This is a genomic window from Streptomyces verrucosisporus (assembly GCF_017114865.1).
GTDB lineage: Bacteria > Actinomycetota > Actinomycetes > Streptomycetales > Streptomycetaceae > Streptomyces > Streptomyces fenghuangensis.
Genome location: NZ_JADEYH010000021.1, coordinates 56,380 through 106,704, shown reverse-complemented (window position 1 = coordinate 106,704; position 50,325 = coordinate 56,380). Strand labels below are relative to the sequence as shown.

Below are 50,325 nucleotides of genomic sequence, written 5' to 3'. Positions count from 1 at the left end.
CTTCCGCGCCGTTTCCGGCGCTTCCACCACCGTAGCGGATTTCCCGTCCGGCTCCTAATCGAGCCACCCGGACCGGAATTGCGGCACGCCGCAATCCACCCCCGGAAGGGATTCACACCAAGTGAGTGGTCGCCGCCGAAGGCGACAGAAGAGCTGCCCGGAGAACCGTTCCGGCTCCCTGGCAACTCGGAGAACCTTACGGATCGCTCCACCGGCTGTCAAGCGACTCCCACGCCCCCTTCAGCCGGTCGGCGTGGGAGCCGCTTGACAGCCGGTCAGTCCAGGTCGCTGAGCCGGCCGCCGGCGTCCGGCTGGGTGTCCTCCACCCGGCGCAGCAGGCGTGTCAGCAGCTCTCCCAGGGTGACGCGCTCCTCGCCGGACAGGTCCTGGAGCAGGTCCTCCTCGAAGACCGAGGCCATCCGCATCACCTGGAGCCATTTCTCGCGGCCGTCGTCGGTCAGCTCGACGATCACCCGTACGCGGTTGTTCTCGTCGCGCTCCCGGGTGACCAGGCCGGTGGTCGCCATGCGGTCGATGCGGTGGGTCATGGCGGCGGGGGTGAGCCCCAGCCGTTTGGCGAGGGCGCCCGGGCCCAGGCGGTAGGGCCTGCCCGCCATCACCAGCTCCTTCAGCACCTCCCATTCGGCGTGGTTGAGGCCGAGGGTGGCGAGCTGGCGTCCGTAGGCGACGCTCATGCGCCGGTCGAGGCGGCTGAGCGCGTTGACGATCTTCTCCACCTGGGGGTCCAGCTCACCGTACTCGCGCTGGTAGATGGCGATCTGCTCGTCGAGCGTGGGGCCGCTGTCCTGGTCCGAGGGGGGGTGATCAGGCATGGGACCGGAGTATGGCATGAACTCGTTCGCTTCGAAGTCTTCGTCTGTGTACTCTTTAGTATCGAACTTTAGCTTCGAAGTCTCTCTTCGGGCTTCTCCCCCATTCCATGTGTTCCACCCATGTGTGCCCGGACGGCACCGGACTCAGAGGCAGGTGAGTGTGACCACCGCGAGGGGCGCCGCGCTGCGCCGGATCCAGACGGGGAACGCGCTGAGCGCGTTCGGCAACGGCTTCACCGTCCCGTTCATGTTCATCTACGTGGCCCAGGTGCGGAATCTGGGAGCGGGCACCGCCGGGACGGTGCTCGCGCTCTTCGCCGTGGCCGCGCTGGTGGTGCTGCCCTTCACCGGGCGGGTGATCGACCGTCGCGGTCCACTGCCCGTCGCCGTCGCGGGAACGGCCCTGGCCTCCGCCGGTTCGCTCGGCATCGCCTTCTCGGAGGGCGTGGCGGCGATGTACGTGTCCGCCGCCGTCTTCGGTGCGGGCCTTTCGGTGATCCAGCCCGCGCTCGCCACGATGATCGTGTGGTCCTCCACCACGGCGACGCGCTCACGTGCCTTCGCCACGCAGTTCTTCCTCAACAACCTCGGGCTCGGCGTCGGCGGACTGCTGGGCGGCCTGGTCGTGGACACCGAACGGCCTTCGTCGTTCCTGCTGCTGTTCGGGATCGAGTCGGCGATGTACCTGGTCCTGGGCGCGACCGTGGCGACGGTGCGGCTGCCGGGCGGGTCACGCGTCGAGTGTTCCGCCCACGGCGGCGAAGGCGGCGCCGCGGCCCGGGGCGGCTGGCGGGAGCTGCTGTCCGACCGGGCGATGGTGACGCTCTCCGCGCTCGGCTTCGTGATGTTCTTCGCCTGCTACGGGCAGTTCGAGTCCGGGCTCTCGGCCTACGCGGTCGAGGCATCGCGGATCTCCCCGGCGACGCTGGGCATCGCGCTCGCCGCGAACACGGCCGTGATCGTGCTGGCGCAGTTCGTCGTGCTCAGGGTGGTGGAACGGCGGCGGCGCAGCCGGGTGATCGCACTGGTCGGGCTGATCTGGACGGTGGCGTGGCTGGCAGCCGGGGCGTCCGGACTGGTGGCCGACCGCCATGCGCTGGCCGTCGCGGCGATCATCTCCACGTACGCGCTGTTCGGGCTGGGCGAGGCGATGCTCTCGCCGACCGTGGCGCCGCTGGTGGCGGATCTGGCTCCGGCCCGGATGGTCGGACGGTACAACTCCGCCTTCGCCCTGGTGAAGCAGCTGGCGCTGGCGATCGGCCCGGCGGTGGGCGGGCCGATGGGGGCCACGCTGCACGGGCCGTACATCGTGATGCTGGTGCTGTGTTCGCTCGGTGTGACCGTGCTGGCCCTGCTGCTGGGCCGCAGGCTGACCGCCGAGCAGGACAATCCGCTGAGGGCGTCCCTGGTGGTCGCCGCCTCGGTGCCGGCCCGGTCCGCCGAGCCCGTGCGGGCCGCCTGATCCGTCCGGACCGGTCGGCGCGGGACGGCTGACGCGGGCCGGCTAGCGCGGTACGGCCTGCGGAAGCGCGAACTCGCACCACACCGCCTTTCCGCCGCCCGGGGTGCGGCGCGATCCCCAGGCGGAGGCGATGGTGGCGACGATGGAGATCCCCCGGCCGCTCTCGTCCACCGGTTCGGCCCGGCGGCGGCGGGGGAGGTGGTCGTCGCCGTCGGTCACCTCGACGATCAGGCGGCGGTCGGTGCGGCGCAGGCGCAGGCACATCGGCGGGGTGCCGTGCTGGAGGGAGTTGGCCACCAGTTCGCTGGCGGCCAGCACGCCCAGATCGTGCAGCTCCCGGGGGAACCGCCAGCTCGTCAGGACCCCCGAGGCGAAGGCGCGGGCGCGCGGGGCGGCCTCGACCCCTCCCAGGAGATCAAGTGCGGCGTTGTGGAACAGCTCCGCGTCGTGGCCGGTGCGGACCGGGTGCTGGAGGGCCAGGAGCGCGACGTCGTCGTCGTGCTCGGCGGTGATGCCCATGGCACGCAGGAGCCGGTCGCAGACGACCTGGGGGCTGCCGGTCGCTCCGGCGAAGGCCTCCTCCAGCGCCTCGATGCCCTGGTCGATGTCGGCGTCGCGCCGCTCGACCAGGCCGTCGGTGTAGAGGACGGCGGCCGAGCCCTCTCCGAAGGGGACGGAGGCGGAGGTGTGCAGCCAGCCGCCGGTGCCCAGGGGCGGGCCGGTGGACTCGTCGGTGCGGTGGACCGTGCCGTCCGGGTCCCGGACGAGGATCGGCAGGTGGCCGGCGGACGCGTACGCCAGGCGGCCCTCGTTGGGGTCGTGGACGGCGTAGAGGCAGGTGGCGATCTGGTTCGGGTCGATCTCGGCGGCGAGCCCGTCGAGGAGCTGGAGTACCTCGTGGGGCGGCAGGTCCAGCCGGGCGTACGCGCGTACGGCCGTGCGCAGCTGTCCCATGACGGCGGCCGCCCGCACCCCGCGGCCCATCACGTCGCCGATGACCAGAGCGGTACGGCCCGCGCCCAGGGTGATGACGTCGTACCAGTCGCCGCCGACCGCCGCGTCGGTGCCGCCCGGGCGGTACGTGGCGGCCACCCGCAGGTCGTCGGGCTGCTCCAGTTGCTGCGGGAGCAGGCTGCGCTGGAGGGTGACGGCCGCCTCGCGCTGCCGGCGCTCGCTGACTCGCAGCCGTTCGGCCACCTCGACCTGGTCGGTCACCTCGGCGGCGAAGACGAGGACGCCGCGCCGCGCTCCGGCGCCCTTCAGCTCGACGGGGGTGCAGGTGAAGGTGTAGTAGCCCGGGCGCGTGCCGCCGCCGACGGCTCTGGGACTCCTGTCTCCCCGCACTCCCAAGCGGCCCTCCACCCGGCGGGACTTGACCGTGCGGGGCCTGCCGCTGCGCAGGACCTGGTCCATCAGCGGGAGAAGGCCGAGTTCGGCCAGCTCCGGCAGGGCCTCGCGGGCGGGGGCGCCGGGCTCGCGGGGGCCGAAGGCCGCGGCATAGGCGTCGTTGACGAACGCGATGCGGTGGTCGGGGCCGTGGACGAGGGCGACCAGGGCGGGGACCTGCCCGAGCAGGTCCTGTGCGGGCAGGTCGTCGAGGCCGCGTCCCGCACCCTGCCCGGCTCTCTGCCCCGCTCCCCCGGTGTCCGCAGCGGACGGCTCGCCGTGCTCGTCCCGGGCGGCCGGGACGGCACCGGCGGGGGCCGGTGCCTCGGGCGGGCGCCGTACGGCCCTGGCGGCGAGGCGTCGTTGCCGCTGCGTGCCGGGCAGCCGGGCGCTCCAGCGCGTGAAGTTCACTGCGTGCGGTCCGATCCGATTCCGATGTTCTCGTGTCTGGTGTGTGCGTGCGAGTACGGGCGGATGCCGTGCCCGCGGGCCCGTCGCGCCGGCCGCGCCCGCCGGTGACTCTCAGCTGACGCGGGCCCACCCATGGTCACACGTCCAGTGTGACCGACGGCACCGACAGGTGTCAGGGGCCCTCGGGGTGGCGGCCGGTGCCCGCGGCGAGTTCGAACTCCGCGCGCGGGTGCTCCATCGAGCCGAGCGAGACGATCTCACGTTTGAACAGGCCGGCGAGCGTCCACTCCGCGAGGATGCGCGCCTTGCGGTTGACCGTCGGCACCCGGCTCAGGTGGTACACGCGGTGCAGGAACCAGGCAGGGTAGCCCTTGAGCCTGCGGCCGTACACATGGGCGACGCCCTTGTGCAGGCCGAGCGAGGCGACGGAGCCGGCGTACGAGTGCTCGTACTCCGCCGGTTCCCGGCCGCGCAGCGACGCCACCAGGTTGTCGGCCAGCAGTCGTGCCTGGCGTACGGCGTGCTGGGCGTTGGGCGCGCACTCGGGGGGCGGTCCCTCCCCCGCATCCCGGGCCCGGGACTTCTCCGCCGTCAGATCGGGGACCGCCGCGGCGTCGCCCGCCGACCAGGCGTTTTCGGTGCCCTGGACGCGCAGGGTCGCGGTGCAGCGCAGCCGGCCGCGTCCGTCGCGGGGGAGGCCCGTCCTCTCCAGCAGGGGGTGGGGCTTGACGCCTGCGGTCCACACGAGGGTGCGGCAGGGGTGGCGGGATCCGTCGCTGAGCTGGGCGACGCGGTTCTCGCAGGAGTCGAGCCGGGTCTCCAGGCGTACGTCCACGTTGCGGCCGCGCAGTTCGCGCACGGCGTAGCGGCCCATGGCCTCGCCGACCTCGGGGAGGACGCGGCCGGTGGCCTCGACGAGGATCCACTTCATGTCCCGGGGGCGGATGTTGTGGTAGTAGCGGCAGGCGTAGCGGGCCATGTCCTCCAGTTCGGCCAGCGCCTCGACGCCGGCGTAGCCGCCGCCGACGAAGACGAAGGTGAGGGCGGCGTCGCGGACGGCGGGGTCGCGGGTGGACGAGGCGATGTCGAGCTGTTCGAGGACGTGGTTGCGCAGGCCGATGGCCTCCTCGACGGTCTTGAAGCCGATGCCGTTCTCGGCGAGGCCGGGGACCGGGAGGGCCCGGGAGACCGAGCCGGGGGCGAGGACCAGTTCGTCGTAGGGCATCTCGACGGGGCCGGTGCCGGCGTGCTCGGTGGCGAGGGTCTCGACGGTGGCGGTGCGCAGGGCGTGGTCGATGGACTTCGCCTCGCCGATGACGATCCGGCAGTGGGGCAGCACCCGGCGCAGGGGGACGACGACGTGGCGCGGGGAGATGGAGCCGGCCGCCGCCTCCGGCAGGAAGGGCTGGTAGGTCATGTAGGGGTCGGGGGCGAGCACGGTGACCTGTACGCCCCCGCCGCCTTCCCGCGCGCGTCTCAGTTCGTGCTTCAGGCGCCGCTGGAGGCGCAGGGCGGTGTACATGCCGACGTAGCCGCCGCCGACCACGAGAATGCGCGCGGGTTCCTTCGTCACCCGTCCATGACGCACCCGCGGGCGGACGTTTGTCCACAGGTCCTGGGAAACGTATGACCGGCGGAAGGCTGCGGCCCGGGCTCGTGAATTCGCCGCGGGCGGAAGGAAGGAGCAGTTCAGAGGGGGTGTGAGGGGTGCCCGGAGGGGGGGCGGAAGGGGGGACGGAGGGCGTACTCCGATCGAGGGCGGAGGTGGCGGAACATCTCTCTTCTCTCGTGACCGGGGCTCAACTATGTTCGTAGCACGCCGGGCGGAGCCGTGACCGTGTCCCGGCGGCAGAGGGTGGGGGGCCTCCGGGGGGAGGCTGCCATACAACCGGGGGAATACAACATGCATATTCAGGGCATTCAGGGCTCTCGCTGGGCTACCGCCGTCATCGCCGACTCTTCCTCGGACGGTGGGGCGGGCCCGGTGAGCGGGGCGGGCGGAGGCCACGGGGCCACGCGCGCGGCCGACGGGGGGAGCGTCAGGGGGAGCAGGCGTACGACTCCGCTGCGGGTCGACGCCCAGCGCAATCTGGAGCATGTACTGCGCGCCGCCCGCGAGGTCTTCGGCGAGCTGGGCTACGGCGCTCCGATGGAGGACGTCGCGCGCCGGGCGCGGGTCGGGGTCGGTACGGTCTACCGGCGCTTCCCCAGCAAGGACGTACTGGTGCGGCGCATAGCGCAGGAGGAGACGGCGCGGCTGACCGAGCAGGCCAGAGAGGCGCTGGGGCAGGAGGAGGAGCCGTGGTCGGCGCTCTCCCGGTTCCTGCGCACCTCGGTGGATTCGGGTGCCGGGCGGCTGCTGCCGCCTCGAATACTGCGGGTCGGGTCGTTCGCCGACGGGCCGGGCGGGGCCGCCGAGGACATGGGCGCCGGCCCGGGGGGAGAGCGTACGCCGCAGGGCGGTGGGCACGGGCAGGCCGGGCTGCGGCTGGTGGACGGCCGGGCCGGCCAGGAGCGGGAGAACGCCGGGAGCACCGGGAGCACCGGGAGCACCGGGGAGAACGAGAACGCCGGAAACGCCGAGGACGACGCGGGTGTCTGTGAACTGCTCGATGTCGTCGGGCGCTTGGTGGAGCGGGCGCAGGTCGCCGGTGAGCTGAGGTCCGATGTGACGGTCGCGGACATACTGCTGGTGATAGCCACGGCGGCGCCGTCCCTGCCGAACGCGATGCAGCAGGCCGCGGCCTCGGTGCGGCTGCTCGACATCCTGCTGGAGGGGCTCAGGCCGCGGTACGCCAAGCCCGTGGGGGTCTGAGACGGGGCCCGGGACGCCGGTGGCGGAGCAGCGTTTTTCGGCCAGATTCACGCCGCCGCCGTTCGACTCCCATACCTCCATACCTCGTACGAGCGCCGTGTGCGCACCGTTTCGCGGTTTCCCGCCCCGGACGGGTGATTGAGGCGCACGGCCGGGAATGCGCGGCCCTCGCCGTGACACGCTTTGCCGGTGTTCGGTGGCGACTGTGTGTACGGGGGTTCTCGCTTTGGGTGTTGACGGGCGGGGGGAGCCGCGCGGTTCACAGGGTGTGGGCGGAGCGGAGGAAGCGGGGGGAGCGGTTGACGCCGTGCCCGGCGACGCGGAGCTGGTGTCGCGGATGCGCGGCGGGGACACACGGGCGTACGAGGAGCTGTACCGGCGGCATGCCGACGCGGTGCGCCGTTACGTACGCCACTGCTGCCGGGACACGGCGACCGCGAACGACCTGACGGACGAGATCTTCGCGCGCACGCTGCTGGCCGTGCGCGGCGGTGCGGGACCGGACACGGCGGTGCGCACCCATCTGCTGGCGGCGGTCCGGGATGTGGCGGCGGCCTGGGCGGGGACGAGCGACTGGGATCTGCTCGTCGAGGACTTCGCGGCCTTCGCGGCGGCGACCGGTTCCCCGGGTGGCGAAGAGTCTTTCGGGGCGAACGCGGACGTGCGGGCCATGCGGAGGGCCGAGCGGTCCACCGCGGTGCGCGCCTTCCGCGATCTGCCCGAGCGGTGGCAGGTGGTGCTGTGGCACACCGTGATCGAGGAGGAGCCTCCGCGGGAGATCGCGCCGCTGCTGGGTGTGGCCGAGGACGCGGTGGCGGTGCTGGCGCAGCGGGCGAGGGAGGGGTTGCAGCAGTCCTACCTCACGCTGCACACCGCCGGGATGCGGACCGCGGGCGGCGAATGCGCACGCCGTGCCGACCGGCTGGGGACGTATGTGCGCGGAGGGCTGCGGGCCCGGGCGGACCGGGGGCTGCGCCGTCATCTGGAGCGGTGCGCCGGCTGCCGGTCGGCGGCGCTGGGTGCCAGGGACGCCTGTGAACGGCTCCGGGTGGTGCTGCCGTCGGCGGTCGTGGGCTGGGGCGCGGACGTGTACTCGCCGTACCCGGCGGTGGGTTCGGCGCAGGTGTGCGCGGTACAGGCATACGCGGCGCAGGGCCGCGCGGAGGGAGCGGAGGAAGGAGGAGCAGCTGAGGCGTGTCCGGCGGGGGCGCGTTCGGCGTGGACGTACCCCGTGGCCGGGGCGGTGGGCCCGGCCACGGCGACCGGAGGCATGGACGGTGCGGCCGGCAGCGGGGCCGCGGTGTTCGACGGGCTGGGATCGACCGCCAAGGCGGGCGTGGCGGCGGGGGTGATGGCCGCGGCCGTGGCCACCGCGCTGACGCTGGCGCTGGTGACCGACGGCCAGCCGTCGCGAGGCCCGCACCGGGGGCCGGGGGCACGGCCGTCGGCGGCCGGCGCGGCCGACGCGGCCGGCGGGGCGGAGACGGGGCCGGCTGCGGAGGCGGGGGGTTCGAGGGCGCAGACCATGTCGCCGCTGGAGGCGGCGGGCGGGGGCGAGGGTGTCCCGGGCCGGGGAGCGGCCCCGTCGGACACCGGCCCGGAGTCGGGGCCGGGGTCCGGTTCTCCGTCCGCATCGTCGCCCGGAGACGGGCCGGGATCCGGGCCCGGGGCGGGGCCGGGTTCCGGGGTGCCCACGCCCGGAGGCGGGCCGGGGAGCGGCGGGACTGCCGGTCCTGCGCCCGGGCCGGTCTCTCCGCCGGCCTCCCCGTCGGCGCCCCGGCAGTCCGCGGCCACCGTCCACCGGCTCGACCGGCTGCCCCGTGGAGGCGGTTCGGAGGGTCCTTCCGTGCGGGAGGGGAGCAGCCGGCTGTGGCAGCGCTCGGAGCTGCGCATCGGCGGCCGGGACCGGGGCTACGGGGTGACGGTGTCCGCCCGCTCCTCCGTGGCGGTCGATCTGGGCGGCGACTGCACCTCGTTCGAGGCGCTCGCCGGAGTGGACGATCTGACGGCGCTGCGGGGTGCGGTCCGGTTCTCCGTGTACGGCGACGGGGCCCGGCTGTGGGAGTCGGGTGTCGTCCGGCGGGGCGAGGAGCCGGTGCCGGTCCGCGTCCCCCTGGCCGGGGTGCGGACGCTCCGGCTGGTGGTCGAGCCGAACGGTCTGCTGGATTCGGTGGTCATGGCGGGCTGGGCCCAGGCGCGGATCGGCTGCCGCTGATCCGTCCCGCGGCGGCGCTCGCGGGGCGCCCCGCGGCGTAACGGGGGGCGCCCCGGGCCCCGGGCCGTGTCCGATCCGGGGCCGGTCCGATCCGGTCCGGTTCACAGACTGGTCTCACAAGCTGCTCTCACAAGCTGCTCTCACAGGCTGGGGCGCTGCGGCACTCCTCCGGCGACCGCGCGCCGACCCGAGGTCGCCGCGCCCGTGCCCGTCCAGCAGCTGCCGCGGCGGGCCAGCAGCCGGCGCAGCCAGACCTCGGTGGAGACCAGCTCCGCCAGCCCGTCCAGTGGCAGCGTCTCGCCCTCGGCCGCGGCCCGCAGCGCCCTGCGTACGACCCGGGCCTCCACCAGCCCCGCGTCGGCCAGCAGGGGTGCGTCGAAGAGGTCGATGAGGTCGCCGACGCGGGACCGCAGCCCGGTCCGTGCCGCAGCCGTGTGGGTGGCGCGGGAGGGGGTGCCCCAGCCGGGCGGCAGTTCGTGGACGCCCGCCCCCGCCAGTACGGCGCGCAGCACCGCCGCCCGCGCCCCCGGCTGTACGCGCAGTGCCTCGGGCAGGGCCCGGCAGGCGCGGACGACCTGGTTGTCCAGGAAGGGCGCGTGCAGCCGCTGGCTGCGTACCTCCGCGGCCTGTTCGAGTATCCGGTGGTCGGTCGCCAGCCGGGCGAGCGCCGCCCGCGCCCGCCGCTCCCCCGGGCGCGTGCCGGTCTCCCCGGGCGCCGGGCGGAGGGCGGCCCGCTCCAGCCGAATCGATACTTCGGCCAGCACCTCCCCCGTCAGCCAGCGCGCGGCCGGCCCCGGGCGGCACCAGGCGAGGGCGGACAGCGAGGCGTCGAGGACGCCCGGCCCGGCCTCGTGGACGGCCCCGCCCGTAACGCCCGTAACGCCCGCACCGCCCGCGCTCCAGGCCCCGAAGCCCGCCCCGCCCCCGGTGCCGTCCCGCTCCCGCAACCGCCGCGCCGTCTCCAGCACCCCGTCCCGGTACGGCGTACGGGCCAGTCTCCGCGCCGCGCGGTAGACGGTGAGCGGTACGAGCACCGAGCGCCCGGTGGCGCCCTCCGCCTTCGCCAGCGCCGTGACCGGCCGCAGCAGATGGCGGCGGCGCCGGTCCAGCAGCAGGTCCGCCAGCCGGGCCGGGTGGGCGTCGAGCACCTCGCGGGCGCCGTATCCGGACAGGTGGTCCGCGCTGCCGGCCGCCAGGCGCAGCCGGTGCCGTTCGGCGACGACCAGCGAGGGGCCCGGCTCGTCGGTCAGCGGCCCGTCGGCGAGCGGGCCGCCGCCGGGCCCGGCGTACGGCAGGGCCTCCTCGCCGGCGGCGACGACGACGTGGCGCAGCCGGGGGTTCTCCGCGATGCCGCGGGCGCGTTCCAGTTCGGCCTCGCGCCCCGAGAGCGGGTCCAGCGTCAGGTCGTTGAAGGTGACGGCGAGCAGTCGCTCGCCCGCCGACGTCCCCGGCGTGCCGTACACCGTGCCCGGGACGCCGGGCAGTCCGGCGGCCAGCAGCGCGAGCGTCGCCGACGCGCTGCCGCCCGACAGGTCGGCGCCGATACCGGGGGCGGGGCCCCTGGCCCGCCCGCCCGGCCGGTCCGCGAGCCGCTGGGCCGGCCCCATGCCGGGGACCGGTCCGGGGTCGAGGCTGCCGAGGTCGGGCACGGGCGCGTGGCGCGGGGCGGCCAGCCGTACCCGTACCGCCTCCACCAGTGCCTCGCGCACCCCGGCGACCGCCGCCTCCGCGTCCACGGGGGGCGCGGCGACGACGGTGGGGACGGCGGGTTCGTAGCTGACGGTCTCGCGGCTGCGGCCGTCGCGCATGACCAGCGCGTGTCCGGGTGCCACGCGGCGCACACCCGCGTAGGGCGTGCCGTCGCCCAGGGCCTCGGGTGCGTCGGGGCAGGCGAGCAGGGCGGCGAGGTGTCCGACGTCGAGCTGCGCCTCGATCAGGTCGGCCAGCGGCAGCGCGGCGGTGGCGTAGGCGGTGCCGCCCGCCCACGGGGTGTGGAAGACGGGCCGGGCGCCGGCGAGGTCGGTGGTGATGGTGACGCGGCGGCCGACGCGTACGACCGCGGTGTAGCTGCCGGGCCAGGCGGTCAGATGGCGCAGGGCGCCGCCGCGGGCGGCGAACAGCCCGATGCGCAGCTGCTCGTCGGAGGCGCCGCAGCAGCCCAGCACCGCGAGTCTGCTGCCGCCGTCGGCCTCGACCAGGCGCACCTCGTCGGGGCGCCAGTCGCCGACCGCCCACAGCGGGTCGGGGCCGTCCCACAACTGCCTTGCCCCCACCGGCTGGATCGTCTGCCCGGGTCTTGCCGCGCCGCCCGCGCCGGAGGCGTGGTCTGCGGCCCATCCCACCAACCACCGCATCGCCGCCTCCGCATGGCCCCGTGGATCGGTAACTCGCCGTCGGCGGCGGCCGATCGGTGGCGGGTCACCGTCGGCAGCCGTCAACCGCCGTCGCTGCGGACCATGCTGCCACGGGATGGGCGTGCGGGAGGTGTCCGGGCACGCGGACGCGCGGAAGCCGGCGCCGGGCCCCGGCGCCGTGACGGCCCGCTCGACGGCTCCGCGGGGAGCGGCGTCATTCGGCCAAATATTTGCCGTGAGATATGCCTAACGAATCATCGTCGGCGTTCCGTCGGCGCGTTGTCGAAGCCCTGCCGACGGGCCGCCGGTGCGGCGCCGGCACCTCTCCGGCAGTCCGGGAGGCTTCACCGCCTCCCGGACCGGACCGCCGTCCGCGGGGAATGGGACGACGGCATTCCCCCAGCCCACTGGTTCCAGTGCAGTGGGCCGACCCACGCAGCACCCATGGAAACGCCTCACCCGCCGACCGCACAGAGCGCACGGACGGGCGCACCGGCACACACCCGGAGCACACGCCAGGGGGGCATGCGCGGTGCGGCCCGGAGTGCCCGCCGGCGTCCCGCGCGCCGTTCGCGCGCCGCCGGCCCGCGCTCGGCGGAGCCTGCACGAATCCCGCCATCCCGGAAGACGGCCCTTAACGGTAGGGATGCGGCGAACTACGCTGGGTTGACGAATGCCCCGTGTGCGCGGCACGGGGTGGCCGTCGGTGTGTGTCAGGGGTGCGCATGTCCAGGGAGTCACGCGGGCCGAACGAGAAACTCGGCGCCGTCCTCGCCCTCGCCGGGATCAGCAACGCCGGGCTCGCCCGCCGGGTCAACGACCTCGGGGCGCAGAGAGGACTGACCCTCCGCTACGACAAGACGTCGGTCGCCCGCTGGGTCTCCAAGGGCATGGTGCCGCAGGGCGTGGCCCCCCATCTGATCGCCGCCGCGATCGGCAGCAAGCTGGGACGTCCCGTCCCGCTGCACGAGATCGGCCTGGCGGACGCCGATCCGGCCCCGGAGGTCGGCCTGTCCTTCCCCCGCGACGTCGGCGCGGCCGTGCGGTCGGCCACCGAGCTGTACCGGCTGGATCCGGCCGGGCGACGCGGTGGGGGCGGGGGCGTGTGGCAGTCGCTGGCGGGCTCGTTCTCGGTGAGCGCCTACGCCGTGCCCACCTCGCGCTGGCTCATCAAGCCCGCCGACAGCTCGGTGGCGCGGGACGCCTCGGCCCTGGCCGGAACCGCCCTGGCCGGGGCCGCCGGTGCCGCCGGGTTCGGTGCCGCCGGTGCGGGCCCGTTCCCCGGTCCTGGCGACGAGCAGCGCCCGCCCCCGCCCGCCTCCACGTCCCCGCGCGTGGGCCACAGCGATGTGGCCAAGCTGCGGGAGGCCGCGCAGGAGGCCCGGCGCTGGGACTCCAAGTACGGCGGCGGCGACTGGCGTTCGTCGATGGTCCCCGAGTGCCTGCGGGTGGACGCCACCCCGCTGCTGCTGGGCTCCTACAGCGACGAGGTGGGCCGCTCGCTGTTCGGCGCCACCGCCGAACTGACGCGCCTGGCCGGGTGGATGGCCTTCGACACCGGTCAGCAGGAGGCCGCGCAGCGCTACTACATCCAGGCGCTGCGGCTGGCCCGGGCGGCGGCGGACGTGCCGCTGGGCGGGTACGTGCTGGCCTCGATGTCGCTGCAGGCGACGTACCGCGGCTTCGCCGACGAGGGCGTGGACCTGGCACAGGCGGCGCTGGAGCGCAACCGCGGTCTGGCCACGGCCCGCACCATGAGCTTCTTCCACCTGATCGAGGCCCGCGCCCTGGCCAAGGCGGGCGAGTCGGCGGCCTGCGGCACCTCGCTGGCGGCGGCCGAGGGCTGGCTGGAGCGCTCCCGCGACGGCGATCCGGACCCGTCCTGGCTCGACTTCTACTCCTACGACCGCCTCGCCGCCGACGCCGCCGAGTGCTACCGCGATCTGAAGGCCCCGCGCCAGGTGCGCCGCTTCACCGAGCAGGCGCTGTCGCGGCCGACGGAGGAGTTCGTCCGCTCGCACGGTCTGCGGCTGGTGGTGTCGGCGGTCGCGGAGCTGGAGTCGGGCAACCTGGACGCGGCCTGCGCGGCCGGCACCCGGGCGGTGGAGGTCGCCGGGCGGATCTCCTCGGCGCGGACGACGGAGTACGTGCGGGACCTGCTGCACCGGCTGGAGCCGTACGGCGACGAGCCGCGTGTGGCGGAGCTGCGGGAGCGGGCCCGCCCGCTGCTCGCCGCCCCGGCGTGAGCTCGATGGGCGCCGCGCGCCCGGTGTGTCTCGTATGTCCTGTGTGTCCGGGCGCGGGCGGTACGGGCCGCTCCCGGAGGGCCGTTCGGATGTCCGGTGCGCGGCCGGACGGTTGTCCGTCGGTGCTCCGGGCCATGATGGAGGACGTGTCCACTGTCTCCTCGGCCGCCTCCTCCCCGTCCTCTTCCGCCGGCGGGCCCACCGCGCGGCGTGCGGCGTACGACTGCGACGTGCTGGTGGTCGGCGGCGGGATCGTCGGCCTGTCGACGGCGTACGCGCTCACCCGCGCCCGGCCGGGCACCCGGGTGGTGGTGCTGGAGAAGGAGGACGGGCCGGCCCGGCACCAGACCGGCCGCAACAGCGGGGTGATCCACAGCGGGATCTACTACCGCCCCGGTTCGCTCAAGGCCCGCTTCGCGGTGCGGGGTGCGACGGAGATGGTCAAGTTCTGCGCGGAGTACGGCATCGCGCACCGGGTGACGGGCAAGCTGATCGTCGCCACCGAGCGCGCCGAGCTGCCCCGGCTGCACGCGCTGGTGCAGCGCGGCCGGGAGAACGGCATCCCGGTGCGCGAGCTGGGCCCGGCCCAGATCGCCGAGTACGAGCCGCGTGTGAAGGGCCTGGCGGCCATCCACGTGGCCACCACCGGCGTCTGCGACTACGGCGCGGTGGCCGCCGAGCTGGCCCGCCTGGTGGAGGCGGCCGGGGCCGAGGTGCGCCACGGCGCGGAGGTCACCGCCGTGGACCGCCGCCCGGGTGTGGGCGTGGCCGTCCGTACGGCGTCGGGCGCGGTGGTGCGGGCGCGCGCCATGGTCAACTGCGCGGGGCTGCACTGCGACCGGGTGGCCCGGCTGGCCGGCGACGCGCCGCCGGTGCGGATCGTGCCGTTCCGCGGGGAGTACCACGAGCTGGTCCCGGAGCGTGGCCGACTGGTGCGGGGCCTGGTCTACCCGGTGCCGGACCCGGCGTTCCCATTCCTGGGCGTCCACCTCACGCGCGGCATCGACGGCTCGGTCCACATCGGCCCCAACGCCGTGCCCGCCCTGGCCCGCGAGGGCTACCGGTGGCGCACCGCCCGCGCCCGCGACCTGGCCGGAACGCTGGGCTGGCCCGGCTTCTGGCACATCGCCCGCCGCCACTGGCGCTACGGGGCCGGGGAGATGCGCCGCTCGCTGTCGAAGGCGGCCTTCACCGAGGCGGTGCGCCGCCTGCTGCCGGAGGTGGAGGCCGCCGATCTGCGCCCCGCCCCGGCCGGGGTGCGGGCCCAGGCGGTCGGGCGGGACGGCACGCTGGTCGACGACTTCCTGATCACCCAGGCCCCGCACACCGTCCACGTCCTCAACGCGCCCTCCCCGGCGGCGACGGCGTCCCTGCCGATCGGCCGCGAGGTGGCGCGGCGGGCGCTGGAGGCGCTGGACGCCGCGCGCTGACCCGTGCCGCGCCGCGGCCGTTCCGCAGAGCCCCCTACGGCTTGCGCGCGAGCCCGCCGTACACGGCCGTCTCCGGCCCCGGCTCGCCCTCCGGCCGCCACCGCGAGCACGAGACGACGCCGGGTTCCAGCAGCTCCAGCCCCTCGAAGAAGCCCGCGATCTCCTCCGGGTCGCGCGGGGTGTAGGGGGTGGCGGTGCCCCGGGCGTTGTGGCTCTCGATGGCCTGGACGTAGACCGGGTCGGCGGTGGAGCCGTCGTTCAGGCCGAGGAAACTGCCCGGCGGCAGGGCCTCGACCAGCCGCCGCACCACCGCGCGGGCCTCGTCGTAGTCGGGGACCAGGCCCAGGATGCCCATGAGCATCAGGCCGACCGGGCGCGAGAAGTCCAGCGTGCGCGCGGCCTCGGCCAGGATCCTCTCCGGGTCGCGGACGTCGGCGTCGATGTAGTCGCACGCGCCCTCGGGGGAGCTGGTGAGCAGGGCGCGGGCGTGGACCAGCACCAGGGGGTCGTTGTCGACGTAGACGATCCGCGACCCGGGCGCGGTGCGCTGGGCGACCTCGTGGGTGTTGTCCCTGGTGGGCAGGCCGGTGCCGATGTCCAGGAACTGCCGGACGCCCTCCTGGCCCGCCAGGTGCGTCACCACGCGCCCGATGAAGGCGCGCGAGGTGCGGGTGATGTCGCGCATGCCGGGGAAGGCCGCCAGGACCTTCTCGGCGGCGTCCGCGTCGACCTCGTAGTAGTCCTTGCCGCCCGCCAGGTAGTTCCAGATCCGGGCCGAGTGGGGCCGGGAGCTGTCGATCCCGCCTCCGCCGCCCGCCACTGCGCCTGCCATCCGTCCGCCTCCTCGTACCGGCCCTGAGAGGCACACGATCCCACACGGCGTCAGCCTCCACCCACCCCCTGGCGCCCCGGAGATCGTCCGCGTTCCGGGACCCCGGTCCCGCGAAACGGTCACCCTCCTGCCCGGACACCGTGCCCGGCCCACCCCCCGGGCCGCCTCGCGCCCTCCTGGCAGGCGGGTCCGACGCGGATCCCGCGGCCGGCCGTCCCGCGGTCGGCCAGGTCCGCGCCGGGCGGCCGTAGACTCGTACGCACTGTGTCCGAGAAGAATCCCCAGCCCGCCGAAGCGGCGGAAGCGACCGAGACGCCCGAAACGCACCCCGGAGCGCGCGGAGCGCTCGCGGCCCCCGCGCGGGACGGCCGGAGCGCGCACAGCGCGCCCGGCGCCATGTTCCCCGACGGCACCGGCCCCTCCGCCAACCCCGTCGGGGACCGCCACGAGCGCCGCATCCGCAGCTTCCAGCCGCGCCGCAGCCGCGTCACCGCCGCCCAGCGTGACGCGCTGCTGCGGCTGTGGCCCAAGTGGGGTGTGGAGATCGACGGCGACCGCCGCCTCGAACTCGACGAGCTCTTCGACACCCTCCCGCCCGGCTCGCCCGTGATCCTGGAGATCGGTTTCGGCATGGGCGAGGCCACCGTGCGGATGGCCGCCGACGACCCCGCCACCGGCATCCTCGCCGCCGACGTCCACACCCCCGGCCAGGGCAACCTGCTGGGGCAGGCCGAACGGCGGGGACTGTCCAACGTCCGGGTCGCCAACGGCGACGCGATCATCCTGCTGCGCGAGATGCTCGCCCCCGGCTCCCTCGCCGGGATCCGCGTCTTCTTCCCGGACCCGTGGCCCAAGAAGCGCCACCACAAGCGCCGCATCGTCCAGCCGGAGTTCGTGGAGCTGGCCGCCGCCCGGCTGCGTCCGGGCGGGCTGCTGCACTGCGCCACCGACTGGGAGCCGTACGCCGAGCAGATGCTCCAGGTGCTCACCGACTGCCCGGCCCTGGAGAACACCCAAGCCGACGGCGGCTTCGCGCCGCGCCCCGACTTCCGCCCGCTGACCCGCTTCGAGCAGCAGGGCCTGGACAAGGGCCACATCGTCCACGACCTCCTCTTCCGCCGCCGCCCCTGACCGGTCCGGCCGCAAGGCTCCCGAGTCTGTGACAACCAGTGCTGAGCGATACCTTCTACGCAAGGGCCTCTACACGCCCAGGAAAAAATTGAATTTAAATTTCAGTCAGTCCCCATTTATGCGCCAGAACTGACCCTTCCCAAGCACCGTCAGCGGTCCTCCATATGGACGCGATCCCTTGACTTTCCATATACTCGGCGAACACGCCGATATCCTCGGTGAAAAGTCCAACCAAACCAAGTCCTCCCTCTTTCTTAGAGTGGAGGAAGTATCTGTACTCAAGGATTTGCCCTACCGCCTCCCTGACTGCCTTCGTCGGGTTTCCATCCTTAACCACCTTGGCCTCAACCAGCCACTCTTGACCCAACTTCCTCAAGACAAGGTCACGTGGATGCATTCCCACAGTTACAGGCGTAAATCCGCGCCTCTCAATGTAGAGCGCGAAGCCATTAATAAGCTCCTCGTGGCTCCTGCTTCTATATTGCACGCGCCTCTTGATCTCTACCACGTAAGAACCGCTATCCTTGGGCTTGAAGCCTTCAAGCCCTTCCTTTTCCACGGCAGGATCATGCCTCGGTTTCCCCTGGTAGCTGACATGTAGCCGCTCTGGCTCTCGATGGCGCCAGAGATCCCGTTCGATGCTTGCCGCGTAGCGAAGAATCTCGGCAGCGCGCCAGAGATCACCACGCAAAACCTCTTCCTCCGGCATTTCCAGTATGCGGTATCTGCGCGCCAGCACGTTTCCAGCTTCATAGGCCCGTGGACGCCAATCCTCGGATCTGGCCTTCAGGTCAATACATGGATCCCAGCCTGCAATGATGTCTACGGGGATGAGGGCACGAATCTGGTGAGCCCTATCGCTCACCGCTTCACGCAACTTACCCCCTCTCCCCAACTTGCTACCATCTCTCTCCGATTCCGCAAGTTTCTCGATCCCCTGCTGGAGCGTCAGTGACACAGACTCCATGTCGGAAGAATAGATGTACGCCAAATAGAGGCCTTCTCTAGAGTCATCACTGACTCCAGGGTCAAAGACACCAATCCACGGCGAACGGGCGGCGGTTCCCTTCCCCCCGTTTCCTTCCACTCTGAGCCCACGAGGGAGCTTCATTTCCATCTTGCTGACCTTGCGCAAAAGCTGCTGCCCTGGAACGTCCTTGCCTGTCCCGGCGGTCCGGTCGTACCGCTCCGCGATCTGTATGAGCAACTGCCGTATGTCCATGCGCGGATACTGGCAGCCTCACGTTCACCTAGGCACACAGGAAGCACACATCATCGCGAGGGGGAGGCGCGCTCAGTCAACCCTCAGCCTTGGGCAAGAAGCCAGGGAGTTTGCGATCTCCCATGCTTCGAAGGCGCGGGTGCACCTCAGTTGGTCGTACCCTCGCAGTTCGCTGTCCGCGATGTTCCCTTCGCCGTCTTGGAACCGCTGAGACTCTTCCTCCCAACGGACCTCAAGGAATCTCGCCGCACGTACCAACTCATCAAGGCGTGCGAGTCCTGTCGAATCTCTGAGTACGGCATCGGTGGCGAAGCCCTCGCGGAGATCTGCCGCAATCCGGTCAATTCGCTCTAAGAGCTGCCGCACTGCGCGGCTCCCCCTGAGGTCCGGAGCAGGGGCTACCTCCCTCCAGTGGACGGGAGCGGAGGAGACGGTGATGCGTTCGGTGATCATGACAGTAACCAGGAAACTGTCATCTCGCCGGCTCAGGGGGATCAACTCCTGAACGACGACGCCGTCCAGAAGGCCGTTGCTCTGGGCTGTCATGACGAGGAAGACAAGGTCGCTCGAGTCCCACTGCCCCGGGTCGACTCCCCCCAAGTCCGCCACGACATCCGAAAGCGCCTCGTCCGTCAGTTCCACTGGCTGGTCTCCACCGCCATCGCCTCGAAGCGCGTCTGTGCGTGGTCGAGTGCGGTGTCCGGGTCGTGGCCGTGGGCGCTCAGCCAGTGGAGGACATCGGCGATCAGGTAGACGGCGTTCTCCTCGTTGGCGATGTCTGCCGCACATTCGAACGTGCCGTTCCGGTCGGCGTAGAGGGTCAGCAGCGCCTCGGCCCGGGTGACGCGCTTACCGCCGGAGTGGCCGTTCGGAGCGGTGAGGTCGGTTTCCAGCTCGCACCAGGTCACCTTGGCTTCCTCGCGCAGGATGACGCCCCACCCGGCAGCCAGGGCGTCGAGCAACGCCAGCCCCCGGCCCGTTTCCTGCTCACCCGACGGGCTGAGGAGAGTGGGAAGCGCCCTGATGTCCGGGTCGGTCAGCTCGATGCGGAGACGTGTCCGGTTCATCGAAACAGCGAGGGTGACCGGCGTACCCGTTCCGACGTGCCTGATGACGTTCGCGACGAGCTCGCTGACGCAGAGCTGAGCCGGGTCGACGGCTTCGTGAAGTCCCCAGAGCGTCAGGTGCTTTCGTACGGCACGCCGCAACGTGGACACCCCCTCCGGTTCGGCCAGGAAGGGGATCTCCCATCGCTTCCTCGACAGACAGTGGCTGGGACGCATGGGCGCCGTCCTTTCGAACTCGGGCTCCGCCTTGCCTTGGGCGTGTTCAGGCGAACGCTTTGAGTGACGATGCACGTGAGAGTATGGCACAGAAACTATCGCTGTGTAACTCTCACGAGAGAATGAAACGTCATCTACCCGCTTGTGAACTACCTTTGGTCAGCGATGACTTCGCGACGCACCGGGGCGGGCGGGCATCTGACATCGGTTCGAAGGGAGGCTCGGCCGGTCATGGCAGCAGGACCGACGACGCGACGCAGGCAACTCGGCGCCAACCTGCGCAGGTTGCGCAAGCAGAAGGGGCTGTCGCTGGAAGAAGCCGGTGAGCTGGTCGGTCTCTCCAAGGCGACGGTCAGCCGGTACGAGACCAAGGAAGGCTCGATCAAGTGGGCCTTCGTCGACGCCCTGTGCCGCGCGTATGGGGCATCGGACGAGGAACGGTCCCACCTCGTGGACCTCGCCAAGAACGCCAGGACCGAGGGCTGGTGGCAGTCGTACCTCGAAGCCATCCCCAGCCGGATGAACCTGCTGCTGACGTTGGAGAACGAGTCCGTCAGGGAGGACCACTTCTCGACCGTCTACGTCCCCGGCCTCCTCCAAACCCGCCGTTATGCCGAAGCGCTACACCGCACGGACCTGGCGGCTCTCCCAGAGGAGCAACTCCAGACCAACCTCGATGTCCGCATGAAGCGGCAGGAGATCCTCTCCCGGCCCGACCCGATGGAACTGAGGGTTGTCCTGGACGAGTCCGTCGTCCGCCGCGCGGGTCCTCCCGACGCCCGCAGAGAGCAACTGGCGCATCTGATCGACTGCGCTCGACAGCCCAACATCGACCTGCGAATCCTGCCGTTCGACGAGGGACACCTGTCCTCCGCCATGAGTACGTTCCTCATTCTGGTGGGCGCGGACCCGTCCCTGGACGTGGTCTACCAGGAGAGCCTGACGGTCTCCCTCTACCTGGAGAAGGACGCGGAGGTCGAGCAGTACCGCCGAGCTTTCGCCGATCTCCAGCAGCGGGCGCTGGAACCGGACGCCTCCATGACCATGCTTGACAAGCTACGCAGGGAGTTGTGATGCCTTCCACTCAGCACCATCGCGCCGACGAACTCGAGTCCGCGCACTGGTTCAAGTCCAGCCACAGCGGCGGGCAGGGACTGGAGTGTGTCGAGATCGCTTTCCTCACCGACCAGACCGCCGTGCGGGACAGCAAGGGGGCGGGCGGGCCCGTGCTGAGGTTTCCGGCGGGGGCGTGGGAAACGTTCCTGGGTGGTGTGAAGGCTCACGGCGGGCGCGGGCGCGAACTCTGCTAGACAAGGGCCCATGAGCCTCTACGACATCCCCCTTCGCACCCTGACCGGCGAGCCCACCACCCTCGGCGAGCACCGGGGCAAGGTGCTGCTGGTCGTCAACGTCGCGTCCAAGTGCGGGCTGACCCCGCAGTACGAGGGCCTGGAGCGGTTGCAGAAGGAGTACGCCGACCGCGGGTTCACCGTGGTCGGCGTGCCGTGCAACCAGTTCATGGGCCAGGAGCCCGGCACCGCCGAGGAGATCGGCACGTTCTGCTCGGCCACCTACGGCGTCACCTTCCCGCTGCTGGAGAAGACCGAGGTCAACGGGGACGGCCGGCACCCGCTCTACGCCGAGCTGACGAAGCTGGCCGACGCCGAGGGGCAGGCCGGGGACGTGCAGTGGAACTTCGAGAAGTTCCTGGTCGCGGCGGACGGCACCCCCGTGGCCCGGTTCCGTCCGCGCACCGAGCCGGAGGCGGCGGATGTCGTCGCCGCGATCGAGGAGCGGCTGCCCGCCTGATCCGGCGGCGGGCCGTTCGCGCCCGTCGGCGAACGGGCGGCCGGTCACGGACGGGCGTCAGCGCAGCGGGCGGAAGAAGGCGCGCAGATCGCCGGTGAGGAGGGCGGGCTGCTCCAGGGCGGGGAAGTGGCCGCCCCGCTCGAAGGCGCTCCAGTGGGCGACGGCGCCGTCGGGGTCGGCCAGGGCGCGCAACCCCGGGTGTGAGGCGAACTCCGCGACGCCGAGGGGGATGCCGGTGACCGGCTCGCCCGCCGGGCGCTCCCGGGCGAGGCGTGCCATCTCGCGGCGCGTCTCGTAGGTGAAGTGGGCCGTGGAGGCGCCCAGTCGGCCGAGCCAGTACAGCGTCACCTTCGTCAGGAGCAGGTCGCGGTCGACGGCGTCCTCGGGGAGTTCGGCGGCCGGGTCGGTCCACTCGTGGAACTTCTCGGTGATCCAGGCGAGTTGCGCGACCGGCGAGTCGGTGAGGCCGTAGCCGAGGGTCTGCGGGCGGGTGGACTGGATCCGGTACGAGCCCATCGCGTCCTCCCCGAAGGCGGGTCCGGGCCGTACGGCCACCGTCCCGGCCGCCGAGAGCACCGGCACCATGTCGTCCGTGCCCGCCATGGCCAGGTGCAGGCCGGCGACGTGCCCGGGATCCAGCCGCCGCACGGTGTCCGCGATGCCGCCGCCGACATCGAAGCCGTGGACGCCGTAGCGGTCGTGGCCGAGGCGGCGCATCAGCCCCGCGAAGGCGGCGGCCGTGCGCATGACGCCCCAGCCGGGGCCCGCCAGGGGGGTGGAGAAGCCGAAGCCGGGGGTGGAGGGGGCGATCACGTGGAAGGCGTCGGCCGGGTCGCCGCCGTGGGCGCGGGGGTCGGCCAGGGCGTCGGCGACCAGGAGGAAGTCCACCGGCGATCCGGGCCAGCCGTGGCACAGCAGCAGCGGCAGGGCGTCCGGTTCGGGCGAGCGCCGGTGAAGGAAGTGGAGGGTCTGCCCGTCGACGGTGGTGGTGAACTGCGGGACGGCGTTCAGCCGGGCCTCCTGCGCGCGCCAGTCGTAGGAGGTGCGCCAGTACTCGGCCAGCTCCCGCAGGTACGCCAGGGGCACGCCCCGCTCCCAGCCGGGCTCGGGCGACTCGGCCGGCCAGCGCGTACGGGCCAGCCTCTCGCGCAGGTCGGCCAGTTCGGCCTCGGGGACCTCGACGCGGAACGGGCGGACGGCGGCGGGGACGGTGTTCTCGGCGGGCGCGGTGTTTCCCGCGGTCTGCTGCTTCATGGGGACGACGCTAGGAGGGCATGAGGAACGGTTCTTTCCTCAGGCCGACGGCAGAATGAGGGGATGCTGGAGACCTCCGCACGACTGCTGCGCCTGCTCTCGCTGCTCCAGTCCCGCCCCGACTGGTCCGGCGCCGAGCTGGCCGAGCGGCTCTCGGTGACGCCCCGGACCGTCCGCAACGACATCGGACGGCTGCGCGCCCTGGGCTACGGGATCCACTCCGCCACCGGCACCTTGGGCGGCTACCGGCTGGGTGCCGGGGCGGCGCTGCCGCCGCTGCTGCTGGACGACGAGGAGGCCGTCGCCGTGGCCGTCGGCCTGCAGGCCGCCGCGGCCGGCTCGGTGACCGGCATCGAGGAGACCTCGCTGCGCGCCCTGACCAAGCTGCGGCAGCTTCTGCCCTCCCGGCTGCGCCACCGGCTCGACGCGCTGCGCGCCGCCACGGTCTCGGTGGGCGGCCGGCAGGGGCCGACCGTGGACCCCGGGGTGCTGACCGCGATCGCCGCCGCCGTACGCGACCGGGAGCGGCTGCGCTTCGACTACATCGCCCACGACGGGACCGGGAGCGTGCGCACCGTCGAGCCGCACCGCCTGGTCCACACCGGGCGCCGCTGGTATCTGCTGGCCTGGGACGACGGCCGCGGCGACTGGCGCAGCTTCCGCGCCGACCGCGTCCGCCTCCGCACCCCGAACGGTCCCCGTTTCACGCCACGGGAGCCGCCGGGCGGCGACGCCGTCGAGCATGTGCTGCGCGGGACGGGCTCGGCGGCGTGGCGGTACCAGGCCCGCGTACGGCTGCACGCGTCCCCGGCGGAGGCGGGCGAGCGGATCGTGCCGACGGCCGGGCTGCTGACCGACGACGGCCGGGGCGGATGCGTGCTGGAGACCGGGGGCGACTCCCTCCACAACCTCGCCGCGTTCCTGGGCACCCTGGATCTGCCGTTCACCGTGCTGGGCCCGCCCGAGCTGCGGGATCTGCTGCGCACTCTCGCCGACCGCTACCGGGCCGCCGCGGACGGTCCTCAAGCTCCTTGACTTCAAGGCGACTTGAGGTGTGAGTGTGGTTCCGCGAAGCGAGGGAACACCCCGGCCGACGAGGAGGCACACCCATGTCCGCGACGCCCGTGCACCCCGACCCCGCCCGCCCCGACGCAGGCGCCGTCCTCATCAGCGCCTGGGACGTCGGCACGCCCGAGCGGCAGCGGGCCGCCGCGGACGCCATCGCCGCCACCTGGGGCGGGCGGGAGTGGCCGACGCCGGACATCCTGTCGTACGGCGTCTACGCCGGGGCCGACGGCCGGACGCTGCTGCACTACTCCCAGTGGAAGGACGAGAAGGCGTACGAGGAGTACGTGCGCACCCACCGCCAGGAGCGCAACGACGAGATAGACGAAGCGGTGCCGGGGATCGAGCGGCTGCGCCTGGCGCGCACCCGGCGCCACCGCAGCCTGCCGGAGGGGCCCGACGGGGCGCGGGAGGGACGGCGGCCCGAGCCGGGGTGCGTGGTGGTCGTGGAGGTGGAGTTCGAGGGACCCGACGAGGCACGGCAGCGGGCGTGGGTGGACGCCGTCGCCGCCGCGATCGAGGACGACGGGGCCGACGGGAGCCTGCCGCCCGGCGGCATCGCGGCCCACTTCCACCTGAGCACGGACGGCACGCGTGTGATCAACTACGCGGAGTGGGAGAGCGAGCAGGCGCACATCGACGCTCTGGAGGCGCCGGGCGAGGGGATCGGTACGCCGTCGCCGCTGTGGGAGCGGGTGCGGAACTTCCCCGGGCTGGTGAGCAGTGATGTGGCGCGCTACCGGCTGCTGTTCTCCGCCGAGCGGCCCGGGGAACGGGCGGCAAGGGCGCGGTAGGCGCACGCGGGCGGAAAGGGACCGGCGGCCCTGGCGTCGGGGGGTGTCGCCAGGGCCGCCGGGGTGTATGGGCCGGGGCTCGAAGGGCCCGGGCCGGGGTGGGACGGGACGGATCGCTGCCGGGCGGACCGGCCGCCGGACGGGGCGGCCGCCGGACGGACCGGCCGCCGTCAGATGGACTGGCCCTTGCTCCGCAGCCAGGCCAGCGGGTCGATCGGGTCGCCGCCGCCGGGACGGACCTCCATGTGGAGGTGCGCGCCGGTGGAGTTGCCGGTGGAGCCGACGCGGCCGATGACGTCGCCGGTGGTCACCTTGCCGGTGGTGACGGTCATGGAGGACAGGTGGGCGTACCAGATCTCGGTGCCGTCGTCGAGGCGGAGGATGATGCGGTAGCCGTAGGAGCCCGCCCAGCCGGCCTCGACGATCTCGCCGCTGTGCACCGCCTTGACCGGGGTGCCGGTGGGGGCGGCGAAGTCCAGGCCGGTGTGGTTGCTGGACCACATCGAGCCGGACTGACCGAAGGTGGAGGTGAGCTGGTACGAGTTGAGGGGGAGGGTGTAGCTGGCCGCGAGCTTGGCCAGACGCTCGGCCTCGGCCTTGCGCGCCGCCTCCTCGGCGGCCTTGCGCTTGCGCTCGGCCTCCTCCTTCGCGGCCTGGTCCGCGGCTTCCTCGGCAGCCTGGCCCGCGGCCTGCTCGGCTGCTTCCTCAAGTGCGGCCTGGGCGGCGCCGGTCTGCTGCTGGTCGGCCTGCTGGAGGATGCGGGCCCGCAGCGCCTCGCCGGCGTCCGCCGTGACGACGGTCGTGGTGGCGTCGGAGGTGTCCAGGCCGGCCTGGGTGACGGTGCCGCCGAAGGGGCTGGCGGTCTCCGCCCGGGGGGCGGAGTCTTCGTCGCCGCCGTCGGAGACGAGGCCGCCGACGACGGGGATGCCCTCCGCCACGGCGCCGAGGTCCACGTCCGGCAGGGAGATGGCGACCGGCGACTTGTCCTTGGCGGTGGCTATGCCGCCCGCGCCGACCGCGGCGATCATGCCGACGCCGAGGACCGCTCCGCTGCGGGCCATGCCGTTGCGCTGCTTGGCGACGCGGTGCCGGCCGCGGACCGGGCGGACCGACTCCTCGGTCGGGTTCCACACCGGCTGGTCGCCGTCGCCTTCGGGACCGAACGGGGCGAAAGCGGCGGTGTGCGGGTCGTACGAGACCTCGGGGGCCGGGGTGCTGGACGCCACGGGGGCGCTCTCCTTTCCTTCCTTCTCGCCTACCGGGTTAGCTGACGGGTTCGGAGCAGGAAGGTCTCCTACGGATCCACACGGGCATGCCGCATGAATCCGATTCACCCCAATTGGTGGTTCCCCGGTTCCCTGGACGCGTCCTCGCTGTTGACGGGGCCGCGCTTGCGGGATTCGGCGACGGCGCACGGTGCCGCCCTCTTCGGCGACAGTGACGACCGCGCTGCGTTATCGAACGTTAATAGAGGTGCGCTCCGGATTCCAAGCCCCCTCTCTGGATACGGGGCTTTCTTGACGGAGGAGTATTCGGTCATCAGCACGCCAATTCGGGTGATTCGACCGCCGGATCGGCGCATGAGACGCACGCCACACGATCTGACGTTGCCTCAGTTGTTATGCACAGGGGTGCGTGGCGGCTACGGACGGTCACCGACGGGCGGGGGTGCCGAGCCCCCCCGGGGTCTCCGGGGGCCCGGGGTCGCGCATGACCGCCAGCAGCGCCATGTCGTCGCCCCGGTGCCTGCCGGTGTGCGCGCCGACTTCCGCGAGGAGGTGGTCGAGCAGGGCCGCCGGTTCGGAGAAGCGCTGTTCCCGCAGCCCCTCCGCCAGGTCGTAGAACACACCCGCCGCGTTCCGCGCCTCCGTCAGGCCGTCGGTGTGCAGCAGCAGCAGGGAGCCGGGCGGGAAGGCCACCGGTCCCGTCCGTCCGCTCCCGGGGGCGCCCGCCAGGCCCCCCAGCCCCAGCGGCAGCGCGTAGGCGTCCGCGTCCGGCTCCAGCAACCGCACCTCCCCCTCCCCGGTCAGCAGCACCGGCGGCGGATGGCCCCGGTTGACGAGCCGCAGGCTCCCCGGGGCGTCCGCCGGGGCCTCGGCGAACACGGCCGTGGCGAACTCCTCCGACCGGCCCGGCCCCGTCTGCAGCTGCGCCGCCCGCCGCAGCAGCGCGTGCTCGACGCGGTCCGCGACCGCCACCAGGTCCTCCTCGGTCTCGGCCGCCTCCCGGAAGGCGCCGAGCAGGACGGTGACCGTGCCGACGGCGCCCAGCCCCTTGCCGCGCACATCGCCCACCATCATCCGCAGCCCGTGCGGTGTGCGCTGCGCGCCGTACAGGTCGCCGCCGATCCGGGCGTGCGCCTGCGCGGCCTCGTAGCGGACCGCGATCCTCAGATCGCCGACCCGGCCGGGCGGCACGGGCAGTACGGCGAGCTGGACGGCCTCGGCGACACGGCGGGCCGAGGCCAGGTCCACATCACTGCGTGCCAGGACTTGGTTGATGACGAGGGCCAGCAGGGCGACGGTGGCGTTCGTGGCCATCCGGACCACGACCTCGTCCGCGGGCGGTCCGCTCGTCAGCAGCAGGACGACCTCGGTGGTCAGCACGGCGACCACCGTGTACACCGTGCCCCGGAGCGTCCACAGGGACGCCGTGAACAGGACCGCCGCGGCGAACGGCGCCCCCACGAAGAGCCGGTTGGGGGTCAGCAGGTTGACCGCCACCCCCAGCAGGATCAGCAGCAGGGGCAGCAGCCAGGGCGGGCGGCCGAGTACGGGGATGGCGCGGACGCGGGTCCTGCCGCCGCCCGTCTCCTGCCGCCCGTCACCGTGCACCCTTCCAACTCTTCCCGACTCCCGGCGCCCCGGCGAGTCGATCAAGCGCCGGCCGGACCACACGGGCACCCGGACGAGAGAACTCGGGGCGGAAGCGCGGGGGCGCGGGGGCGTGCCTACGCCCCGCGGGCGGCGAGCGCGCGGCGCACCCCGTAGGAGGCGGCGCCGGCCGCCAGCACCACCGCCCCCGAGACCACCGAGGCGAGCGGCAGGGCGAAGGCCAGCACCACGCACCCGGCCAGCCCCACCGCCGGCACGATCCGCGGCGGCCGGCCCTCGCCGGGGCCCAGGGTCCAGGCGGAGGCGTTGGCGATCGCGTAGTAGGCCAGGACGCCGAAGGAGGAGAAGCCGATCGCACCGCGCAGGTCCCCAGTGGCGGCCACCACCGCCACCACCGCGCCGACCGCCAGCTCGGCGCGGTGCGGCACGCCGAAGCGCGGGTGCACGGCGGCCAGCACGGACGGCAGGTGCCGGTCGCGGGCCATCGCCAGGGTGGTGCGGGAGACGCCGAGGATCAGCGCCAGCAGCGAGCCCAGCGCCGCCACCGCCGCCGCCACCCGCACCACCGGGACCAGCTCCGGTACGCCCGCCGCGCGCACCGCGTCGGCCAGCGGCGCGGTCGCCCTCCCCAGCCCGTCGCCGCCCAGCACGCCGAGCAGCGCGACCGCGACGGCGGCGTAGACGACCAGGGTGATGCCCAGCGCCACCGGGATCGCCCGGGGGATGGTGCGGGCCGGGTCGCGCACCTCCTCGCCGAGGGTCGCGATGCGCGCGTAGCCGGCGAAGGCGAAGAACAGCAGGCCCGCCGCCTGGAGCACCCCGCCGGGCGAGACGTCCCCCGCCGGGGCCGACCAGAAGGCCAGCCGGGCGGCGTCCGTCCCGCCGGAGGTCAGGCAGACGACCACGACGGCGGCCAGCACCGCCAGTACGACCGCCACGATCGCGCGGGTCAGCCAGGCGGTCTTGCGCACGCCCGCGTAGTTCACCGCCACCAGCGCCGCGACCGCCGCGACCGCGACCGCGTGCGCCTGCCCGGGCCACACGTACAGGCCCACCGTCAGGGCCATCGCCGCGCACGAGGCGGTCTTGCCGACCACGAAGCCCCAGCCGGCCAGATGACCCCAGAACTCCCCCAGCCGCTCGCGGCCGTAGACGTAGGTGCCCCCGGACTCCGGGTAGCGGGCGGCCAGCCGGGCCGAGGAGGTCGCGTTGCAGTACGCGACCACCGCCGCCAGCGCCAGGCCGAGCAGCAGACCGGCCCCGGCCACGCGGGCCGCCGGGGCGAAGGCCGCGAAGACGCCCGCGCCGATCATCGAGCCCAGGCCGATCACCACCGCGTCGCCGGTGCCCAGCCGCCTCTGCAGCCCGGGAGCCTCCCGTGCGCCCTCCGCCGTCCCGCCCATCCGCGTCCCCTCCCGTGGGTGTGCCCGTGCCGTTCGCGCCGGCCGCACCGGACGCTACCGCCACAGGGCCCGCCCCCGCCCCCGGGGCCGCCGCCGGGCGGGGGCGGCCCCGGGAACGCGGCCGGGCGTGGAGAGGCCGACGGCTCCACGGCGGCGCGGAACCCGTCCGCGCCGCCGTGGAGCCGGGCCCCGCCCGCCGCTCAGGCCAGGATCTTCTCCTTGGCCCGCTGGTACTCGTTCTCGGTGAGGTCCCCCTTCGCCTTGAGCTCGGAGAGCCTGGCCAGCTGGTCGACGCCGGCGGCACCGCCGGCGTCGGCGCCCGTTCCCGCGGTCTCGCGGATGTAGGCGTCGAAGACCTCCCTCTCCGTCCTGGCCCGCCTCATCTCGCGCTCGCTCATCCCCTTGCCGCGGGCGACCAGGTAGACGAGTACGCCCAGGTAGGGAAGGGCGATCACGAAGACGAGCCAGCCGGCCTTGCCCCAGCCGTTCAGCTCGTGGTCGCGGAAGACGTCGGTGATGACCTTGAACAGCAGGATCAGCCACACGACCCACAGGAAGAACCACAGGAAGGTGAGGAACGCTCCCAGCACCGGATAGTCGTAGGCCATGTACAGGTACCCGTCCATTGCTCCACCTCGCGGTCGGACGGTCGCTCCGGCCGGGCGCTTTGGTCCCAGGCTGCCGGGCCGGCACGGCTGTCGTGTTCGTCTGTTCGCCGCCGGACGCGTCCCCGCATGGAGGTGCCGCCCGGCCGCTTCCACGGGGCCGGCCAGGTGTTTTCACACTCTTTCGGCCCTCTCGTTCAGTATTGCGCCCCCGGTCCGGCACGCAACACGGCTCCCGTCCGGGCGCGGCGGCTCAGCGGCCGGTGCGGCGGCGGGACCGCTGCAGGGAGATCACGAGGACGGCGAGCACCAGGACCCCGATCCCGATGAACAGCAGGTAGAGCAGCCCCTCCACCACCGCGCCGAGCACTCCCAGCACGGCCGCGACGAGGAGCAGGAGCAGGAAGAGCCACATGGTCGAACGCCTCCTTCGCGCTGTTCGGACGCGCCGGTCAGCCGCGCGCCAGTCGGCGCTCGCCTCCGGCGCCCGGGCGGTAGGGAACTCCGTAGTGCCGGAAGACCGGCTCCTCCTCCTCGGCGGAGAGCACGTCGTCGGTGCCGATGGAGGGGGCCTTCTTCACCAGCGCCTTGCCGTACCGGACCCTGAGGTAGTCCGGGCCGGCGACCGCCTCGTCCAGGGGCACGAACACCAGGCGCTGACGGGTGGGCAGTCCGATCCGCACGGTGACCATGGCCGGCTCGTCGGTCGCCGTGTCGGTGTAGACAGCTTCGAGCGGGCCGACCTTGTGCCCGTCCGCGTCGACGACGTCACGGCCGCGCCACTCGCGGATGTCTGCTGGACGGATCATGCGCTCAGCTCCCTGGACGGACGGTCCGGACGGCGGGCCCGTGCCGTGCGCCCGCACGCGTGCGCGGAGCCGGCCCCCGGGACCCGCCGCGCCATGGGCGCGGCGGTTACGCCCCCATGCTACGTCCAAGCCGCTTTCCGGGCATAAGCGACGAATCACCGCCTTCGCGGGCCCTGCCCCGCCCCGCCCCCGCCGTACGGCACCCTCCGCCGCACCGAAGCGCCCGCACGCCCAACGCCCCCGCCGCACCCACGGGTTCGGCCGACGGGACCGCGCCGGAAACGGCGGAACCCCCGCCGACCTGCGTCGGCGGGGGTCCTGGCCCCGAGGGGTCCGGTAGGCCGTGTGGGACTCGAACCCACAACCAATGGATTAAAAGTCCACTGCTCTGCCAATTGAGCTAACGGCCCGCCCCCGAAGCATAGCCCGGAGAGGTGCCGCGCTTCGAAGGCATTGCGCACGGTGTCACGGCCGGTGGGCCGGCGCGGTCTACAGGTCGGGCATCTCCATGGACATGCTCAGCATCATGAGCCGGGACTCGGTGAGTGTGCCCGAGTAGGCGCGGACCTCGTCCACATCGCCGTGCAGGTACTCGCCCCAGCCGCCGTCCGTCAGCGCGCGGCCCACCTGGAGGCCGCCGGTGGCCGCCCAGGTACGGGAGGCAGGGAGGTCCGCCTCGGCCGAGACCTGCAGGCTGCCGTCCACGTAGAGCCGTACGGTGCCGCCGCTCGCGTCGTACACCACCGCCAGGTGCTGGCCCGAGGGGTCGCCCGCGTAGGGCTCGGCCGTGACGGTGGTCGTTCCGGCGTCCGCGCGGTCCGCGTGGGAGACGGACAGCTCCCAGCGGTGGACGTCGGCGCGGTAGCGGACGACGAGGGCGTTGGTGTGCTCGCCGGGCAGGGACAGCACGGCCATGTCGCGGGACGGCTCGTACTCGGCGACGCGCACCCGGGCGGCCAGGGTGAAGCCGTCGTCCGTGGCGACGGGCGGCGCCGCGGTGGCCGCGTGGTCGCCGTCGCCGTCGAGCCGCAGGTGTCCGGTGCCGACCAGGGGCTGCTCGGCGTCGCAGAAGATGTCGGTGTCCGTACTGCACTCCGGCACGAAGACCCCGGCGTCGCCTCCCAGAGCCAGCTCCTGGCCGCCGTCGTACTCGGGACTGGTGCCGTCCGGCGCCTCGTTGAGCGGCCAGTAGCCGGTGCGCTCGGCCCCGCGCTCGGCCAGCTCCGTCAGCTCGCCGGCGGTGGCGATCCGGTCCCATGCCCGGACGTCGGCGAGTTCGCCGTGCCAGTGACCGCCCGCCTCACCGTCCCGGTGGGCGCGGCCGATCTGCAGCGCCCCCGTGGCCTCGGCCCCGGCGGCCGGCTCCTCGGTGGCCACGGCGCGGCCGTTCACGTACAGCCGGGCCGTGCCCGCCACCGGGTCGTACACGCCGGCGAGGTGGGCCCACTGCCCGGCCGCCGGGTGGCCGCCTCGGACCTTGAGAGGGCCGGAGCCGGTCGGCAGCTCGAAGGTCCATGCCGGGCCCGTGCCGTCCGCGCCGCCGTCCGCGTCGAGGCCGAGGGTGAACGGGCCGCCCGAGGTGCCGTCCTGACCGACCGCCGTCATGTCGCGGTCCACGTTCCGGGGACGCACCCACAGCCCCGTGGAGAAGACCTGGGTGGTGTCCACGGCGGTGGTGCCGGGCGCGAGGTGGGCGTCCTTGGTGCCGTCGAGGGCGGCCGCCGAGGTGATGGACGTGCCGGAGGGGCCGGCCGCACCGAACTCCACTCCACCGCCTGCCGCGGCCGGGTGCCGGCCGGACTCGTCCGCGGCCTCACCGGAGCCGGCCGGGTCCGCCAGCTTCCAGTGGGACACGGGGGCGCGGCCGTCGCCGACGCGGAAGCCGTGCCGGGCGGGGGCGCTCGTGTTGCCCGCCCGGTCCACGGCCTGCGCCTCGATCCAGTGGGACCCGCTCCTCGTGGGCACCCACCGGACCGTCACAGGCTCGCCGGAGCCGGGCACGGGGACGGTCCGGGGCGAGCCGCCGTCGAAGGAGTACCGGTAGGCCACCGTGTCGTCGTCGGCCGCCTCGAGGACGAAGGACCCGTAGTCGCCCACACCGTCGTGCCAGGCGTCGTCGTCGGGGTAGTCGGAGGAGGAGACCGCCGGCGCGGCGGGGGCCTCGTTGTCGTGGACGAAATCACAGCGGTGCTGCCCGCCGGAGGAACTCCACGGCCCCCACTCCGTGCCGTCGTGCGCCCGTGCCCGCCAGGAGATCACCGTGTGGGCGGGGATGTCCGAAGGAGCGGACAGGGTGAACGGGGAGCCGCTCTTCTTGTACGTGGTGGGGCCCAGCGTGCGCCGCTGCCGCTCGCCGTCGGCGTCCTTCCAGACGATCTCGAACTCCCCCGCGACCGGCGCGGCGTCGGGGTCGTGGAGTACGGCCCGGAGCCGGGGAGGCGTCCCGACGTGCGGGCGGTCCTCTCCGGCGGCGCACTCGGCGCTCCCGGTGGACAGTTCGGAGACGGGCGGCCGGGACGGCGGGCTGTTCTCCGCCGCGGCGGCCACCGCCGGCAGGCCGGTCACGGCCAGGGACGCGGTCGCCGCCACGGCGGCGAACCGGGCCGGCCGGGACCGGTGGCCGGCTCTTCGGTGCTCTCGCACGTTCTGATCACCCTTCGGATTCCTCGGGGACATCGGCCCTCCGCTCGTACCGCACCCGGCGGAGACGGAGGCGGGAGAAGGCAGGCGGAGGCAGGAGAGAGGTGGGGGTTCCGTGCGTCCGCCGTGCAAGTCCCCGGGAGGCTACCAACGGGTGGTGACATCGGCACCGCGATATCCACCGCCGGTGCGGCCCGGAAACGCCGGAGGGCCCGGCCCGGAGCGATGCTCCGGGCCGGGCCCTCAACCGGTCTGTCAGGCTCAGCCGTTGCGCTTCCAGCGCGGCTTGTCCGCGCGGCGGTCGAACGAGCGGCCGCCGCCGCGGTGGTCGCCGCCCTGGTGCCCGCCGCCCTGGTAGCCGCCGCCGCGGTGGTCGTCACGGCGGCCGTAGGGACGGCGGTCGTCACGGTCGCGGTCGCGGTTGAAGGGACGGCGGTCGTCGCGGTCGCGGTTGAACGGACGGTCTCCGCCGCCGCGGTGGCCGAACTCGCGCCGGTCGTTGTCACGGCGGAAGCCGCCCCGGTCGTCACGGCGGTCGCGGTTGAACGGGCGGCGCTCGCCGCGGTCGCCACGGTCACCGCGGTCGTCGCGCCGGTCCCGGTTGAACGGACGGCGGTCGCCGCGCTCGCCGCGGTCGTCACGGTCCCGGCTGTACGGGCGGCGGTCGTCACGGTCGCGGTCGCGGCGGAAGTTGCCCCGGTCGTCGCGGCGGTCGTACGACCGCTCCTCGCGCGCCCGGCGCGCGTCGGCCTCGGCCTTCGCCTCCGCCGCGTCGGCCTCGGCGGTGAACTCGGCCACCGCCGCCTCGGTCGCCTCGGCGACCGCGGCCACGGCCGCCTCCGGGTCGTCGCCCCGCTCGCGGGCGGCGCGCGCCGACAGCTTGTCGGCCTCCTCGCGCAGCTCGGCGGCGCGGCGCTGCGCGCGCTCCAGCTGCCGGGTGATCTCGGCCACCTCGCGCTCGGCCTGCTTGGCGGCGTTCAGCGCCGACTCGGCCTGCACCTCGGTCAGCGACCGGGCGCCGGTGATCTCCACCACGTCGTCGTCGAAGGCGTCGCCGCGGCCGATGACGTGGCGCGAGGCGTCCACGCCCGCGTCCTCCATCAGCCGGAAGATCTGCCGCCGCTGGTGCGGCAGCGCCAGCGAGACGACCGTGCCGGAGCGGCCCGCTCGGGCGGTGCGGCCGGAGCGGTGCAGGTAGTCCTTGTGGTCGCCGGCCGGGTCCACGTTGAGCACCAGGTCGATGTCGTCGACGTGGATGCCGCGCGCGGCGACGTCGGTGGCGACCAGCACGTTGACGCGGCCGTCCTTGAAGTCGGCCAGCGTCCGGGTGCGCAGTCCCTGCGTCATGCCGCCGTGCAGCGCGTCCGCCCGCACGCCCGCCTCGCGCAGCTGCTCGGCCACGCGGTCGGCGCCGAGCTGGGTGCGGACGAAGACGATGGTGCGGCCCTTGCGCGCGGCGATGGCGGCGGTGACCGGCGCCTTGTCGCGCGGCTTCACGATCAGCACGTGGTGGCTCATCGTCGTGACCGCGCCCTGGGCCGCGTCCACCTCGTGGTGGACGGGGTCGACGAGGTAGCGGCGCACCAGGGTGTCGATCTCGTTCTCCAGCGTGGCGGAGAACAGCATCCGCTGGCCGCCGGCCGGCACCAGGTCGAGCAGCTCGGTGACCTCGGGCAGGAAGCCCAGGTCGGCCATCTGGTCGGCCTCGTCCAGGATCGCGGTCTCCACGTCGTCCAGCGAGCAGGAGCCGCGGTTGATCAGGTCGCGCAGCCGGCCCGGGGTGGCGACGAGGATGTCGACGCCGCGCTCCAGAGCGGCGATCTGGTTGCCCATCGAGGTGCCGCCGCAGACGACCTTCAGCTTCAGGCCGAGGACGTCGCCGTACGGCTGGAGCGCGTCGCTGACCTGCATGGCCAGCTCACGGGTGGGGGTGAGGATGACGCCGCGGGGGCGCTTGCGCTCGGTGCGGCCGCCGGCCAGGCGGGCCAGCAGCGGCAGGCCGAAACTGAGCGTCTTGCCGGAGCCGGTACGGCCGCGGCCGAGGACATCTTTGCCCGCCAGCGCGTCCGGGATGGTCGCGGCCTGGATCGGGAACGGGACGGTGACGCCGTTGTGCGCGAGCTTGCGGACGATCTCGCCGGGCAGACCGAGGTCGGCGAACGTGGTCGTCGGCTCGTCCTCGGGCAGGACGACGTCAGGGGTGGTCACAGACATGCGAAAACAAACCTCTCGGAAGTCACATGGCACGCGCCCGCAACTCCGTGTTTTCGCATAAGACCGCCTCGATGCGGTCAGCCACGGCTCAGGTGAGGAACGCGCCACACGGCGCGCTACTGATTCACGGCGCCGGGCAAATGGGAGCAAACGATCTGCCACCATACGACCTCCCCTCCCCGAGCGCAAATCCGTTGTCCGCGCTGCCGGTGGGGCGGGAGGAACGGCGGTGGCGACCGCCTGCGGGGAAGTCTACCGGTCCGCGGGACCGAAGCGTTCGCCTGAGAAGTGCGGGCCGCCGGTTCCGTGGATGCCGTCCGGGGAGTGAACGACGGACGGCCCCGCGTTCATTCCGTACCGCGCCGACAGCCCGGAAAGCCCCTCGGCGCCGGCCTCCGCTCCTTCGCCGGGGCCGTCCTGCGCACCGTCTCCCCCGCTGTCTCCGTCGCCTCCGCCGGTGCCGCCGTCCCCGCCACCGGTTCCGCCGCTCCCCTGTGACGGGGTGGGCTCGGCGGGCGGGGTGGTGGGGTCCGCGGGCGGTGGCGCGGCGGTGCGCGAGGGGGCGGGCGGGGCGGGCGTGCGCCCTCCGCCTCTGCCCGAACTCGCCGACGCGGACGGCTTCTTCGGCTTCGGAGCGCCCGCCGTGGGGGCGGCGGGGGAGGCCGAGGGGGAGGAGGGTGGCGAGCCGGACGGCCGCTTCGAGGGCCCGTCCTCGCCGCCCCGGTCCTTGCGCCCGCCCTGCTCCGCGTGGTCCGCGCCCCGCTTCCCGCCGCGCGGGGCGACCCCGCTGCCCGGCCGCGGGTCGCCGGCGTCCCTGGAGACCCGGTGCCCGGCGGGCTCCCGGCCGCCGCCCTCCTCCCCCTCGCCTCCGGAGGAGCCGACCGTCATGCAGCCGCTGAGGGTGGCCAGCAGCAGGGCGCCGGCGGCCGTACGGACGCTCGCGCGGGCGTCCGTACGGACGGGCCGGCGGGCGTGCTTGCGGGCGTGCTTGCGATGGGCGGGACTGGACGGGCGCACGGGCGGCACCTCCGGAGGGCGGGAGACGGGCGGGCTCCCCCTGCCCAACTCCCGTCAGCCCGCCAGGTAACGCGTCAGCTCCAGCCCCGCCCACACCGCTCCCAGGGCGACCGGCGGCGTGACGGCCGCGTTCGCCAGCGCCGCCCGCCGGTGGCCGCTCTCGGCCAGCCGCAGCGTCTCGTAGGAGAAGGTGGAGTACGTCGTCAGCGCGCCGCACAGCCCCGTGCCGAGCAGCGCGGCGGCCCCCGGCCCCGCCGCCCCCGCCTCGACGGCGCCGGTCACCAGGCCCAGCAGCAGGCTGCCGGCGGCGTTGACGGTGAGGGTGCCCCAGGGGAAGAGCGACTCGTGCCGCGACTGCATGGCGCGGTCCACCGTGTACCGCAGGCACGCTCCCGCCGCGCCGCCGAGCGCCACCGGGAGCCAGCTCACCGCGCCGCTCACCGCGCCACGGCCGCCCGGGTCGCGGCGGTGGCCGCCCACACGGCGCCGAGGGCGGCGGCCGGGGTGGCGCCCAGGTACAGCAGCGCGGTGCCCGCGGCGCCCTCCTCCAGCAGCCGTACGGCGTCCAGCGCGTACACGGAGAAGGTGGTGAAGCCGCCCAGCACGCCCGTGCCCAGGAAGGGCCGGGTCAGCGGATGACGCGCCCGCGCCCCGCCGGGCCCCTTCCCGCCGTGCTCCTCCAGCAGCGCCATCAGCACGCCGATCAGGGCGCACCCGGCGGCGTTGACGGCGAGGACGGCCCAGGGGAAGCCGCCGGGCGCGGCGGGCCAGGGCAGGGTGAGGGCGTACCGGGCGCAGGCGCCCAGCGCACCGCCCGCCGCGACGGCGGCGAGGACGGCCACCGCGTGCGCCCCGGCGGTCTCGGCGCGCTGGGCGGGTACGCGCAGATCGACGTCGGGGTCGATCACCCCGTCCCCGGCCCCCTCCCCGCGCCCCTCCCCGGAGCCTCCGCTCACGCGTAGCCCAGGTCGTGCAGCCGCTCGTCGTCGATGCCGAAGTGGTGGGCGATCTCGTGCACCACGGTGATCTCCACCTCCTCGACGACCGTCTGCCGGCCGCCGCCCTCGCGCCCGCACATCCGCAGGGTGGGCCCGCGGTAGACGGTGATGCGGTCCGGCAGGACGCCCGCGTACCACTCGCCGCGCTCGGTCAGCGGCGTGCCCTCGTAGAGCCCGAGCAGTTCGGGATCCTCGGCGGGCGGCTCGTCCTCCACGAACACCGCCACGTTGTCCATGAGCCGCGTCAGCTCCGGCGGGATCCGGTCGAGCGCCTCGGCCACCAGTTCCTCGAACTCCTCGCGCGTCATCTCCAGCACGCGCCCATTGTCCGTCACGGCACGCGGACGGCGCACGGGCCGGCGTACAGGGGGCGCGGCGCGGCGGCGCACCGGGCGGCCGCCGCCCGTCCACCGCGTGTCCGCCGCATAGTCGCCACCCGGACGGGCATATGGCACGGCATGAGCCGAGAACCCCTCCGGCCGCGCCGGGTCCCCGCCCGCCGGTTCGCAGCCGTTCCCCGTGCTCTGCGGCGCCGCTTCCGGGCGCACCGGCCCGCGCCGGTGTACTCCCTGAGCCACAACCCCCACCCGTACGCCCGCGCGTTCGCGCTGGCCGCCGTCACACTGCTCGGCGCCTGGCTGGGACTGCTCGTCGTGGGCAGCGTGAAGGCGGACGTGGGGCCGGTGGACACCCGGATGTCGCTGCGCCCCTCGCTGACCGGGGGCACCGAGATCAGCGTGCCGCCGCTCGGCGCGCTCGAGCTGGACAGCCACCTCGCCCCGCTCGCCCTGGACGTCGACATCGACCAGCTCGACCCCGAGCGCGCCCAGGCCCTGATAGACCGCCCGGAGCGGATCAGCGGCCTGGAGGAGCAGATCACCGGTGATGTGCGGTCCGGCACACGGGACCTGGCGGTGAAGGCCTCCGTCGCGGCGGTCTCCGGCGCCACGGCGCTCGGCCTGGCCGTCTACCGGCGCCCGCGGCGCGCGCTCGCGGCGGGCGGCCTCGCGCTCGCGCTCCTGGCGGCCTCCGGCGCGAGCGCCTACGCGACGTGGAACCCCAAGTCGCTGCTGGAGCCGAAGTTCTCCGGGCTGCTGGCCAGCGCGCCGAGCGTGGTGGGCAACGCGCGCAGCATCGTCACCGACTTCGACGTCTACCAGCAGGAGCTGGCGCGCCTGGTCACCAACGTCACCAAGCTCTACGACGCCACGTCCACGCTCCCCGCCTACCAGCCGGACCCCAGCACCATCCGCGTGCTGCACGTCTCCGACATCCACCTCAACCCGGCCGCGTGGCACATCGTCAGGTCGCTGGTCGAGCAGTACGACATCGCCGTGATCATCGACACGGGCGACACCATGGACCACGGCACCGCGGCCGAGAACGGCTTCCTGGACCCGGTCGAGGACCTCGGCGCGCCGTACGTGTGGGTGCGCGGCAACCACGACTCGCGCACCACCCAGGAGTACGTCGAGGAACTGGACAACACCCACGTCCTGGACGACGGGAAGCCGGTGACCGTGGGCGGTCTGCGGATCGCGGGCATCGGCGACCCGCAGTTCACCCCGGACCGCTCGGTGGTCGCCAAGGGCGACGCGGCCGAGCGCGTCGCGGGCCGGAAACTGGCCGCCTCGCTGCGCAGGAGCGAGGCGGCGGGCGAGCCGGTGCACATCGCCGCCGCGCACAACCCGATCGCGGCCCAGCAGACGGACGGCGACGTGCCCCTGGTGCTGGCCGGCCACATGCACCGGCGGGAGGCTCGGGTGATGGAGGAAGGCACCCGGCTGATGATCGAGGGTTCCACGGGCGGCGGCGGACTGCGGGCCGTGGAGGGCGACGAGCCGGAGAGGGTGATGGCCTCGGTGCTCTACCTGGACCAGGACACCAAGCGGCTCCAGGCATGGGACCAGATCACCCTGGGCGGCCTGGGCCTGACGACGGCCGAGGTCAGCCGTCATCTGCCGGAGGACGTGGAGCCGGGCAGCTCCCCGTCCCCGTCCCCCTCCGGATCGCCGTCCGATTCCCCGTCCCGGTCGCCGTCCCCGTCGCCGTCCGGGCGGGCCGCCGACTAGCCCGGCCGGGCCCCGCCGGAAATCCGTTTTGGCGATCCGTCCCGCCATCCCATATGCTTCTCACGTCCCCGACGCGCTGAGAAGCGCCCAGGTGGGCCATCAGCCCTCATCGTCTAGTGGCCCAGGACGCCGCCCTTTCAAGGCGGTAGCACGGGTTCGAATCCCGTTGGGGGCACGCACAACCTGTGCGAGACTGGTGCTCGTACATAGCTTGGTCCTGTGGAGCAGTTTGGAGTGCTCGCCACCCTGTCAAGGTGGAGGCCGCGGGTTCAAATCCCGTCAGGACCGCTGCGGCTGGGTAGCTCAGTTGGTACGAGCGTCCGCCTGAAAAGCGGAAGGTCGCCGGTTCGACCCCGGCCCCAGCCACCGCAGGTGAAAGCCCCGCTCCGGGTCTCCCGGAGCGGGGCTTTCACCGTTCCCGGGCCGATCCGTACGCCGGCGGCCCGGCATCCACCCGGTGAGCGCCCGGCGTCCCTCACCCGCTCGGGCGGCAGGCGTCGGGGGGCTTCCGCGCGTGCCACCGCCGCCGCCGCCGAAAACCGGAGGCGGTGCGGGGCCGGCCGGTGGCAGGGTGAGGGCATGACGTCCAGGGATCTCGCGGGACTGTTGGCCGAACCGCAGCGGCTGCGCGCCTTCGCCGCGCTGGTGCTGGGTGCCGGGAGCGTGCCGGAGGTGGCCGCGTCCGCCGGGCTGTCCGTGCGCGAGGCCGCGGTCGCCGTGCGGCGGCTGCGGGACGGCGGAGTCGTCCGCGGAGAGGACGGGCACGGCGGGGGCGGTGGGCTGCGCGTCGAGGCCGGGCGGTTCCGGGAGCTCGCCCGCGCCCGGAGCGCGGAGAACCGGGAGAGCCGGGAGAGCAGAGAGGCCGGGGCCGCCGGGGATCCGCTCCACCGGTCCGTACGGGACGGGCGCATCGTCCATCTGCCGGCCAGGAAGGGCCGGCGGCTGCCGGTGCTGGAGCATGTGGTGGAGCGCTCCTTCGGGGCCGGCCGCGTCTACGGCGAGCGCGAGGTGGACGAGCTGCTGCGCGCCTGGTGCGAGGGCGGGGCCACCGACCATGTGACGGTGCGGCGCTATCTGATCGACGAGTGCCTGCTCAGGCGCGAGGACGGCCGGTACTGGCGCCCCTGAGCGGACCCGCCGGGTCAGGATCCCCCGGCCCTGGAGTCGCCGGCCCGGGAGCCGCCGGCCCGGGAGCCGCCGGGCCGGCCGCCCGGATGGCGGTGGCGCAGGATCCAGAAGACGGCGCAGGAGGCGACCGCCCAGGCGGCCAGCACCAGATAGGGCTGCGCGTGCGGATGGCCCGGGAAGTAGACGGCCGTGTGCTGGGCGTTGACGGAGGCACCGGGCGGAAGCCAGCGGCCGATGGTGCCCAGTGGTGAGGGCAGCAGGGGCCAGGAGACCGCTCCCCCGGAGGAGGGGTTGCCGATGAGGACCATCAGGCCCCAGGTGGGGAGCATGGCCCAGCGGCCGATCAGGGCCTGGAACATGGTGAAGACCATGCCCGAGGTGAACATGGTCAGGGCGAGGATCGTCCAGGAGTGGACGAAGGGGAAGTCGACCGCGTTCAGCAGCCAGTCCACGGCCGCGGCGATGGCGAAGCCGCCCAGCAGCGAGTAGGCGGCCGTGAAGGCGATCCGCTCGGCGGGGTTCAGGTCCCTGGCGTGGACGCTCATCTGGATGGCCCCGATGAAGCCGGTGACCACCGCCGCGAGGGTGACGTAGAACAGGGCCAGGCCGCGCGGGTCGCCCGGGTCCAGCGGTTTGGCGTCCCGCACCGTCACCCGCAGTCCGGTCTCCTCACCCACCGATCGGGCGGCCTCGGTCAGCAGCTCGGCGACGGATGCGCCCGAGGCGCTGGAGACTTCCAGCACCGGCCGCTCCCGGTCCGGGTCGCCGGGGATGCGCAGCACGGCGAAGACCTTCTGGGACTCCAGTGCCTCGCCGGCCGCCGCGGCGGTGGGGTACTCCCGCAGTTCGAGGGAGGAGCGCAGGTCCTCGCCGATCGCGGCGGCGAACGCCTGCGCGCGCTCCCGGTTGACGGAGGCGTCCCCGGTGGCGCCGACGACCGCCACGGGGATGCGGCGCGGGGTGGGGTCGGCCATGGCGTAGGTGTACGAGCCGGCGAAGAGGCCGGCCGCGGCGGCGATGAGCAGTGACAGCACGGTGGCGGGCAGGAAGGGCGAGCCCTTGAAGCGCCGCCACAGCCCGGAGACACCCCTTCCCCGGCGGCCCTGTCCGGTCCTCTCCCCGGCGCGGGCATCATGAGAGCCGTGCGCGGTGCGCGAGCCGTCGGGCTCCTCGGTGCCCTCGGGGCCGTCGGGGAGGGGGTGGCGCCGGTCGTTCATGCGCTCACCCTAGACAGTCGTTTCGCCCATATCACCGCAAGCCGGTCACGGGGAGCGGTGAATTGATTCGCCCGGCACTCGGTGCGGGTGCGATCCTGGAGCCCGTATGTCCACTGTGTCTGATCCCAGCCTCCCCGCCGTCCTGGAGCGACTGCCCGAGCTGATGCTGCGCGACCAGCAGCGGCTCGGCCGCCGACTGGAGGGCACCCGCCGCATCCGCAAGCCGGAGGCGCGGCGTGCCGTGCTCGCGGAGATCGCCGCCGAGGTCGAGCAGGCCGAGCTGCGCGTGGCCGCCCGGCGGGACGCCGTCCCCGCGATCGACTACCCCGAGCAGCTCCCCGTCAGCCAGAAGAAGGACGAGATCCTTCAGGCGGTCCGGGACAACCAGGTCGTGATCGTCGCGGGCGAGACCGGCTCCGGCAAGACCACCCAGATCCCCAAGATCTGCCTGGAGCTCGGGCGCGGGGTGAAGGGGCTGATCGGGCACACCCAGCCGCGCCGGATCGCGGCCCGCACGGTGGCCGAGCGCGTCGCCGAGGAGCTGCGCACGCCGCTGGGCGAGGCGGTGGGCTGGAAGGTCCGCTTCACCGACCAGGTGGGCGAGGACACCCTGGTCAAGCTGATGACGGACGGCATCCTGCTGGCCGAGATCCAGACCGACCGCGAGCTGCGCCGGTACGACACGATCATCATCGACGAGGCGCACGAGCGCAGCCTCAACATCGACTTCCTGCTGGGCTACCTCGCCCGGCTGCTGCCCCGCCGCCCGGACCTCAAGGTCGTCATCACCTCCGCGACGATCGACCCCGAGCGCTTCTCCCGCCACTTCGGCGACGCACCGATCGTTGAGGTGTCCGGCCGTACGTACCCGGTGGAGGTCCGCTACCGGCCGCTGCTGGAGGAAGAGGGCGACAACCCCGACCGGGACCAGGTCACCGCGATCTGCGACGCGGTCGACGAGCTCCAGGCCGAGGGGCCGGGCGACATCCTGGTCTTCCTCTCCGGCGAGCGGGAGATCCGAGACACCGCCGACGCGCTGAACAGGAAGAATCTGCGCTCCACGGAGGTGCTGCCGCTGTACGCGCGGCTGTCGCACGCCGAGCAGCACCGGGTGTTCCAGCGACATACCGGCCGGCGGATCGTGCTGGCCACCAACGTCGCCGAGACCTCGCTGACCGTCCCCGGCATCAAGTACGTCATCGACACCGGCACCGCCCGCATCTCCCGCTACAGCCACCGCACCAAGGTCCAGCGGCTGCCGATCGAGCCGGTCTCGCAGGCCAGCGCCAACCAGCGCAAGGGCCGCTGCGGCCGCACCTCGGACGGCATCTGCGTCCGGCTGTACTCCGAGGACGACTTCCTCTCCCGGCCGGAGTTCACCGACCCGGAGATCCTGCGCACCAACCTGGCCTCCGTCATCCTCCAGATGACCGCCGCGGGGCTGGGCGACATCGAGCGCTTCCCCTTCATCGACCCGCCGGACCACCGCAGCATCAAGGCCGGTGTGCAACTGCTGGAGGAACTGGGCGCGCTCGACGCGAAGCAGAAGGACCCGCGCAAGCGCCTGACGGAGACGGGCCGGAAGCTGGCGCAGTTCCCCGTCGACCCGCGGCTGGCGCGGATGGTGCTGGAGGCCGACCGCAACGGCTGCGTCCGCGAGGTCATGGTGATCGCCGCGGCGCTGTCCATCCAGGACCCGCGCGAGCGCCCCGCCGACAAGCAGCAGCAGGCCGACCAGCAGCACGCCCGGTTCCGCGACGAGAACAGCGACTTCCTCGCCCTGCTCAACCTGTGGCGCTACGTGCGCGAGCGGCAAAAAGAGCTGTCCTCCTCGGCCTTCCGCCGGATGTGCAGGTCCGAGTTCCTCAACTACCTGCGCATACGGGAGTGGCAGGACATCTACGTCCAGCTCCGCCAGGTCGCCAAGTCCATGGGCGTCCACATGAACGACCAGGACGCGGACGCCGACCGCGTCCACCAGTCCCTGCTGGCGGGCCTGCTGTCGCACATCGGGCTCAAGGAGGTCAAGGAGAGCGGGAAGAGCTCCCCGGGCGAGGGCGGTCGGGAGAGCGCCAAGGGCAACGAGTACCTGGGCGCGCGCAGCGCGAAGTTCGCCGTCTTCCCCGGCTCCGCGCTGTTCAGGAAGCCGCCGCGCTGGATCATGTCGGCCGAGCTGGTGGAGACCTCGCGGCTGTGGGCGCGGGTCAACGCGAAGATCGACCCGGACTGGATCGAACCGCTCGCCGGCCATCTGGTCAAGCGCACCTACAGCGAGCCGCACTGGGAGCAGAAGCAGGCGGCGGTGATGGCCTACGAGAAGGTGACGCTGTACGGCGTGCCCGTCGTGGCCCAGCGCAAGGTGAACTACGGGCGCATCGACCCCGAGACCTGCCGCGAGCTGTTCATCCGCAACGCCCTGGTGGAGGGCGACTGGCGCACCCACCACCAGTTCTTCCACGACAACCGCAGGCTGCTGGGCGAGGTGGAGGAGCTGGAGCACCGGGCCCGCCGCCGCGACATCCTCGTCGACGACGAGACGCTGTTCGACTTCTACGACCGGCGCGTGCCCGAACACGTCGTCTCCGGCGCGCACTTCGACTCCTGGTGGAAGCGCAAACGCCAGGAGGAGCCGGACCTGCTCAACTTCGAGAAGTCCATGCTCATCAACGAGCGGGCCGGGCAGGTCACCAAGGACGACTACCCCGACTCCTGGCACCAGGGCAGGCTGCGTTTCCGGGTGACGTACCAGTTCGAGCCGGGCGCGGACGCCGACGGCGTCACCGTCCACGTCCCCCTCCAGGTGCTCAACCAGGTCTCCTCGGAGGGCTTCGACTGGCAGATCCCCGGGCTGCGCGCGGATCTGGTCACCGAGCTGATCCGCTCGCTGCCCAAGCCGGTCCGCCGCAACTACGTCCCCGCCCCCGACTTCGCCCGGCGCTTCCTGGACACCGTCTCCGGAAGTGACGGCGGCATCCCGCAGGAGACGCTGAACGAGCCGCTGACGGCCGTGCTGGCGCGGGGGCTGACGCGGATGACGGGGGTGCGGGTGGCCCCCGAGGACTTCGACCCGTCCAGGGTCCCCGACCATCTGAAGATCACCTTCCGGGTGGTGGACGAGCGGCGCCGCAAGGTCTCCGGCGACGCCGAGAGCAAGGACCTGGAGGAGCTGAGGGACGCTCTGCGCCCGCGCACCCGGGCCGCGCTGTCCAAGGCGTTCGACTCCGCCCGGGACAAGGGCGGCGACGGCGCCGGCGGCGGTCTGGAGCAGCGCACCGGGCTGACCTCCTGGACCGTCGGCGCCCTGCCGCGCACCTTCGAGACGCGGCGGGCCGGCCAGCCGGTCAGGGCGTACCCGGCGCTGGTGGACGACGGCGCATCGGTGTCGGTGAGGCTCTTCGACACCGAGGACGAACAGGGCGAGGCGATGTGGCGCGGCACGCGCCGGCTGATCCTGCTCAACCTCCCGTCCAATCCGGCCAAGTTCGCCCAGTCCAAGCTCACCAACCAGGACCGGCTCTCCCTCGCCGCCTCCCCGCACGGCAGCGTCCAGGCGCTGTTCGACGACTGCGTGACGGCCGCCGCGGACCGGCTGATCTCGGCGCACGGCGGCCCGGCCTGGAACGAGGAGGGCTTCCGCAAGCTCTTCGACGCCGTGCGCGCCGACATCACCGACGCGACGGTGGCGACGGTGCGGCAGGTGCGCGAGGTGCTCGCCGCCCGGCAGTCGTGCGAGCGCCGGATGAAGTCGCCGCCGCTGTCGGGCAGTCCGACGCTGGCGCCGAACCTGGCGGATGTGCGGCAGCAGCTCACCGAGCTGGTCGGACCGGGTTTCGTGACCGCCCACGGCGCCCGGCGCCTGCCGGACCTGCTGCGCTATCTGACGGCCGTGGACCGCCGCCTGCAGCAGCTCCCCACCAATGCCGAACGGGACCGCGCCCGGATGGCGAAGGTGAAGGAGATGCGGGACGAGTACGAGTGGCTGCTGGAGCAGTTCCCGAAGGGGCGGCCGGTGCCGCGGGAGGCGCGTGAGATCCGCTGGATGCTCGAGGAGCTGCGGGTCAGCTACTTCGCGCACGCCCTGGGGACGGCGTACCCGGTCTCGGACAAGCGCATCGTGAAGGCGGTGGACGCGGCGGCGCCGTAGCGGGGCCGGCGCGGCAGGCAGCGGCGCGGCAGGGAGCGGTAGCGGTAGCGGTAGCGGTAGCGGGACTGAGAGTGAGTTCGCTTTGTGTCCCTGAGCTGCTGTAGAGTCCTTCTCGCAGCTCGGGCAGCGCCCGGCGCTGCGGCTTCCAGGTCCTGTGGAGCAGTTTGGAGTGCTCGCCACCCTGTCAAGGTGGAGGCCGCGGGTTCAAATCCCGTCAGGACCGCATCGAGTGGCCCGGATCCCCCGTGGATCCGGGCCACTGACCGTTTTGCGCGCCCCTGGGCGTCCCCGGCGTGCAAGCCGTCTTGACGGCTCCTCAGGCCGCGGGTACCTCTGCTAGAGGGAGGTGGGCGCGATGCCGACGACTCCGAGGTATCCGCGGCACGAGACACGGGCCCTGCTACGGGCCCATCTGTCCGCCGCGACGCGTTACGGCCACGCCACCCGGCACTGCCCGGTCTGCCACCGGTTGCAGCGGCTGGCGATGGAGCCCGCGGGCGAGCGTCCCGGCGGGCAGCCCCCGGCCGCCCCCTCCGTCCCGCACCCGGAACCGCCCGTACGGCCTGTGCGGTCCGTACGGCCTGTGCGGTCCGTACGGCCCGGGGAGGGCCCCGAGCCGCCCGCCGCGCCCGCGGAGGGCCGGCCGGGCCCCTGCGGGCCCTGAGCCGGGTCTGAGAGGCCCTCCGCCCCCGGCACCGCCGAGACACCGCCCCGCGGCCGGACGGCGGCCCGGCGGCGCACGGGAGGCGGCCCGGCGGCGCACCGGCGCCCGACCGGAGGTCCGATTGCGGGGCGTCGTACGCTTATTTCCCATTACCGTACGGTAGTTGGGACGTGCAAGACCCGTGCGATGTGACGGGAGTCACCGAATCGGTTGATCAGAGGGAGGAATTTAACCCCTTCCTACATTGGGTAAATTTAATATGTGCCATTGCACTGCACCCGGGCGCCCCTCCCGGTGCCTCCGCGCGCCCCCCACACGGGGCTCCCCCGAGGACTTCGAACAGGCCTCAGAGCACCTCCCGGCACCCCCTGCACCTCCGGCCGGCGCGGTGAACCGGGCACGGAACAGGCCGGGTTGGCCGTACGCGAAGGCCCCCCGGCCGGAGCCGAAGCTCCGGCCGGGGGGCCTTCGTGCGCGTCACGGCGCGCGGGCGCGAGGGGGTACGTAAGATCGCGCTGGGCCCGGCGGAGCCCAGCGCGATCGACGTTCAGGCCGTGTGGGGGACACCGACCCGAAAGGTGTTGCCGAGTCGGGCGGCGAAGCGGGGTGGGGGCCCCGTCACGCCCGATTCATGGGGTTGTTCAGCCCTCGCTGCGCTGCTGCGGGATGCCCGCGAGCAGGGCGCGCACCTCCGCCTCGCGGTAGCGGCGGTGCCCTCCGAGCGTGCGGATGGACGTGAGCTTGCCTGCCTTGGCCCAGCGCGTGACCGTCTTCGGGTCCACACGGAACATGGTGGCGACCTCAGCCGGGGTCAGCAGCGGCTCGGCATCAGGGGTGCGAGCGGTCATGAGCGGCCTCCTCGGGAGAACCGAACCATCACGGTTCTTTCCTCTAAATTCTGCACCTTGACCCGCGTTGCCCGAAATGGCGGACGCGGGCCGAGTCGGTTATAGGACGAACGGCTTGTCCTCGGCACTACAACTACACCATCTGTCCAGCCACGTCGGCCAAACCGACGGAATTGCCCTCTCAGGTGTCCAACCTCAACGGAAGCCGATGGACCGTGCCATAACGGACGGTCACACCATCGTGACGATCGGTTACAACGTGAGCGGACCTCTCCAGCCCCCTGGAAAGGATCGCAATACCGATGGATCCGACCTTAGTTGGACGGATGAAGCCCCCTCCAGACTCCTTGTCCTATTTTGGCATGAGAGATGCCCTTCAGGGCAAGACCCCGGTAAGTGCGGTCGGTCACCTTGGGGCATCCTCGGCCCGAAGGACCGGAACGGGCCGGAACGGGCCGGAACGGGCCGGAACGGGCCCGGTTCACGGCGCACGGGGCGTCCGCCGGTGACCGGTCCCGCCCGCGCGGGACGCCTCAGCTGGCCATCCCGCGGTGCCGTACCGCCCGCCAGCGCTCGGTCAGCCGCTCGTAGACGGCGCTCGCGCGCTCGCCGTCGCCCTCCCGCAGCGCCGCCAGCCCCTCCGCGGTGTCGGCCGCGGAGTGGTCCGAGGCGAGCTGCTCCTCCGGGAGGGTATACACCAGTCCGCCGTAGTCCAGTTCGACCATCGAACGCGGGTGGAACTCCTCCAGCCATCTCCCCACGTCCACCAGCCCGTCGATCAGCGGGCTGTCCTCAAGCTCCTCGCGCAGCACCTTCAGCGCACGCGCCACCCGCCGCCGCGCCTGCACCATCGGGGTGCGGTAGCGCAGGACGGCCCCCTCTCCCGCGCCGTCGCCGGCGGCGTCCGCCGCCTTGCCGTACTCGCGCTCCTCGTCCGCGAAGAGCACGAACCAGCGCACCGGGACGTGCCAGGTGGCCGAGCGGATCCACGGCCGGGCGTCCGGGTTCCGCTCCCGCCAGCGGTCGTAGTCCGCCGCGGCCTCGCGCCGCACCACCGGCGGCACCGCAGCGTCCAGCACCGGCGCCGGCAGTTCGTCGCCGAGCCCGGCCAGCGCCTGCCAGCCCCGCAGCCTGGTCCGCCAGGGGCAGACGCACAGCACCCCGTCCACCTCGGCAACGAAGGCGTCCGCGCTCTCGCGCACCGGCACCACCACGGGCGGCACCGGCAGCAGGTCCGCCAGCGACCGGCGCAGCTCGTCCTGCGCCCCGGGCAGGACGCCGCGGCGGGCGTAGCGGGCCCAGTGGGAGCGCTCCGGCTCGGGGAAGGCGGCCAGCGGCTCGTAGACCCGCAGGTAGGAGGCGTACGGGACGACCACCGGAGTAGTGAGGGCCAAGGGTTTCTTCCTCCCGGAGCAGCGGGCCGAGGGGGCGGACAACGGCAGTTCAATACCCTGATCGTGGCACCGCAACTGCACACCCGTACTCCCGGGGCCCGTCAGGCCGTACCCTCATGCCAACCGGCCCGCCCCGCATCCCGCCGCCACAAGCGGGAGGATGCTGGAAGGGCACCCTTCCGCGACATACAGGAGTCACCACCGTGACTGACGTACGTCCCGCCGTCGGCGTCGGCGGACACCGAGACGGACCGGAGAGCGCCGTGAGCGCGCAGCACGACACCGGTTCGGTCCTGCACACCCTGTTCCACTCCGAGCAGGGCGGTCATGAGCAGGTCGTCCTCTGCCAGGACCGGGAGACCGGTCTGAAGGCGGTCATCGCCATCCACTCCACGGCCCTGGGCCCGGCTCTGGGCGGCACCCGCTTCCACGCCTACGCCTCCGAGGAGAACCCGGAGGAGGCCGCGGTGAAGGACGCCCTCAACCTCGCCCGCGGCATGTCGTACAAGAACGCGCTCGCCGGGCTGGACCACGGCGGCGGCAAGGCCGTGATCATCGGCGACCCCGGCCAGCACAAGACCGAGGCCCTGCTGGAGGCCTACGGCCGCTTCGTCGACTCCCTCGGCGGCCGCTACGTCACCGCCTGCGACGTCGGCACCTACGTCCAGGACATGGACGTGGTCTCGCGCGCCTCCCGCTGGGTGACCGGCCGCTCCCCCGAGAACGGCGGCGCCGGCGACTCCTCCGTGCTCACCGCCTTCGGCGTCTACCAGGGCATGCGCGCCAGCGCGAAGCACCTGTGGGGCGACCCCTCGCTGCGCGGCCGGAAGGTCGGCGTCGCGGGCATCGGCAAGGTCGGCCGCCACCTGGTGGGCCACCTGCTCGAGGAGGGCGCCGAGGTCCTGGTCACGGACGTGCGCCCCGAGGCGGTCGAGCAGATCACGGCCGCGCACCCGGAGGTGGTGGCGGTCGCCGACACCGACGCGCTGATCCGCACCGAGGGCCTGGACGTGTACGCGCCCTGCGCGCTCGGCGGGGCCCTGAACGACGAGACCGTCCCCGTGCTGACCGCGAAGGTGGTCTGCGGCGCGGCCAACAACCAGCTCGCCCACCCGGGCGTCGAGAAGGACCTCGCCGACCGGGGCATCCTCTACGCGCCCGACTACGTGGTGAACTCCGGCGGCGTGATCCAGGTCGCGGACGAGCTCCACGGCTTCGACTTCGCGCGCGCGAAGGCAAAGGCCGAGAAGATCCACGGAACCACGCTGGCGATCTTCGAGCGCGCCGCCGCCGACGGCGTGCCGCCGGCGGTGGCGGCCGACCGCATCGCCGAGCAGCGGATGGCCGAGGCCCGCAAGGCCGGCGCCGCGAGCTGAGCCGGCCGCTCCGGCCCGGCGTTTCCGGCCCGGCGGCTCCGCCCGCCGGGCCGACCCGGACACCCTGACCCAGCGCCCATCAAGGAGTGACCGGTAGTAACGATCGGCGGGGGAGAAATCCCTCACCACCCCTGGGCGGGTGACCGGACGGACAGAAGGTAAAATCGTCACTGACCAGCGAGGAAATGGTCACCAGGCAGGGCGGGCACCGGCCGTGTCGTGCGGGCGGCGTACCGTACGGCCACGGAAGCAGGTACCGTTGAAGCTCCACGGACGGTCTCTCGATCGAATCGAGAGTCCGCTCCGCATCGTGAACGCGTGTCAAGACTCTGGGGCCGTTGAGCCCCGTCGTTGAGGGGGTCGAGCCATGGGGCGCGGCCGGGCCAAGGCCAAGCAGACGAAGGTCGCCCGCCAGCTGAA

General features: G+C 73.3%; 41 protein-coding genes, 5 tRNA genes and 1 riboswitch (1 of these 47 only partly in view). Of the genes, 21 read left to right on the top strand and 25 right to left on the bottom strand.

The features are described 5' to 3' along the window. Positions 1–275 precede the first annotated feature (275 nt). Positions 276–833 carry a MarR family winged helix-turn-helix transcriptional regulator gene (locus tag IQ279_RS21025; RefSeq protein WP_206350456.1) on the bottom strand — a complete coding sequence of 186 codons (558 nt, stop codon included), beginning with the start codon at positions 831–833 and terminating at the stop codon, positions 276–278. A gap of 160 nt (positions 834–993) precedes the next feature. Here IQ279_RS21025 and IQ279_RS21020 point away from each other — a divergent pair, with 160 nt between their 5' ends. Continuing rightward, positions 994–2,295, top strand: a complete 1,302-nt coding sequence (locus tag IQ279_RS21020; protein WP_206350454.1) for an MFS transporter — start codon at positions 994–996, stop codon at positions 2,293–2,295. A 42-nt stretch (positions 2,296–2,337) separates the two neighbouring features. On the opposite strand, the gene IQ279_RS21015 is transcribed toward IQ279_RS21020, so the two are convergent. Then, positions 2,338–4,092 (bottom strand): ATP-binding SpoIIE family protein phosphatase, encoded by a 1,755-nt coding sequence (locus IQ279_RS21015; RefSeq protein ID WP_206350452.1) that lies wholly within the window; start codon positions 4,090–4,092, stop codon positions 2,338–2,340. A gap of 172 nt (positions 4,093–4,264) precedes the next feature. Further along, complete coding sequence (locus IQ279_RS21010; RefSeq protein ID WP_206350470.1) at positions 4,265–5,614, bottom strand: NAD(P)/FAD-dependent oxidoreductase; 1,350 nt, start codon at positions 5,612–5,614, stop codon at positions 4,265–4,267. 381 nt (positions 5,615–5,995) lie between these two features. On the opposite strand from IQ279_RS21010, the gene IQ279_RS21005 reads away from it, so the two are divergent. Both IQ279_RS21005 and IQ279_RS21000 read left to right on the top strand, forming a co-directional pair. Next, a complete protein-coding gene (locus IQ279_RS21005; RefSeq protein WP_206350450.1) occupies positions 5,996–6,907 on the top strand; it encodes a TetR/AcrR family transcriptional regulator in 912 nt (303 codons plus the stop codon). Between the two features lie 307 nt (positions 6,908–7,214). Next, a complete protein-coding gene (locus IQ279_RS21000) occupies positions 7,215–9,122 on the top strand; it encodes an NPCBM/NEW2 domain-containing protein (protein ID WP_206350448.1) in 1,908 nt (635 codons plus the stop codon). 140 nt (positions 9,123–9,262) lie between these two features. On the opposite strand, the gene IQ279_RS20995 is transcribed toward IQ279_RS21000, so the two are convergent. After that, positions 9,263–11,476: an asparagine synthase-related protein gene (locus IQ279_RS20995; protein ID WP_206350446.1), complete on the bottom strand. Its 2,214-nt coding sequence runs from the start codon at positions 11,474–11,476 to the stop codon at positions 9,263–9,265. 725 nt (positions 11,477–12,201) lie between these two features. Here IQ279_RS20995 and IQ279_RS20990 point away from each other — a divergent pair. Beyond that, positions 12,202–13,722 (top strand): NsdA family TPR-like regulatory protein, encoded by a 1,521-nt coding sequence (locus IQ279_RS20990; protein ID WP_206350444.1) that lies wholly within the window; start codon positions 12,202–12,204, stop codon positions 13,720–13,722. Between the two features lie 137 nt (positions 13,723–13,859). Continuing rightward, a complete protein-coding gene (gene lhgD / locus IQ279_RS20985; protein ID WP_241028485.1) occupies positions 13,860–15,152 on the top strand; it encodes an L-2-hydroxyglutarate dehydrogenase in 1,293 nt (430 codons plus the stop codon). 34 nt (positions 15,153–15,186) lie between these two features. Here the strand turns inward: lhgD and IQ279_RS20980 are convergent, their stop codons facing one another. Beyond that, on the bottom strand, positions 15,187–15,984 hold the full coding sequence (locus tag IQ279_RS20980; RefSeq protein WP_206350440.1) for an SAM-dependent methyltransferase: 798 nt from the start codon (positions 15,982–15,984) through the stop codon (positions 15,187–15,189). A gap of 264 nt (positions 15,985–16,248) precedes the next feature. Between IQ279_RS20980 and trmB the strand changes: the two genes are divergently transcribed. Further along, positions 16,249–17,115 carry a tRNA (guanosine(46)-N7)-methyltransferase TrmB gene (trmB, locus tag IQ279_RS20975; RefSeq protein ID WP_372445197.1) on the top strand — a complete coding sequence of 289 codons (867 nt, stop codon included), beginning with the start codon at positions 16,249–16,251 and terminating at the stop codon, positions 17,113–17,115. 94 nt (positions 17,116–17,209) lie between these two features. Here the strand turns inward: trmB and IQ279_RS20970 are convergent, their stop codons facing one another. The 3 genes from IQ279_RS20970 to IQ279_RS20960 form a co-directional block, all read right to left on the bottom strand. Further along, positions 17,210–18,337: an MrcB family domain-containing protein gene (locus tag IQ279_RS20970; RefSeq protein WP_206350438.1), complete on the bottom strand. Its 1,128-nt coding sequence runs from the start codon at positions 18,335–18,337 to the stop codon at positions 17,210–17,212. Between the two features lie 72 nt (positions 18,338–18,409). Beyond that, positions 18,410–18,979: a hypothetical protein gene (locus tag IQ279_RS20965; protein ID WP_206350435.1), complete on the bottom strand. Its 570-nt coding sequence runs from the start codon at positions 18,977–18,979 to the stop codon at positions 18,410–18,412. Continuing rightward, positions 18,970–19,620 (bottom strand): ATP-binding protein, encoded by a 651-nt coding sequence (locus IQ279_RS20960; RefSeq protein ID WP_206350434.1) that lies wholly within the window; start codon positions 19,618–19,620, stop codon positions 18,970–18,972. Before IQ279_RS20960 ends, IQ279_RS20965 begins: the two co-directional genes overlap by 10 nt. A 231-nt stretch (positions 19,621–19,851) precedes the next feature. On the opposite strand from IQ279_RS20960, the gene IQ279_RS20955 reads away from it, so the two are divergent. Genes IQ279_RS20955 through IQ279_RS20945 form a run of 3 tightly spaced genes read left to right on the top strand, consistent with a single transcriptional unit; the run spans position 19,852 to position 21,429 of the window. Continuing rightward, complete coding sequence (locus IQ279_RS20955) at positions 19,852–20,694, top strand: helix-turn-helix domain-containing protein (RefSeq protein WP_206350432.1); 843 nt, start codon at positions 19,852–19,854, stop codon at positions 20,692–20,694. Continuing rightward, positions 20,694–20,930 carry a DUF397 domain-containing protein gene (locus IQ279_RS20950; RefSeq protein WP_206350430.1) on the top strand — a complete coding sequence of 79 codons (237 nt, stop codon included), beginning with the start codon at positions 20,694–20,696 and terminating at the stop codon, positions 20,928–20,930. The genes IQ279_RS20955 and IQ279_RS20950 overlap by 1 nt, the downstream gene beginning before the upstream one ends. A gap of 10 nt (positions 20,931–20,940) precedes the next feature. Beyond that, positions 20,941–21,429 carry a glutathione peroxidase gene (locus IQ279_RS20945; protein ID WP_206350428.1) on the top strand — a complete coding sequence of 163 codons (489 nt, stop codon included), beginning with the start codon at positions 20,941–20,943 and terminating at the stop codon, positions 21,427–21,429. A 57-nt stretch (positions 21,430–21,486) separates the two neighbouring features. Here IQ279_RS20945 and IQ279_RS20940 read toward each other — a convergent pair whose 3' ends face one another. Further along, positions 21,487–22,683: an epoxide hydrolase family protein gene (locus tag IQ279_RS20940; RefSeq protein ID WP_206350426.1), complete on the bottom strand. Its 1,197-nt coding sequence runs from the start codon at positions 22,681–22,683 to the stop codon at positions 21,487–21,489. Positions 22,684–22,746: 63 nt separating this feature from the next. Between IQ279_RS20940 and IQ279_RS20935 the strand changes: the two genes are divergently transcribed. After that, the gene (locus IQ279_RS20935) at positions 22,747–23,718 is read left to right on the top strand and encodes a helix-turn-helix transcriptional regulator (protein ID WP_206350424.1); all 972 of its coding nucleotides are present in this window, start codon (positions 22,747–22,749) and stop codon (positions 23,716–23,718) included. A gap of 74 nt (positions 23,719–23,792) precedes the next feature. Further along, a complete protein-coding gene (locus IQ279_RS20930; RefSeq protein ID WP_206350423.1) occupies positions 23,793–24,542 on the top strand; it encodes an antibiotic biosynthesis monooxygenase in 750 nt (249 codons plus the stop codon). A 170-nt stretch (positions 24,543–24,712) separates the two neighbouring features. On the opposite strand, the gene IQ279_RS20925 is transcribed toward IQ279_RS20930, so the two are convergent. The 13 genes from IQ279_RS20925 to IQ279_RS20865 form a co-directional block, all read right to left on the bottom strand. Beyond that, positions 24,713–25,768, bottom strand: a complete 1,056-nt coding sequence (locus IQ279_RS20925; RefSeq protein ID WP_206350422.1) for a M23 family metallopeptidase — start codon at positions 25,766–25,768, stop codon at positions 24,713–24,715. Positions 25,769–25,779: 11 nt separating this feature from the next. Next, positions 25,780–25,958, bottom strand: a riboswitch (cyclic di-AMP (ydaO/yuaA leader). Positions 25,959–26,194: 236 nt separating this feature from the next. After that, entirely contained in the window at positions 26,195–27,376 is a 1,182-nt protein-coding gene (locus IQ279_RS20920; protein ID WP_307792462.1) for a PP2C family protein-serine/threonine phosphatase, read from the bottom strand. A 116-nt stretch (positions 27,377–27,492) separates the two neighbouring features. After that, positions 27,493–28,779, bottom strand: coding sequence for an APC family permease (locus IQ279_RS20915; protein ID WP_206350421.1), 1,287 nt, complete (start codon positions 28,777–28,779; stop codon positions 27,493–27,495). 200 nt (positions 28,780–28,979) lie between these two features. Beyond that, complete coding sequence (locus tag IQ279_RS20910) at positions 28,980–29,405, bottom strand: SHOCT domain-containing protein (RefSeq protein WP_206350420.1); 426 nt, start codon at positions 29,403–29,405, stop codon at positions 28,980–28,982. Between the two features lie 232 nt (positions 29,406–29,637). Next, entirely contained in the window at positions 29,638–29,799 is a 162-nt protein-coding gene (locus IQ279_RS20905; RefSeq protein ID WP_206350419.1) for a hypothetical protein, read from the bottom strand. 37 nt (positions 29,800–29,836) lie between these two features. Then, positions 29,837–30,193, bottom strand: a complete 357-nt coding sequence (locus IQ279_RS20900; RefSeq protein ID WP_206350417.1) for a PRC-barrel domain-containing protein — start codon at positions 30,191–30,193, stop codon at positions 29,837–29,839. A gap of 337 nt (positions 30,194–30,530) precedes the next feature. Further along, positions 30,531–30,603, bottom strand: a tRNA-Lys gene (locus IQ279_RS20895). Between the two features lie 79 nt (positions 30,604–30,682). Continuing rightward, positions 30,683–32,782 carry a LamG domain-containing protein gene (locus tag IQ279_RS20890; RefSeq protein WP_307792461.1) on the bottom strand — a complete coding sequence of 700 codons (2,100 nt, stop codon included), beginning with the start codon at positions 32,780–32,782 and terminating at the stop codon, positions 30,683–30,685. A gap of 312 nt (positions 32,783–33,094) precedes the next feature. Beyond that, positions 33,095–35,047 (bottom strand): DEAD/DEAH box helicase, encoded by a 1,953-nt coding sequence (locus IQ279_RS20885; protein WP_206350413.1) that lies wholly within the window; start codon positions 35,045–35,047, stop codon positions 33,095–33,097. Between the two features lie 252 nt (positions 35,048–35,299). Next, positions 35,300–36,064, bottom strand: coding sequence for a hypothetical protein (locus IQ279_RS20880; protein ID WP_206350411.1), 765 nt, complete (start codon positions 36,062–36,064; stop codon positions 35,300–35,302). A gap of 54 nt (positions 36,065–36,118) precedes the next feature. Next, on the bottom strand, positions 36,119–36,493 hold the full coding sequence (crcB, locus tag IQ279_RS20875; RefSeq protein WP_206350410.1) for a fluoride efflux transporter CrcB: 375 nt from the start codon (positions 36,491–36,493) through the stop codon (positions 36,119–36,121). Positions 36,494–36,501: 8 nt separating this feature from the next. After that, the gene (locus tag IQ279_RS20870) at positions 36,502–37,020 is read right to left on the bottom strand and encodes a FluC/FEX family fluoride channel (protein WP_307792460.1); all 519 of its coding nucleotides are present in this window, start codon (positions 37,018–37,020) and stop codon (positions 36,502–36,504) included. Further along, the gene (locus IQ279_RS20865) at positions 37,017–37,379 is read right to left on the bottom strand and encodes a metallopeptidase family protein (protein ID WP_206350408.1); all 363 of its coding nucleotides are present in this window, start codon (positions 37,377–37,379) and stop codon (positions 37,017–37,019) included. The genes IQ279_RS20870 and IQ279_RS20865 overlap by 4 nt, the downstream gene beginning before the upstream one ends. 141 nt (positions 37,380–37,520) lie before the next feature. Between IQ279_RS20865 and IQ279_RS20860 the strand changes: the two genes are divergently transcribed. From IQ279_RS20860 to IQ279_RS20840, 5 genes are all read left to right on the top strand, one after another. After that, complete coding sequence (locus IQ279_RS20860; protein ID WP_206350406.1) at positions 37,521–39,134, top strand: metallophosphoesterase family protein; 1,614 nt, start codon at positions 37,521–37,523, stop codon at positions 39,132–39,134. Positions 39,135–39,236: 102 nt separating this feature from the next. Next, a tRNA-Glu gene (locus IQ279_RS20855) sits at positions 39,237–39,309 on the top strand. 38 nt (positions 39,310–39,347) lie between these two features. Next, positions 39,348–39,422 (top strand) — tRNA-Asp (locus IQ279_RS20850). Positions 39,423–39,426: 4 nt separating this feature from the next. Next, positions 39,427–39,500, top strand: a tRNA-Phe gene (locus IQ279_RS20845). 213 nt (positions 39,501–39,713) lie between these two features. Beyond that, positions 39,714–40,262, top strand: a complete 549-nt coding sequence (locus tag IQ279_RS20840; protein ID WP_206350404.1) for a DUF2087 domain-containing protein — start codon at positions 39,714–39,716, stop codon at positions 40,260–40,262. Positions 40,263–40,276: 14 nt separating this feature from the next. Here the strand turns inward: IQ279_RS20840 and IQ279_RS20835 are convergent, their stop codons facing one another. Then, positions 40,277–41,479: an ABC transporter permease gene (locus IQ279_RS20835; protein WP_241028465.1), complete on the bottom strand. Its 1,203-nt coding sequence runs from the start codon at positions 41,477–41,479 to the stop codon at positions 40,277–40,279. Positions 41,480–41,585: 106 nt separating this feature from the next. Here IQ279_RS20835 and hrpA point away from each other — a divergent pair, with 106 nt between their 5' ends. The 3 genes from hrpA (at position 41,586) to IQ279_RS28200 (ending at position 46,287) form a co-directional block, all read left to right on the top strand. After that, the gene (hrpA, locus tag IQ279_RS20830) at positions 41,586–45,623 is read left to right on the top strand and encodes an ATP-dependent RNA helicase HrpA (RefSeq protein ID WP_206350402.1); all 4,038 of its coding nucleotides are present in this window, start codon (positions 41,586–41,588) and stop codon (positions 45,621–45,623) included. A 148-nt stretch (positions 45,624–45,771) separates the two neighbouring features. Continuing rightward, a tRNA-Asp gene (locus tag IQ279_RS20825) sits at positions 45,772–45,846 on the top strand. Between the two features lie 132 nt (positions 45,847–45,978). Next, positions 45,979–46,287 (top strand): DUF6274 family protein, encoded by a 309-nt coding sequence (locus tag IQ279_RS28200; protein ID WP_241028464.1) that lies wholly within the window; start codon positions 45,979–45,981, stop codon positions 46,285–46,287. A gap of 641 nt (positions 46,288–46,928) precedes the next feature. On the opposite strand, the gene bldC is transcribed toward IQ279_RS28200, so the two are convergent. Together bldC and IQ279_RS20815 are read right to left on the bottom strand one after the other, a co-directional pair. Then, the gene (bldC, locus tag IQ279_RS20820; protein ID WP_020869672.1) at positions 46,929–47,135 is read right to left on the bottom strand and encodes a developmental transcriptional regulator BldC; all 207 of its coding nucleotides are present in this window, start codon (positions 47,133–47,135) and stop codon (positions 46,929–46,931) included. A 533-nt stretch (positions 47,136–47,668) separates the two neighbouring features. Next, on the bottom strand, positions 47,669–48,529 hold the full coding sequence (locus tag IQ279_RS20815; RefSeq protein WP_206350400.1) for a DUF8083 family protein: 861 nt from the start codon (positions 48,527–48,529) through the stop codon (positions 47,669–47,671). Positions 48,530–48,792: 263 nt separating this feature from the next. Between IQ279_RS20815 and IQ279_RS20810 the strand changes: the two genes are divergently transcribed. Both IQ279_RS20810 and IQ279_RS20805 read left to right on the top strand, forming a co-directional pair. Then, entirely contained in the window at positions 48,793–49,905 is a 1,113-nt protein-coding gene (locus IQ279_RS20810) for a Leu/Phe/Val dehydrogenase (protein WP_307792463.1), read from the top strand. A gap of 367 nt (positions 49,906–50,272) precedes the next feature. Beyond that, positions 50,273–50,325, top strand: the 5' end (the start) of a protein-coding gene (locus IQ279_RS20805) for a DUF3073 domain-containing protein (RefSeq protein WP_206350398.1). The gene runs 226 nt beyond the window's last position; only the first 53 of its 279 coding nucleotides appear in the window; its start codon is at positions 50,273–50,275; the stop codon falls past the right edge of the window.

Coding starts and splice junctions, on each gene's coding strand:
- IQ279_RS20945 (WP_206350428.1), top strand. CDS start 20,941: ATGAGCCTCTACGACATCCCCCTTCGCACCCTGACCGGCGAGCCCACC.
- IQ279_RS20940 (WP_206350426.1), bottom strand. CDS start 22,683: ATGAAGCAGCAGACCGCGGGAAACACCGCGCCCGCCGAGAACACCGTC.
- IQ279_RS20955 (WP_206350432.1), top strand. CDS start 19,852: ATGGCAGCAGGACCGACGACGCGACGCAGGCAACTCGGCGCCAACCTG.
- IQ279_RS28200 (WP_241028464.1), top strand. CDS start 45,979: ATGCCGACGACTCCGAGGTATCCGCGGCACGAGACACGGGCCCTGCTA.
- IQ279_RS21025 (WP_206350456.1), bottom strand. CDS start 833: ATGCCTGATCACCCCCCCTCGGACCAGGACAGCGGCCCCACGCTCGAC.
- IQ279_RS20835 (WP_241028465.1), bottom strand. CDS start 41,479: ATGAACGACCGGCGCCACCCCCTCCCCGACGGCCCCGAGGGCACCGAG.
- IQ279_RS20910 (WP_206350420.1), bottom strand. CDS start 29,405: ATGGACGGGTACCTGTACATGGCCTACGACTATCCGGTGCTGGGAGCG.
- IQ279_RS20935 (WP_206350424.1), top strand. CDS start 22,747: ATGCTGGAGACCTCCGCACGACTGCTGCGCCTGCTCTCGCTGCTCCAG.
- IQ279_RS20960 (WP_206350434.1), bottom strand. CDS start 19,620: ATGCGTCCCAGCCACTGTCTGTCGAGGAAGCGATGGGAGATCCCCTTC.
- IQ279_RS20995 (WP_206350446.1), bottom strand. CDS start 11,476: ATGCGGTGGTTGGTGGGATGGGCCGCAGACCACGCCTCCGGCGCGGGC.
- IQ279_RS20990 (WP_206350444.1), top strand. CDS start 12,202: ATGTCCAGGGAGTCACGCGGGCCGAACGAGAAACTCGGCGCCGTCCTC.
- IQ279_RS20900 (WP_206350417.1), bottom strand. CDS start 30,193: ATGATCCGTCCAGCAGACATCCGCGAGTGGCGCGGCCGTGACGTCGTC.
- IQ279_RS20930 (WP_206350423.1), top strand. CDS start 23,793: ATGTCCGCGACGCCCGTGCACCCCGACCCCGCCCGCCCCGACGCAGGC.
- IQ279_RS20840 (WP_206350404.1), top strand. CDS start 39,714: ATGACGTCCAGGGATCTCGCGGGACTGTTGGCCGAACCGCAGCGGCTG.
- IQ279_RS21005 (WP_206350450.1), top strand. CDS start 5,996: ATGCATATTCAGGGCATTCAGGGCTCTCGCTGGGCTACCGCCGTCATC.
- IQ279_RS20860 (WP_206350406.1), top strand. CDS start 37,521: ATGAGCCGAGAACCCCTCCGGCCGCGCCGGGTCCCCGCCCGCCGGTTC.
- IQ279_RS20915 (WP_206350421.1), bottom strand. CDS start 28,779: ATGGGCGGGACGGCGGAGGGCGCACGGGAGGCTCCCGGGCTGCAGAGG.
- lhgD (WP_241028485.1), top strand. CDS start 13,860: ATGGAGGACGTGTCCACTGTCTCCTCGGCCGCCTCCTCCCCGTCCTCT.
- IQ279_RS20885 (WP_206350413.1), bottom strand. CDS start 35,047: ATGTCTGTGACCACCCCTGACGTCGTCCTGCCCGAGGACGAGCCGACG.
- hrpA (WP_206350402.1), top strand. CDS start 41,586: ATGTCCACTGTGTCTGATCCCAGCCTCCCCGCCGTCCTGGAGCGACTG.
- IQ279_RS21010 (WP_206350470.1), bottom strand. CDS start 5,614: ATGTACACCGCCCTGCGCCTCCAGCGGCGCCTGAAGCACGAACTGAGA.
- bldC (WP_020869672.1), bottom strand. CDS start 47,135: ATGACCGCTCGCACCCCTGATGCCGAGCCGCTGCTGACCCCGGCTGAG.
- IQ279_RS20970 (WP_206350438.1), bottom strand. CDS start 18,337: ATGGACATACGGCAGTTGCTCATACAGATCGCGGAGCGGTACGACCGG.
- IQ279_RS20905 (WP_206350419.1), bottom strand. CDS start 29,799: ATGTGGCTCTTCCTGCTCCTGCTCCTCGTCGCGGCCGTGCTGGGAGTG.
- IQ279_RS20950 (WP_206350430.1), top strand. CDS start 20,694: ATGCCTTCCACTCAGCACCATCGCGCCGACGAACTCGAGTCCGCGCAC.
- IQ279_RS20980 (WP_206350440.1), bottom strand. CDS start 15,984: ATGGCAGGCGCAGTGGCGGGCGGCGGAGGCGGGATCGACAGCTCCCGG.